The following is a 56692-nucleotide window of genomic DNA, read 5'->3' on the forward strand; positions in this document are numbered from 1 at the left end:
GCAACAGCAGCCTGGCCTGGACCAGCGCCAAGGGCAAAGGCAACACCGACGAAACCCTGCGCCAGAGTGAACTGGTGGCCAAAGGGGACGTGGCGATCAATGCGGTGAACGGGCTGCACATCGACGTAAAGCAGGTGAACCAGCAGACAGTGAGCCAGGCGATCGATGCGATGGTGAAGGCCGACCCGCAGCTGTCGTGGCTGAAGGATGCCGAGAAGCGGGGGGATGTGGATTGGCGGCAGGTGAAGGAGATTCATGACTCCTTCAAGTACAGCCAGTCGGGGTTAGGGGCGGGTGCGCAGTTGGCGTTGGCGATTGCGCTAGCGGCACTGACTGGAGGCGCTGGTGCCAGCCTGGTTGGCGCAACCAGCAGTTTCACCGCAGGTTTTGCTAATGCAGCACTTGTCGCGGTCGAGACAACGGCTGCAAATAGCGCGATCAGCAATAAAGGTGATCTCGGAACTATCCTAAAAGACACCACAAGCTCATCGAGCTTGAGGGGTTACCTCGTATCCGGCCTGACAGGAGGGATAGCCGGTACCCTTGGTTATGACCCCACTGCGCTTAAATTTGATTTGAATAGCGCCGGTCAAGTGATTGTCAAGGCAGGTGCCGATAGTCTGGTCCAAACAGCTATCAATGGAGGGAGCCTACAGAAGAATCTTGCGGACAGCCTGCTAGGGGCGGCAATCGATATTGGCGGTGCTATTGCGGCTAATAAGCTCGGGAATACCACCTTGGCTGACGGCAGCCCAACCAAGGTAGCAGCTCATGCACTGCTCGGCGGCCTAAAGTCCATGGCAATGGGTGGGGATTTCCAGACTGGCGCAGTGGCAGGTGGCGCCAACGAGGCCATGGTGCAGTATCTTGCGAGCTTGGTATTGCCCGACAACTATGACGCCCAGGCTCAAGGAACCCTGCAAGCTCGAGCCAACCTCCTGGCAATATCTCAACTGGTTGGCGTCCTATCTGCCGTGGTCACTGGCGGCGATCCAGTGATTGCCGCCAATATTGCGGCAAGCGCAACGCAATACAACTACCTGAGTCACTCGGACCTGGATCGTGCGGCGAGGGAACTGGTTGGCTGCGGAGCTGATGGTGATTGCGCCCAGAAAGCTTACGCCCGTTACCACGAATTGAGTGAGAGCCAGCTCCAAGCAGCTTTTGTTGCATGCAGCAAGGACCCGGGGGCCTGCGCTCAGGTTTCGAAGACCATTGCTCAAGCCCAAGCCGATACACAGTTATTCAGGGCTCAAGCAGACGAGGCTCCAGCGGCAACCCGTGAAAAGTTGAACATGCTCATTGCCGAGAATGACGGTGTGCAGAATGCACTGGCGGGTATTACTACTACCCACTCGGCACAAGCGGTCGCTGACATTCTCGTAAGTCAGCTTGGGTTCAGCCCAGAGCGTGCGACGGAGTTTGTTGTTGGGGTGGGGGGTGCCGTAGCAGCCATTGCACCTTTAGGGCGGGGTTCAACCGGGCGAGCGATACCGAATAATTTGCGTGAAAAGCTCGCATTGGATGCGGCGATGTCTAATCCTACAGCAGGCCGTATCCTCCCCGTTCCGATGACGGATCTGAGGTGGCCTGGAAGCGAGGGGTGGGTTAAAACGGCCCAGAATATCAACGGTGTCGAAATTCATTACGTGCGCAACACAAAGACAGGCGCGGTAGACGACTTTAAGTTTAAGTGAGGTCCTATGTTGGTAATCTGTAGATCTATAAGTGGAGTGTCGCTTCCACTTTCGTCTCGGTGTTTAGGTGAGCTTGATACGACCGATTATTCTCCTCTCCTCGTTGGTGAGACCTATGATGTTTACGCTCTGCTTTTTTTCAAGGGTAGGGTTGATTATTTGGTTTTTCCTTCAGGCGGCTTCCCTATGTGGGTGCCAGAGAATTTGTTTGAGGTTGTTGACGCAACGGTCTCGGCGGGCTGGAATTTCTGTAAGCTCTCAGGTCGCCCAGGGTACACGGAGCTAATAAAGTGTTTTCAGATAACTCATTTATTAGGGTATCCATTGCTCGTAGAGGATTACCAGCACTATATCGGCTTGATTGAAGCCGATGGGTATGAGCTAGATAGGTTTTTGATAGCCAATAATATTGGGCGCTGAGCTCTGTATTATCCGGTCTAAATGAAAAAGTTCCAAGATGACTCACAGTCAATTGCAAACTATGGCTCGCTATGAAGCGAACTTTTCGGGGCGCGGATAGTAATTGACTACCGGGCGGCCAGCGCTCACCTCCGCCGCGCCCCCAATCCCGCAGCCCACCACCACCTCAACCAACCCCACAAAACCAACCACCCCCAGCGGATCGAACCCGATCACGCCAAGGTCCACTATAATGACGCTCCTGGAATTTCTGCGCTGTGTCACGGCTGGCGCACCTTCGAATGGATAGCACCGGCAATGGCAGCAGAATCGGAAAGTACCTCGGAAAAAACGCTGCGCACCAAGGCCAGCGGTTTGCCGTTTCCCTTGGTGGGCATAGGCGCTTCCGCTGGCGGTTTGCAGGCGGTGAAGGCGTTTTTCTCGCAAATGCCGAAGGATCCGGGCATGGCGTTCGCGGTGGTGCTGCACCTGTCGCCGCATCACCAGAGCATCGCCGACAGGATCATCCAGGAGGCCACCGGCATGCCGGTGCGGCAGGTCACCGAGCGGGTGCGCATCGAGCCGAGCCACGTGTATGTGATTGCCCCGGCGCAGCACCTGATCATGGTGGATGGTTGCCTTGACGTGCTGCCGTCTCCGCCCCGGCGCGGTGGTCATGTGGCTATCGATCTGTTCTTCCGGGACTTGGCCGAGGCCCACCAGGAAAATGCCTTTTGCATCGTGCTCTCTGGAGCAGGGTCGGACGGTGCGGTGGGCCTTACGCGCATCAAGGAGGAGGGTGGCGTTACCTTTGCGCAAACGCCGGAGGACGCCGAGTACAATGGCATGCCGCGAGCGGCCATTGAAACGGGAGCGGTGGACTTCATTCTGCCCGTTGTGGAGATGCCCGAGAAACTGCTGTCGATTTGGAAGAACTCCCAGCAGATCCGTTTGCCCCCGAGTACAGACGCGGACGACCAACCTGTTGTAAAGGGCGAGAGCCCGGATGCTCGGGCGGACGAGCATTTCATTCACGACATTCTGATTCATTTGCGCGCAGCTACCGGCCACGACTTCCGGCACTACAAACGCGCGACCATTTTGCGACGTATCGAACGGCGCTTGCAGGTTACCGCGCAGCCGAACCTTGAGGCGTATTACAACTTCCTGCTCAACCACGGCGAGGAAGCCAAGTCGCTGCTGGGTGACATGCTGATTGGCGTGACCAATTTCTTCCGGGACAGGGAAGCGTTCGAAGCGCTGGAGCGTGACGTGTTGCCTGGCATGATCAAGGCGTCGCTCGAAAAGGACCCACCCGACGAGCTGCGCGTATGGAGTGCGGGGTGTTCCACTGGCGAAGAAGCGTACTCGCTGGCAATGGTCATCACCGACATGATGGAAACGGAAGGGCATGGCGGGAAGATGCAGGTGTTTGCCACCGACATCGACGAACGCGCCATTTCCATTGCGCGAGGGGCCACCTATCCGGAAGCCATCGTGACCGACGTACCGCCCGCTCAGTTGCGGCAGTACTTTTTGAAGGAGGGTGAGCGGTATCGGGTACGCAAGGAAATACGCGAGCGTATTTTATTCGCCAACCACAGCCTGCTTAGCGATCCCCCGTTCTCGCAGATCGACCTCATCACCTGCCGTAACCTGCTGATCTACCTCAGCCGGGATGTGCAGCGCGAAATTCTTCAAACCTTCCACTTCGCTTTGCGCCCGGGTGGCTATCTGTTCCTCGGCACGTCGGAATCCGCCGATTCCTGCCCGGAGCTGTTCACCCCCGTGGACAAGAAAAACCGCATTTTCCGGGCTCGGCCAGTATCTGGCAGCCTCCGTCGCTCAGCCATCATGCCGCGCTCCGCCTACGTGCGCGCCAATGTGATGCAGGCGTCCGAAGAAGCCCCAGCGCGCCGGCATCTGTTCAAGGACGTTCATCGCCGCGCCGTCGAGAAGTACGCGCCGCCCAGTGTGATCGTGGACACCAGCGGCGAAATCCTTCATATGACAGAAGGCGCGGGGCGCTACTTGCGCCACATAGGCGGAGAGCCAACGCGCAGCCTTTTGCTGCTGATATTGCCTTCGCTGCGTCTTGAACTGCGCACCACGCTGTTCCAGGTTCAGCAAAGTCAGCAGCCCGTGGTTTCGCGGGCCGTTCGGGTGAGCGAAGCCGGGGAGGACCGGCTCATACAAATCGCGATAGAACCCTATCGGGACGACGAAACCGACGCGGAGTACACGTTTATCCAGTTCCGCCACGCCGAGGCGGTTGAAGATACCTTGCACCTGGCGTCGGCGGATTATGCCGAAAACACGATCATCGCCAACCTGGAGCGCGAACTGCAGCGCACCAAGGGCCAGTTGCAGGAGACGATCGAGCATTCGGAAGTTTCCAGCGAGGAGCTGAAAGCCTCCAACGAAGAGATGCAGGCGGTCAACGAAGAACTGCGCTCCGCCACTGAAGAGCTCGAGACCAGCAAGGAAGAACTGCAGTCGATCAACGAAGAATTGTTGACCGTAAACCACGAACTGAAGATGAAGGTCGAGGAGACCGACAAGGTCAACGACTACCTCACCAACCTGATCGCATCCACGGATATCGCCACGGTGTTCGTGGACCGCGGCATGCGGATCAAATGGTTTACCCCCCGGGCCACCGATATCTTCAGCATGATCCCGGTGGACACCGGGCGGTCCCTGCTGGATATCACCCATCGGCTGAATTACCCGAACCTGGCCGAAGACGCTGAAGAGGTGTTCCGTACGCTCTCCGTCATCGAGCGGGAAGTCAGCAGTTCCGATGACCATTGGTATATCGCGCGGTTGCTGCCGTATCGCTCGAGTGAGAACCAGATTCATGGCACGGTGCTGACCTTCATCGACATCACCAAGCGCCGGGCCATCGAGCAGCAATTCCGCGCGGGTGAAGAACGCCTTCGCCTGGTTGCGGAGAGCACTCGCGATTACGCGATTTTCATCCTGGACGAAAACGGGGTGGTCACCGATTGGTACCGCGGCGCGGAGCTGATGTTTGGCTATGCGCGCAGCGAAGCGGAAGGGCGCTATTTCGACTTTATCTACACGCCTGAGGACCGTGCCGCAGGCGCGCCACAGGCTGAGCTGGCCGCTGCCAGAACCGAGGGCCGTGGCGAGGATGAGCGCTGGCATTTGCGCAAAGACGGCAGCCGCATGTACTGCATCGGTGAAGTCACCCTGCTGCAGGGGGAAAGCCTGCAAGGCTTCGTGAAAATCGCCAAGGACCTCACAGGCCAGCAGCGTGTCAGCGAGGAGCAGCGGCAGATGCTCCAGGAGACCCAACTGAGCAATCAGCTCAAGGACGAGTTTTTCGCGGTGATGTCGCACGAGCTCAAGCACCCGCTGAACCTGATACAGCTCAATATCGACTTGCTGCATCGGCTGGCCGCCAACGAAAACAGCGCAACCGTAAGGGCGATTCGCACGATTCGCGAAGCGGTGAAAGGCCAGGCCAGGATCATCGACGACTTGCTCGACGTTGCCAGGGTGCAAACGGGCAAGCTCAACCTTGATTGCAAACCGCTCGACCTCTGCCATGTACTCAAGGACATCCACGCCCTGGCGGCGCGCTCGATTGAAAAACGCTTCGTGTCGATCGAATGTACGCATGAGCGGTTGATCGTGAATGCGGACATCACCCGGCTGGAGCAGATTATCTGGAACCTGATCAGCAACGCGCTCAAGTTCACCGATGATCACGGGTCCATCAAGCTCGTACTTTCCCGGGATAACAACAACGCTCGGCTGCAGGTGATCGACGACGGCATTGGTATCGAACCTGCCAGCCAGGAAAAGATTTTCGACCTGTTTGGCCAGGCCAAAGGGCCACGTGGCTGGCGCGAACGCCAGGGGCTGGGTATTGGCTTGTCACTTGTGAGCCAGCTTGCAAGCGCGTTCGGAGGCTCGGTGGCCGTGGACTCGGCAGGCATTGGCCACGGCGCCACGTTCACCGTGACGCTCCCTTTGGTTGAGCATGAAATTGGGCCTGCCGCTGAGCCCACCTCCAACGAGCGTGCCTCGCTGGCAGGTTTGAATGTGTTGCTGGTGGACGACTCATCCGAAGTACTGGATGTGATGCGCGAACTGATAGAGATGGAGGAGGCCACGGTGCAGGCCTTCAGCGAGCCGACTGCGGCCTTGGAATGGGCGCGTACGGCCCAGGCCCACGTGATCATTTCCGACCTCGGCATGCCTGGGCTATCAGGTTACGACCTGCTCAAAGCGTTACGCGGCCTGCCTGCCTGGGAATCCACGGTCGCTATTGCCTTGAGCGGATACGGCGAAGCACACGTGCCGGATACCGATGCCGGTGTGACCTTCGACCACCGGTTGGGCAAGCCGGTGGCGTTCGATCAACTGCTGAGCTTGCTGAGCGAGATTCACCAAGGGCAACGCGAGGAGACGTAATCCGGTAATGGTCCGCAATGCAGTGGCCAGTGTCGTGTAGGAGCCAACGAAGCTGGCGATTGGACTGCCTCGTATCACCGCTGTTCGCGGGCTGCGCCTGCCGGCTCGCCCGTTCCTACACTGCAGATGAAGCCGCGTTCAGGGCGCGGTTCATGGCGACCAAATCGCTGTGGCGAGGGTTCGGCCCCAACCGCTTGAAATGCTGTGGAAGCTCATCTCGCTTCGCCGCAGCTTGCCCTTTCACTGCCTCCGAAAGCGCACGGCGCATGGTCTCGGCGTTGTAATCGCAGCAGTAGCCCGGTGTGCTCGGCTGTTGCCGCCAGGACGCTTCAAGCGAACCGCCATCAACCGGATCAAAGCCCACCTGGTCTACCAGGGCCATTACTGTTTTCTTCGCCTCGGCATCGTCGCCTGCTACCGCGATCGCCAGGCGGTCTGAAGCGCCTGCGGGCCGCCCCAGGTCTGCCAGGGTGTAGGCCAGTACGTTATTGAATGCCTTGATCACAGGTCGCCCAAGCTGTCGGGTTACCCACACGCTTTCCGTCATTCCCTCATCGAGTTCAGCGATGCGCGGATCGCGCAGGCCTGGGTAGTAATTGCTGGTGTCCACAACCGGTACACTTTCGGGCACAGCTTGGAACAGGTCGGCGGGCAGCGCGCTTAACGCCGGTAAAGGTATCGACAGCACGATCACATCCACCGCGTTCACCGCGCCACGAATATCCACGGGTTCAGCGCCAATCTCTTCAGCGAAGGCCCGAACGCCCTCCACGCCTCGGGAATTGGCTATCCGGATCTCATGACCGGCAGCGCTCAGTTTACGGGCGAGCGTGCCTCCGATATTTCCTGTTCCTATGATGCCGATCTTCATGGCCACACCTCATCAGTCGTTTGCTTGCACCGATTTTATGGAGCTGATGTGATAATGGTAAGTACCCACCAAAAGGTGGGTTACTCACAAGCGAGAAAGAAATGGACCGGGAATGGGATTGCGACGATCCGCAAAATCGTCGGAAATGGGCCGAGGCAACCACCGAAACGCTTCGGGTGCTGGAGGGGAAGTGGAAAATCATCATCTTGTGCCAGCTTTTCGCGGCAAAGGGCGCGCTGCGTTTCTCAGACCTCGAAAAGCTGATTGAAGGCATAAACCAGAAGATGCTGATTCAGCAACTGAAGCAGTTGGAGAAAGACGGCATTGTTTCGCGCACGGTGTACCCGCAGGTGCCGCCCAGGGTCGAGTACCAGTTGACGCCTATCGGGCATGCCCTCGGGCCGTCGATCCAGGCACTGATCGAATGGGCGGAGTTGAGGCGCGATCAGGCGTGAGTGTGCGCGAACGCGTATCGCCGGTTATTTCGCGGGCTGGCGCCCACTCCTACAGGCCTTGGCCAGGCGTGCTCTGTGAAGCACCTTGTCGGGTCTGGTAGGAGCAAGCGCAGCCGCATGCGAAGCTCGCGAACCGATGTAGCTCACCCGATAAACAACCGATACGCCGGGTTGTCGCACTCGTCGGTAAAGGGGCAGCCGCAGTCGCTCAACAGCCGGTCAATGGCTTGCGCATCGCAGCCTCCACCCAGTTCCAGCCCCAACAGCACACGGCCTGCGTCCGCGCCATGATTGCGGTAGTGGAACAGCGTGATATTGAGCCGGGGGTCAAGGGCATTGAGGAACGCGCCGAGGGCGCCGGGGCGTTCGGGGAAGGTCAGCCGGTACAGTCGCTCTTGCAGCCCGACCGGGGCGCGGCCGCCCACGGTATGGCGCAGGTGAAGCTTGGCCAGTTCGTTATCGGTCATGTCCAGCACCGGGTAACCGTGTTCTGCCAGCTGGGTCAGTAAGGCCGCGCGGGGCGCCAGGGCCGGGTCGGTTTGTACGCCAAGGAAAATCTGCCCGTGCTCACGCGCCTGGCAGCGGTAATTGAATTCGGTGATCTGGCGCTTGCCCAGTACCTCGCAAAATTCTCGTAAACTTCCGGGTCGCTCCTCGAGGGTGACCGCCAGCAGCGCCTCGCGCCCTTCACCAAGCGCGGCGCGTTCGGCCACGTGGCGCAGGCGGCTGAAGTTGATATTGGCACCGGAGTTGATCGCCACCAACACCTCGCCTCGGCAGCCATCGCGCGCTACATACCGTTTCAGCCCCGCCACTGCCAGCGCGCCGGCAGGCTCGCAGATCGCCCGGGTTTCGTCATATACATCTTTGATCGCCGCGCAGATTTCGTCCGCGCTGACCGTGATCACTTCATCGACCAGGTGCTGGCAGAGCTCGAAGTTGTGCTCGCCAATCCGCGCCACCGCTACGCCATCCGCAAACAGGCCAACTTCCGGGAGCACCACCGGCTGGCCCGCCGCTAGCGCCTGCTGCAGGCAGTTCGAATCGTGCGGTTCCACGCCGATGATCCGCACGTCTGGCCGCAGGTATTTCACGTACGCTGCCACGCCAGCGATCAGGCTGCCGCCGCCGACCGGTACGAAGATGGCGTCCAGGCGCCCCTGATGCTGACGTAGCATTTCCATCGCTACCGTGCCTTGGCCGGCGATCACATCCGGATCGTCGAACGGCGGCACAAAGGTGTAGCCGTGGGTTTCAGCCAGGTTCAGCGCATGAGCAAGGGCCTGAGGGAATGCATCGCCGTGGAGAATAACTTCCCCGCCACGGCTGCGAACGCCCTCGATCTTTACATCCGGCGTGGTCACCGGCATCACCACTTGGCATTTCACCCCCAGCTTCTGAGCCGCCAGGGCCAGCCCTTGAGCATGGTTACCGGCTGAGGCGGCGATCACACCCGCCGCTCGCTGCTCCGGGCTCAGGCGAGACAGCCGCGTATAAGCCCCCCGTAGCTTGAAGGAAAACACCGGTTGAAGGTCTTCGCGCTTGAGCAACACCTGATTGCCTAACGCGGCGGAGAGGGCAGGCGCGGCTTGTAGCGGAGTTTCAATAGCCACGTCATACACAGGCGCCGAGAGAATGCGCGTTATATAGGCACGCAGGAGCGTATCCAGGCTGCCCTGGGTAACGGCGGCAACGGCTTGATCGGCAGGTGTGCGGGCGGGGCTGTGTTCGGAGGCGCTGTGGCTAGGCATGCTGTCTCTCGGTAAGTGGGCCCGGAGACAGTGAACAACCCGCCTCGTGGGCGGGTGGGGTGCAGATGAACGCTAGCCCGCCAGTGCTGGAATGGCGGTAATAATAATGGCGGCGTTCAGGGGAAATGCTTGCATGGCAAGGAATCTAGGCTGCGGCGATATGTTCCGTCAAGCTAAAGAGAGAGCCCGGCACACGGCCGGGCTCATCTTCCTCAACGAACCTCGACCGCCAGGCTTTCAGCGATCTTGTTCTGCCAGATCGCCGGGCCGGTGATGTGCACCGACTCGCCCTGGCTATCGACCGCGACCGTGACAGGCATGTCCTTCACGTCGAACTCGTAGATCGCTTCCATGCCCAGCTCCTCGAAGGCCACCACGCGGGAGCCCTTGATGGCTTGCGCCACCAGGTAGGCAGCGCCGCCCACGGCCATCAGGTACACCGCCTTGTAGTCCTTGATGGCGTCGATCGCGGTAGGGCCGCGTTCGGATTTGCCGATCATGCCCAACAGGCCGGTCTGGTCCAGGATCTGCCGGGTGAACTTGTCCATCCGGGTGGCGGTGGTGGGGCCAGCAGGGCCGACTACTTCTTCGCGAACCGGGTCGACCGGGCCCACGTAGTAGATGAAGCGGCCCTTGAGGTCCACCGGTAGCGACTCGCCCTTGTTGAGCATGTCGACCATGCGCTTGTGCGCTGCATCACGCCCGGTGAGCATCTTGCCGTTGAGCAGCAGGGTTTCGCCCGGCTTCCAGCTTTGCACGTCTTCGGGAGTGACAGTGTTCAGGTCGACGCGGCGGGCCGAAGGGCCAGCTTCCCAGACGATTTCCGGGTAGGCGTCCAGGGGTGGTGCTTCCAGCGAGGCCGGGCCGGTGCCGTCGAGCACGAAGTGGGCGTGGCGGGTAGCGGCGCAGTTGGGGATCATGCACACCGGCAGCGAGGCTGCGTGGGTGGGGTAATCCATGATCTTCACGTCCAGCACGGTGGTCAGGCCACCGAGGCCCTGGGCGCCGATGCCCAGCTGGTTGACCTTCTCGAACAGCTCCAGGCGCATTTCCTCGAGGCGGTTCTGCGGGCCACGGGCCTTGAGCTCATGGATGTCGATGGGGTCCATCAACACTTCCTTGGCCATGACCGCGGCTTTTTCAGCCGTGCCGCCGATGCCGATGCCCAGCATGCCAGGTGGGCACCAGCCGGCGCCCATGGTGGGAACGGTTTTCAGCACCCAGTCCACGATCGAGTCGGACGGGTTGAGCATCGCCATTTTCGACTTGTTCTCGGAGCCGCCGCCCTTGGCTGCTACATCCACTTCAACGGTGTTACCCGGCACGATGGAGTAGTGGATCACCGCCGGGGTGTTGTCCTTGGTGTTCCTGCGGCTGCCGGCCGGGTCGGCCAGGATCGAGGCGCGCAGCACGTTGTCCGGCAGGTTGTAGGCCCTGCGTACACCCTCGTTGATCATGTCGTCCACGCTCATGGTGGCGCCATCCCAACGCACGTCCATGCCCACGCGCACGAATACCGTCACGATGCCGGTGTCCTGGCAGATCGGGCGGTGGCCGGTGGCGCACATGCGGGAGTTGATCAGGATCTGAGCGATGGAATCACGTGCGGCGGGGGATTCCTCGCGCAGGTAGGCTTCGTTCATCGCCTGAATGAAATCAACGGGGTGGTAGTAGGAAATGTACTGCAGGGCATCGGCGACACTCTGAATGAGGTCGTCTTGCTTGATCACGGTCACGGGCGCGCTCCTCTTTGACACGGGAACATTCATAGCCACGCGCGGGGCACGCGGGGCGACCTCTCCAGGCTTTACCCGCAGCTGCGGGTATCCACGAGGGCAGGCGGGGGGCCAATAAAAGGCGCGGCAGTATACCTTGGCCGCGTCGGTGGTACAGCCGTGAATGAATGATCCCGTGCGGTATTCGGCGCTTGTACCGACCAAGGTGCGGGCGAGGTCGATCATCGGGCGGATGAAATTACGGTGGTCATTTTCCGCTCAGATCACTAAAGTGGCACCTTGCCATATCTGTGGTAAGGGATGGGATCCCTATGAGTACGGTGAGTCAACGAGTGACCGAACATAATCTTCAAAAGCTCTTCGTAAAGCGTTTCCTGCTGGCGGCCAGCAGCTATCTCATGATGCTGGTGCTGGTGGGCGTTGCCTTTCTGGGCGGCTATTTCGTGGGCACTACCAAGACCGTGGTAGCGGGCGGTGTGCTTGTGCTGGCGAGCCAGGCGCTGCTGGGTGCGGTGTTCTTTTCCCGCCGTAACCTGCGCTTCGCCGACCCCAGCCTCACCGAGGCGCAGATCTGGCTGGGCATCGCCTGGCAAACCTGGCTGCTCTATCACCTGGACAACGCCCGCGGGCCGTTCATGATGATTTACGTTGTGCCGCTGATGTTTGGCCTGTTCCATTTGCCGCGGGCGGTGTTCCTGCGTTGCGCGGGGTTAGTGTTCCTCAGCTTCATCGGCCTGGCCCTTTACGAGGCAGGCGAGGGAAGGCCGCTGGACCCAGGCCTGGTGGCGATTCAAGCGGCAGTCTTGTTTATCGTGCTGTTCTGGCTTTGCTTATATGCCAACTACGTTCAAGCCTCGCGGCAACGCATGCGCCAGCGGCGTTTTGCGCTGCAGGCTCACCAGGACACCTTGCGTGGAATGATGCGCCAGCTCGAAGACCTGGTCGCTACAGACGAACTGACAGGCCTGTTCAATCGCCGGCATTTCCTGCGCCTTGCCTCCCGGGAGCTGCAGGCGCTGCGCGCTGGCCACACCCACGGCCTGGCCCTGATCGACCTGGACCATTTCAAACGCATCAATGACGTGCATGGCCATGCCGCGGGTGACGCCGTGTTGCAGGGGTTTGCCCAGGTGGCAGCGGCCTGTCTGCGGGAAGGCGATGTACTGGCACGCTACGGTGGCGAAGAGTTCGTGTTGCTGATGCTCGATTCAGATGCCGAGCGCCTGACCCTGTGCTGTGAACGCCTGCGTCTGGCATTCGCCGCTACGCCGCCGGCCGAGGGCGGCGTGACCAGCTTGAGCCTGTGTGCCGGTATGACTCTGCTCACCGAAGGCGACAGGCTGGACGACGCCTTGCACCGCGCCGACAATGCCCTTTATCAGGCCAAGCGCGCCGGGCGTAACCGGTGCGTGGCCGCGTGGGAGTGCGTGGATGCCTGAGCTGACCGTGGGTAACCGGCGTTGGGAAGTCCCGACGGGGGCCTCCTTGCTGGATGCCTTGAACCGCAACGGCGTTGCCGTGCCCTCCAGTTGTCATGCCGGGCATTGCCACACCTGCCGGGTACGTTGCGTGGCCGGCCAGCCCGATGACCAGCGCCCGGATGCGCTGCCTGCTCACGAGCGCGCCATGGGCTGGCGCCTGGCGTGCCAGTGCCGGATGGTGGGTGATCTCGAGGTAGTACCGTATAACCCGAAGCTCGATGGCGTAGAGGCTCGAATCAGTGAAGTGAGCTGGCACGGCGACCTGGTGTTGCGACTGCGGGTGGTGCCGCATCGCGCGGTACGCTACCAGCCTGGCCAGCATGTGGTGCTATGGACCGAAGACGGCGTCGCGCGGCCTTATTCAATCGCCAGCTTGCCCCAAGAGGCACCGTGGCTGGAGTTCCACATCCAATGCAGCCGGCCCGGCGCATTCGCCGACCGCGCCCGCCAGTTCAAGGAAGGCGACTGCTTGCGGTTGGGAGAAGTGCTGGGCGGGCCGTTGCATTACGACCTGGCGTGGGAAACGCGGCCCCTGTGGTTGGTGGGCAGCGGTACCGGCTTGGCGCCACTGTGGGCCGTGCTGCGGTTTGCCCTGAGCCATCATCACCGCGAGCCTATTCACGTGGTGCACATGGCGGGCGAGGGCAGCCACTACCTTTCTACCGAGCTGAACGCACTGGCTGCGCTGCATCCCAACCTTCAGGTGGATTTACGCGACGCCGGGGCGCAGCTCACAGACCTGCGCCCCGCCCGGCAGACCATCGCGCTGGCCTGTGGAGCCCCGGCCATGGTCCAGGCGGTTAGCCGACGCTTGTTCATGGCCGGGCTCCCTCGCAATCAGCTGTTTACCGATACCTTCGAAAAAAACCTGGGCTAGCAGGCTCAGTTCAACAGTTCGGCAAACGCCTTATCGGCCTCCAGCACTGCAGGCAGAGCGTCGAACAGCAGGTCCAGGTCCACGCCTTTCATCAGCTCGCCGTTCAGCTCTGCCTTGGCTTCAGGCGTGGGGCCACCGTATTTCTGCAGCTGATCGCTCACTTCGCCCGCCTGGGCAACCAGCAGCGGCAGCGGAGCGTTGCCAGGGGCCTGCTGCGGCCGAGCCTGGAAGGCGATACCGTCCTGGATCTGCTTTGGAAGGTTCCAGCGCTTGGCCAGCTCGGCGCCCACTTCGGGATAGCCGAAGCCCAGTTGCAGGGTTTCGTCCGCGGCATGGGCCGGGGAGGTGGTCAAGCGGCGCGTATTGAGCCGGTCGACCATTTCTGGGGCGCCGGTCTGGATCAGCAATTCCCCGATGTTGTGCATCAAGCCGCACGTGAAGGCAACTTCCGCATCCTGGCCACCCTGCTTGGCCAGCACGCGAGCGATACTCGCCACCTGGAAGCTCTTGAGCCAGAACCCCTTGAGGTTGAACGACGGCGGCGCGCTGAACGCACCGGTGACCGCGCTGGCCAGCACCAGGGTACGCATGGTGTTGAAACCCAGGCGCATGGCGGCGTCTTCGATACTGGTGGATTCCCGTGCGCCCTTGAAGCGCGCTGTATTGGCCAGCCGGAGGATCTTTGCCGAAATGACCGGGTCTTTCTCGATGTTGCGCGCGATGGCTTCAAGGCTCGACGATGGATTATCGAACTGAGCGATCAGGTCCTGCGCTACCTTCGGAATACTGGGCAAACTGTGCAGCTGAGCGAACAGCTTTTCGATTTCCATGGCACCCACCTCTTCTACGACGATTCCCACAACGATAGGCAATATTTCACACCTTTGGGTTCGTCCTGTTCAGCGCGTGCGGGTTCAATCCACCTTACAGCCAGGCGCGCAGCCCATAAAACACCGCCATGCCCAGCATTACGCTGGTAAGCACGCTACGGGTAACCAGCATCAGCCCGACCGTACACAGCCCGGCCAGCAGGTAGGGGTTGGCGAGGGACAGGTTGAGCTGGTGCTCGGGCATGAACACAATCGGCCCACAAATGGCGGTAAGCATGCCTGGAACGGCGAAGCCGAGAAAATCCTGCGCACGGCGGCCCAGGCGCACGGGCAGGCGGGGCTCAAGAAACACATAGCGGTTGAAGAACAACACAGCGCCCATGCCGAAAATGACCATCCACACCATCATTGCCCACGCTCCATGATCTGCTTGCAGGCATACCCGGCCGCCATCGCGCTCAGCCCCGCCAGTACCAAAGCGCTTTCGAGCTGCCACAGGCTGAAAAGCACGGAACACACCAGCGCCACCGCCACACAGACCGCGGCCGGTATCGACCGCACCACGGGTGTGATCAGGGCAATGAAGGTAGCAGCGATGGAAAAGTCCAGCCCCAAGTGTTCCAGGCCAGGGATGCTCTTGCCCAGCACGATGCCGGCCAATGTGCAGAGGTTCCAGGCCACATAAAACGTCAACCCCGCACCCAGGGCGTACCAGCGCTGGAAATGCTCAGGCGTTTGCTGGCTGGTCAGCGCAAACAGTTCGTCCGTGAGCAGAAAGCCCAGCCCCATGCGCCACGGCGCCTTCAAGGGCGCCACCCTTGGCCGCATGTGCATCCCATAGAGCAGGTGCTGAGAGGTGAGCAGCAGGGTGGTGATCAGGATTGACAGCGCCCCCGCACCCCCCTTGAACATACCGATGGCAACCAGTTGGGCGGCGCCGGCAAATACGATGGTGGACAGCCCCTGGCTTTGCAACGGCGTAAGGCCGGCATCCACTGCCAGCGAACCGGCCAGCAACCCCCAGGGCAGGCAGGCCAGAGACAGAGGAAGGACAGCAACAGCGCCGCGCATGAACGCGGGGCGATGGGTGGCGGGCACTGGCATACGAGGCAGTCATGCAAAAAAATGAGCTGCCAAGGATGTCAGTTCCCGCGCGGGTTGTCTCGGCCGGATGAGTGAAGCGTTAGGTTAACGCTCACTGCGCGCAAGCCCTTCAGGCTTGGCCCGGGGCGATGAAATCGCTGAGCAGGTCATCCCGCAGCCTGATGAAGTTACTGTCGCTGCGGTTGCGCGGGCGGGGCAGGTCGATGTTCAGTACGCGCCGGATCCGCCCCGGGTTGGGCTGCATCACCACCACGCGGTCACCCAGGAATACGGCTTCGTCCACATCATGTGTCACCAGCACCATGGTGATGCGCTCTTTGGCCCAGATCTTCTCCAGTTCGTTCTGCAAACGGGTGCGGGTCAGGGCGTCGAGCGCGCCGAACGGTTCGTCCAGCAACAACACAGACGGGCGGTTTACCAGCCCTCGGGCAATCGCAACCCGTTGCGCCATCCCGCCGGAGATTTGCTGCGGGTAGGCTTCGGCGAACGCTTCCAGGCCCACCAGCTCCAGGTGCTCGCGAACCGCCTCGGCTTTTTCCCCGGCTGACAGCGGCGAGTTCTTCAGCCCTACCGCAATGTTTTCTCTCACGGTCAGCCAGGGGAACAGGCGGTGATCCTGGAACACGATGCCGCGTTCCAGGCCTGGGCCGCGAATCGGGCGGCCATCGAGCAGGATCTGCCCCTCAAATGTGGTATCGAGCCCCAGCATCAAACGCAGGAGGGTGGACTTACCGCAGCCGCTGGCCCCCACGATGCTCACGAATTCGCCAGCGCGGATATCCAGATGGATGTTCTCCAGCACCCGCAGCGCCTCGCCGGGGCGTTGCGGATTGTCAAACTGCTTGCTGACGTGGTCCAGGACCAGGCTATTGCTTTGCATCGGGCGTTCCCTCGTTTGAATCACAGATTGCCGAAGCGCCGGCTCAACCGCCGTTCGGCCAGCCGGGCCAAGGCATTCAGCGCCCAGCCCACGCTGCCGATCACCACCATGCCGAACAGCACCAGGTCCATGCGAAAGTGCTCGCTGCCATCGATCAGGGTGTTACCAATCCCTTCGCCGGACACCAGCAGGTATTCCGCGCCGATGGTTGCAAGCCATGAATAGATCAAACCCAGGTAAAGGCCGGTAAAGATGGAGGGCAGCGCCGCGGGCAAGCGGACCTCCACCAAGGTTTGCCAGCGGGTATAGCCGTATACACGGGCGACCTCCAGCAGCGCCGGCGACACTTTTCGCAAACCATCCCGGGTGTTCACCGCTACAGGTACCAGCGCGGCAAGGGAAAGGAACACCACCTTGGCCACATCACCCAAGCCAAACCACACCGAAATGAGCGGTATCCATGCAAACAGCGATACCTGCTTGAAGGTATTGAAGCTGGGGCCCACCAAGCGCTGCGCCAAGGCAGAAAGCCCCAGCCCGGCGCCCAGCGCCAGCCCGCCGACGGTGCCGATGGCAAAGCCGCTCAGGTCGCGCGCCAGGCTGGCAGCCAAGGCCCTTGCCAGGCGGCCGCTGCTCAGTTCGGCCCACGCCGTGCTGGCAACCTGCTCGGGCGAGACCAGCAAGGGCGAATCACTCCACCCCTGGCTGCACGCCAGCCACCACAGGCCGATGGCGGCGATAGGCACTACCCAGCCTCGCTGCCTGCCGCTGTTCGAAGGTAATGGCTGCGCCAGGCTGCTCATGTTGGTTGCCCTCGGGTAATACGGCGTTCGAGCACATCGAAACCACGGTCGATCATCAGGCCCGCGGCGCCCACCACAACCACGGCGGCCATTACCAGGTCCAGCTGGAACAGCTGGCGGCCGTAGACGATCAGGTAACCCAGGCCTTCGCTGGACGCCACAAGCTCAACCACCACCAGCGACAGCCAGGCTTTGGTGAACCCCAACCGCAGCCCGGTAAACAGCGGCGTCATGGCTGCCGGCAGCACCACATGGAGCACCAACTGGCGGCGGCTGAAGCCGTACGCCTGGCCCACTTCAAGCAGCCGCGGCGGTGCCTGAGCGAAGGCTTGCAGCGTGGCCAGCGTGACTGGTACCAAGGCAGCCTTGGCGATCAGTGCATATTTGAGCGGCTCGCCGATCCCGAACAGCAACAGTGCAAAGGGTAACCACCCCAGCACGGGTATCTGCACCAGCAGGTTGAACGTGGGCAGCAGATAGTCGCGCGCGGGCTTCCATAGCCCCATCGCCGCGCCCAGCGACAGCCCAAGCATTGCTCCTGCAGCAAAGCCGACCAACACGCGCTGCAGGCTGGCACTGGCGTTTACCCACAAGTCCCCGCTGCGCACGAGGTCGGCCAAGGTTTCCCAGACGTAACGCGGCGCTGGCAGCACTTGTTCGGACACCCACCCCTGCGTCACGCCCATTTGCCATACCGCCAACAAGGCAATGGGCAACAGCCATGGCAATGCATGCTGGCCAATGCGCCATTGGCGTAGGGCACGTGTGGAGCGGCCCAGTGCGCTGGCTGTGGGGAGCTCAGCGGTGTGAACGCTAGCCTGGCTCATGGCTGGCCTCCTTGGGCGCCGGGGCGCTCGCGGTAGCGGCAGTGCTTTCAGCCTGCTTGCCATCTGGCGCCCAGGCCGTCCAGAAGCCCTGCAGCCCCTTGGCTTTCAGGGCCGCGTCGAGGTAACGGGGCTCGAACCAGCCCTCTACGCTTACCGGCCTGCGTATGAGCTTTTCCTTGAAGGCTTGGTCCGCCACGGCCTGGTAGCGGTCCCTTACAAAACCATCAAGCAGCGGTGACAGCCGGGTTTTCACGGACTGCCCACGGTAGTCCGCTTCCCAAGAAGCTAGCGGCGCACCCGATTTGGCCCACTCCTCGAACACCGCTTGCTGATTCTCTGGCTGGCTTGACCAACGCGCGGCGTCCACCAATGTATCCACCACCTTCTGTACTTCGGTGGCGTGCTCCTTCTCGTAAGCGGCGCGTACCAGCAGGGCGGTTTGCCGGGTGAAGCGCGGGTCCTGCTCGGCGTTGTCATAAATGATGTCCACCAGGCCTTGGTCTCGCAGCTTGAACAGCTCAAAGCCACCAAACGCGGCATCCACGCCTTTGGCGGCCAGCGCGGCCTGGGTGCTGCCATTGTCGAGGTTGATCACTTTCAGGTCCCGCTCGGTGAGGCCCTGGGTGCCTAACACGTTGATCGCTACCAGGTGGGCGTTCGTCCCGCGGAAAATCGCCACCTTCTTGCCCTTGAGGTCCGCCAGCGTATGGATGTCCGAGCCCTTGGGCACGGCCACGTACACGTTGGAGCGCGTCCCGATTGCGGCCAGCAGGCGAGTGTCCAGGCCGTTGGCCCGGGCCACCACTTGTGGCAGGTCGCCTTCGTATGCAAAGTCGATCTGCTGGTTGGACAATGCCTCGTTCACTGCCGGCCCCGCACCTTTGAAGAAGAACCACTGCACTTCGGTGCCCGTGCCTTCGAAGGCTTTCTCCAACAGGTTCTGGTTGCGAGCGATGCTCAGGCTGGACGCGCCAAAGGTCACCGGATCGCCGCCCCCCGCGCTGGCCACGCCGATGCGCAATACGTCGGCCTGGGCCATCCCCATGCTCACGCCCATCGCCAGCGCCAGCGCGGTCAAGCGGGACAGTAATCCTGAAGTGTGCGTTGCCATGGTGCGTCCTCCTTGCTTGCGATCAGGCGGCCAGGTGTTTTTTGTCGGCTTCGGTGCGTGGCGAGCGTGCCTGTGGGCTCGGCTTTAGTGCGCGGCTGTGCTGGCCGTCGATGCTGACGGGTATGTCACCGGCGATGGTGGTGCGGCGCACGATGCGCTGGGCATCGCCGTAATCGTTGACGGCAATGTGCTGGGTAGCGCGGTTGTCCCAGATGGCCACATCGCCGGCCTGCCAGCGCCAGCGCACGGTATTGTTCAGGTCGGTAATGCGTTGATGGAACAGCTCGAACAAATGTTTGGAGTCGGCCTTGCTCACCCCTTTGAAGTGCTTCACGAAGTGCCCCAGCAAGAGGGCCCGTTCGCCGGTTTCGGGATGTACATGCACCAACGGGTGCTCGGTTTCGTATTCCTGGGCGGTAAATTCTTTCCGGTACCGCTTCAGCGCTGCCTCTGTGGCGTGCTGCGGGGCCACGTAGTCGTACAGGTTGCTGTGCACGGCCCAGAGGGTATCCGCCAGTTGCCGCAGCGGGATTGGGAGGGCCTCGTAGGCGGTGGCGGTATTGGCCCACACGGTATCGCCGCCGTAGGGCGGAATCACCACCCCCCGCAGGATTGAGATCTTCGGGAAGTCCGTGACGAAGGTCACGTCGGTGTGCCAGGAATTGGCGCGCGCTTCCTTCGAATCCAGGTTGAGTACAGCGTGGGTATCGCCGGCGGAGCGCACGGTGGGGTGGGGTACCTGTTCGCCAAACAGGCGCGAAAAGCGTTCTTGCTCGCTGTCGGTCAACGCCTGGTCGCGGAAAAACAACACCTTGTGACGGAGCAGAGCCTGGTGGATTTCACTGAACACCTCTGCGCCCAGATCGCCGCTGAGAGTCACCCCCGAAACCTGCGCGCCAAGCTTGCCTGCAACCGGTTGTATGCTTATAGCCATTTCGTCACTCCTGTGGTGGGTGACTCTAGGTTATGTGCATAACAGGATAAGGTTCCAAGGCCGATTGTTCATATCCATATGGCCATGGGCGGTTCTATCGTTAGACCCGGCAGCAGTAATTCGCTATTACACCGAGGCGCAACCTTGGCACTATTTAACGCTCAGATAAGCGCTGACCCCTAGATTGCCGCCGTGCACCGCCGCTCACAGGACCCCTTGATGCCTTACCGCCTCCACAGAAGAACCTTTGTCAAAAGCCTCGCGGCCTTGGGCGTGGCCGGATACACCGGCGCATGGCGCACGCCGGGCTGGGCGGCAACGGCCCCCGGTACCGGCCTTACGGAGCTCAGCGGCGATACCTTCGAGCTGTTCATCGAGCAGCAGCAAGTGACGCTGGGCGGTGAGCAGCGCCGCGCGCTCACCATCAACGGCGGCGTGCCTGGGCCGTTGTTGCGCTGGCGCGAAGGAGACACCGTAACCCTGCGAGTGCACAACCGCCTTGACGAACCCACGTCGCTTCACTGGCATGGCATTGTGCTGCCGGCCAACATGGACGGCGTGCCCGGGTTGAGCTTTCACGGCATCCCGCCAGGGGGCATGTATGAATACCGCTTCAAGGTCCGCCAGCACGGCACCTACTGGTACCACAGCCATTCCGGGTTTCAGGAGCAGATCGGCGTGTACGGGCCACTGGTGATCGAGCCCCGGGAGGCTACCCAACCAGCGATTCGAGAACAGGTGATGATGCTCACCGACTGGACCGACCAGGATCCGGCACGCATCTTTGCCCGGTTGAAAAAAGAGCCCGGTTATTACAACCAGAACCAGCGCACCCTGGGTGATTTCATTCACGATGCCGGGCAGCACGGCCTGGGTAATACCCTGCGCGAACGCTGGATGTGGACGCGGATGCGCATGGACCCTACAGACCTTGCGGACGTTACCGGCCAGGCCTACACCTACCTGGTGAACGGCCGGGCGCCCGACGACAACTTCACCGCCCTGTTCGCCCCCGGCCAGCCGCTGCGGCTGCGCTTTATCAACGGCAGCGCGATGACCTACTTCGACGTGCGCATTCCCGGGCTGAAGATGACTGTGGTCGCAGCCGACGGCCAGCCCGTGCAGCCGGTGAGCGTGGACGAGTTCCGCATTGCCGTGGCCGAAACACTCGACGTACTGGTGCAGCCCGAAGCAGAAGGGCCGTACACCGTGTTCGCCCAGGCCATGGACCGCAGCGGCTATGCCCGTGCAACGCTAGGCACCCGCCCGGGCGTGGCCGCGCCGGTACCAGAACTCGATGCCCCCGTAGTGTTGGGCATGGCAGACATGGGGATGGGTCACGGTGCCATGGCGGGCATGGAGCATGGCGGGCACGCCAGCATGAACATGGCACAGGCTGAGCAACCGCGGCATCCTCCAACCGAGCAGGGCAACCCCTTGGTGGATATGCAAGCCATGGCGCCTACCCCTCGGCTGAGCGACCCGGGTATCGGCCTGCGTGACAACGGCCGCCGTGTGCTCACTTACGCCGACCTGCGCAGCACCTTCGCCGACCCGGATGGGCGTGAGCCCAGCCGCACGTTGGAACTGCACCTTACCGGGCACATGGACAAATTCGTTTGGGCGTTCGACGGGGTAAAGGCAGGTGATGCTGGACCCATCCGCCTAACATACGGCGAGCGCGTGCGCATTGTGCTGGTCAACGACACCATGATGGCGCATCCCATCCACCTTCATGGCATGTGGAGCGACCTTGAAGACGAAGAAGGGGAGTTTCTGGTGCGCAAGCACACCATCGACGTACCCCCCGGTACGCGCCGCAGCTACCGGGTAAGCGCCGATGCGCTGGGCCGCTGGGCCTATCACTGCCACATGCTCTATCACATGGAAGCGGGCATGTTCCGCGAGGTGCGCGTTGATGAATAAGGCCCTGTTAGCGCTGATGCTTGGCCTATGTGCTGCCCCTGCGCTGGCCATGGAAGACATGCCCGGGATGGACCACGGCAGTATGCAAGGCCTGGAGGGCATGGACCACGGCAGCATGAACCATGGTGCGCCATCGACCGCCACGCCAGCCACGCCGAGCACCTTGCCCGCCCCGACCGCCGCAGAGCGCGCTGCGGCCTTTCCCGAAGTAACGGGCCACGCCCTGCACGACAGCGACTTGCACGCCTATTGGCTGTTCGACCGGCTGGAGTACCAGAAGGCCGACGAAGGCACCGCGCTGGCGTGGGATGCCGAAGGTTGGGTAGGGGGCGATGTCAACCGCCTGTGGCTGCGCTCCCAGGGCGAACGCACCAACGGCCATACCGAGAATGCCGAACTGCAGGCTTTGTATGGCCACGCGGTGACGCCGTGGTGGACGGTAGTGGGTGGCGTGCGCCAGGATTTCAAACCCGAATCACCGCAAACCTGGGCAGCGTTTGGCATTCAGGGCGAGCCGTTGGCAGACCTGGACACCGAAGCCACCCTGTACCTGGGGGAAAACAGCCAGTCGTCGTTGCGCCTGGAAGGCGATTACGACCTGCCGCTTACCAGCTCGCTGATCCTGCAACCGCGTATGGAAGCGAATTTCTTCAGCCGCAACGACCCGGTGCGCCAGCAGGGCAGTGGTTTGTCCACGCTGGAAGCCGGGCTGCGCCTTCGCTACGAAATCATCCCCGAGGTGGCGCCGTACATTGGTGTGAACTGGACCAAGAGCTACGGCCGCACCGCCGATTACGCCCGCGAAGAAGGCGACGACGCCCAGGAAGCCCGCTTGGTAGTGGGCGTGAGGCTGTGGTACTGACTCCACGCTGTGGGAGCCGAAGGCGTAGCTCGCGATTAAGGGCGACGATCAATGCTTCGTCTGCAACTCGTAATAGGTCACACGGCCGCCCTCGGTGGTGTAGCCGTTGTGGTCCAGGGTGTAGTTGCCGGCCTTGAAGAAGAACGAATAAGGCTTCCACTTGCTGTCCAGGGTCACCTTGGTAACCACGCCGTTGACGGTCGCAGTGAGCACGCCGGTGTTGGCCATCTGAATGTTGTAGGTGAAGGGCTGGCCCAACGGCACATTCTTGAAGGTGTAGATGATCGGCGATTTGTCGTCGCCCGGTTTGGTGCGCCAGGTGATGTCCACGTTGCCAGCGCCCTTGGCGAAGCGGTATTGCAGTTTAAGCAGGGGAGAGTCGGCATCTTTCGCGTGGATCTGCGCCACGATCACCTTGCCTTCCGACGGCACCTGGGTCACCGCAACCTTGCCACTGATGCCGTTGGTGCCGCTGTTCCACTTCCAGTTGCGCTGGCTGCCACTTTTGTTCACTTCACGCATTTCACTGCGGGGATAGTGGCTGCTGCCCGATTGCGAACCCGTCACAGGTGCCCAGAATACAAGCGTGCCGCCGGTGTTCTGAAAATACGGGTTGCTGAACGTGCTGAGCCTGGCCGCCGCGACCTCCTGTGCCGGGGTACCAACGGGCAGAATAAGGTCCCAAACGCTTAGATCGATCATAGTGGCCATCCGCAGAAAATGAGTGAGTAGAGCCTCTCGAACACCGAAGGATCCGAAAGGCGATAACTGGCTATCTGCTGTTAATCGGCCAGCTTGATGACCGTTCGGCGGCTGGGCAAGTTAGCGTAGCCGTGGCCGTTACGCGCTTGTGGCAAAGCCAGGCGGCGGGGCTACGCTCTCTGGCACAGCCGCCCGTTGCGCGGTACACCTGCCTGAAAAAAGTGCCATTAAATAGCCACTTACCTGGCGCTTGGCAGGTATCATTCGCCCCTTGAACCCAGGCGCCAGCTGCCTTCGGGTGCCTGTGAGGGATCACGATGAACGACAGAACCGCGCCCACGCATCCTCAATACGATGCCGAGCAGAAACGTGTGGACGTGCGCCGCGAGCAGCTCGGGTTGCCGGCCGAGGGTCGCAACTGGGCATTGGCGCTGTCGGGGGGTGGTATTCGTAGTGCAACCTTTTCATTGGGCGTACTTCAGGCGCTGACTCGCGCGCCCGCACCAGCCAATCGCTCCAACGGAGCCTCCTCGGGGCCGGCGGCAGGCTTGCTCCCTTATTTCGATTACCTCTCGACTGTCAGTGGTGGCGGCTATATCGGCGCATTCTTCACCAGCCTGTTCATCCCCGGCCGGTTGAGCCAGCGAGAGATGGGCAAGGGTGAAAGCAGCCTGCACCCGTCGCAAACCCCCCGCGCAGCGGCGGACCAGGCCTACGAAGTGCTCGAGTTCGAACCGCCCGAGCGCATCCATTCCTCCCGTGACTATGCGCGCGGCCCCGCGGGTAGAGGCCCGCTGGGCTGGCTGCGGGAAAACGGTCGCTACCTGTCGCCTGCCGGGGCAGGGGATATCTTCTACGTGCTCGCCACCACGCTGCGCAACCTGCTGTCGGTGCACTTTGTGATCGGCATGCCGCTGCTGTGCCTGCTGGCCATGGTGGCGCTGCTTAAGCTGGGTATTGCCGGGCCATTGTGCCAATCCCTGGCTATACCGCTGGCCACTGATAGTGGCTTCTGCTCGGCGGTGCTTGCCGATTTGCCGGGGCCTTTCGCGCTGTGCCCCTTGGCCTCCGAGGCCCAATTGGTACCGTTGGCGACCTGCCCGGGTGTCGCTACCAGCCATGCGCTGCCGTTGGGGAATGCGCTGTGGTGGCTACCGTTGCTGTGGGCCTTTGCCGCCGTATTGCCGTTGCTGGCGGCCTATTGGCTTGCCTGCCCCCGTGACAGCGTGAGCGAGCCAGTGCGCCTGGTGAACTGGGGCAGCGTGGCCATGATGATGGTTGCCGCAGTCACCGGAGGCGTGGCCGCCAGCTCGGCACCTCTGGGTTGGCCCAGCAGTTTCGGCTCCGCCCTGGGGCTTATCAGCGGGGTGTTGTGGTTATCGCTGCTTGCCTTTGGATTCCAGGCGCTCACGCTGCCCAAGCGTGCGCACAACGATGGCGCCGACAACAGCGTGCGCAACTATCGCATCCAGATTACCCGTAGCCTGGCGCAGCACCTGATTGTTGTGCTCGGGCTGGTGTTATTGGCCACCGTGGACAGCCTCACCGCAGCCGCGTATCGCGCGCTGCTGGGATTGAACCTGGCGCAGCTCTCGTTGGCCGTTATCGGCCCGGCGTTGATCGCGCTGGTGCGCAAGGTCGCCAGCTTCACCGACGACAAGGCGCTGCCTGGCTGGGTGAGTAAATTGCCACTGGGGATAATCGCCGGCGTGTCGGGTGTGGCCATCCTGTTGTTCGTCGCGGTGCTCTGGGACTTGATCGTTTACTGGGCACAGGCCGAGGCGCTGCCCTTCGGGTATACCACTGCGGCGTGGTGCCTCGCCGCGCTGGCATTGGGTGCACTGCTGTTGGCCATCTGCACCGGGCAGTTCATGGGGTTCATCAACCTGTCTTCACTTCAAAGCTTTTACTCCAGCCGCCTGGCCCGGACCTACCTTGGCGCGTCCAACGGCCTGCGCTTTCGATACGCGGGCCAGCGTGGCAACCCTTTGCTGAGCGTAACCGATGCGATCAAGGGCGACGACTTGCAGCTGGACGAGTTCTACGCGGCGCATTGCGCGCCGCTGCACCTGATCAACGTCACTTTGAACATTACCGTGGACCCCGCCGAACAACTGGTGCAGCGGGACCGCAAAGGCAAGCCACTGTGCGTGGCGCCCGGCATCCCCGGTGCAAGCCAGGGCGGCGGTGCCAGCTTTATCCTGGATGGTGTGTACCGCCAACGGCTGGCGCCTCGGCCGATACTCAGCGAGCTGAACCAGCCGTTGAGTGTGTCCTACTGGATCGGCACCTCGGGCGCCGCGTTCACCACGGGCCTGGGCCGGGCGACCAGCCTGGGCACATCGCTGGCATTTGGGCTGGCCAATATCCGCCTGGGCACCTGGTGGCCCAGCGCGTTCGCCGAACGCACGCCTGGTGGCGAAAACCTCCGCCCGGGGGACGCGCCTGCGCGGCAAACCGCTTCGCTGTGGCTGTCCAGAGGCTTCAAGACCCAGACCTACCTGATGTACGAAATGACCGCCCACTTCCACGGCCTGCGCCGGGAGTACCAGTACTTGTCCGATGGGGGCCACTTCGAAAATACCGCCGTGTACGAATTGCTGCGCACCCGCCGGGACATCGAGCTGATCGTAGGCTGCGACAATGGCTGTGATCCCGATTACCGTTTCGATGACCTGGCCAATCTCATCCGCCTGGCGCGCATCGACCAGGCCGTGGAGCTGGAAGTCGATAACCGCGTACGCGACAACGCCATCCTCGCGCCGTACTTTGCCAGCCCATGCGACTTCAATAAGCCCGTGGAAGGCCACGATCGTCGCTGCGCGGTGTTGCTCAACGCCTGGCATGTAGGTGAAGACGGCGAGCGACGGTTCCAGGCACGGGTGTTGTTGCTCAAGCCGCGGCTGATCGAAGGCTTGCCGGCGGACGTCTACAACTACGCCGCCCTCAGCCCTACGTTCCCCAACGAAAGCACCGCTGACCAGTTTTTCGACGAGGCCCAGTTCGAAAGCTATCGGCAGTTGGGCCTGCATATTGGCCAAAGCCTGTTTGGTGGGCGAAGCGACACTCAACATTCGGTGGCCAAGGCCTTGTGGGAGTACCTGGGCACGCACCCGAACGCAGGGTAGGGCTGTAGCGGTATAGGCGTGAGATGTGATCCAGTTACAAAAACAGTGTTGGCGATTGGCCATCAGGCGATTGTATTGGTTAGGATACGCGCCCCCGGGCCAAGAGGGCCCTGGGACATGGAATCGTAACTGGAGTCTCGGATGTCAAAGTTTTACCTGTGGGCTGCCGTACCGCTGCTGGGAATGCTGGCGGGTTGTGCCACACCCTTGAACTCGGCGCAAAAGGCTGAGCTGGACCATTACCGCGCGGAAAACCTCGTGGTTGAAGAAAAGAACCCTGGGCTCGCCGCCGGGTTGGGCCTGCTGCCCGGGGGCGGCTCCTTCTACGCGCGCTCGTATGGGTTTGGGGTGGTCAACCTGCTGTTCTGGCCGCTGTCGGTGCTGTGGGATCCGGTAAGCGGCTACGATGGCGCCGAGGCCATCAACTACCAGGCCACTCGCGCTCACGTTCGGGCGCTGCGTCAGGCGGACATGAACCGGTTGGATAACCAGCTGGCTGGGGAAGAGATCGACCTCAAGCGTTACACCCTGGAAAAGCGAAAGGTCGACGACAAGTATTCCGCGCTCTGACCCCTGATAGCAGGTACTGCGCCTCGGCATCCGTGTTCTGCCCTGTACATCGGCGCGGCGGCCCGCATAATCGTTCCCCCTTTTGTGTTGGAACGTTTTGTTATGCAAGCCGCTAAACCCGTCGATGGTCTGGCCGTTGGGCTGATGGCCGTGCTTTGCGCGATCTGGGGCTTTCAGCAGGTCACTCTGAAAGCCGCCGCCCCGGACGTGGCTCCGGTGTTCCAGCTGGCGCTGCGGTCAGGCGGGGCAGCCCTGCTGGTGATACTGCTGATGACGCTGCGGCGTGAATGGCGGTACACCGTGCCTGGGTCGTGGCGGCCCGGCCTGGCAGTGGGCGGGTTGTTCGCGCTGGAGTTTCTGCTGGTCGGGGAGGGGCTGCGCTACACCACGGCCTCTCACATGGTGGTGTTTCTCTATACCGCGCCCATCTTCGCTGCCCTTGGTTTGCATTATTTCCTCCCGCATGAACGGCTCAATGCCGTGCAGTGGCTGGGGATTCTTGTCGCATTCGCCGGCACCGCGGTGGCTTTTTCCGGGAAGCTCTTCGAGAGCGGCGGTGGGCAACAGCTATGGGGCGATGCCCTGGGGTTGCTCGGCGCCGTTGCATGGGCGGCTACAACCCTGACTGCGCGCTGCACTCGCCTGGCGACTGCGAGGGTTTCCTTGGTGTTGCTGTACCAGCTAGTCGGTGCTTTCGTTCTGTTATTCGCGGCCAGCCTGTTCACCGGGCAAGCCCACTTCAACCCCACCCCTATTGCGGTCGCCAGCCTCACGTTCCAAACGTTGGTGGTGTCCTTCGGCAGCTTTCTGGCGTGGTTCTGGTTGCTGGGCAATTACCTGGCGTCCCGGGTGGGCGTATTGTCATTCATGACTCCCCTGTTTGGTGTGGTGTTTGGCGTGGTGCTGCTAGGCGAGCCGCTGGAGCCGGCCTTTGTGGTTGGGGCGGTGCTGGTAATGGCCGGCATCCTGTTAGTGAGTGGTCACGAGTACCTGCGCCGCCGAGCGACCGGCCTTCGCTCAAACATCCGTTAACAAACCCGGCCGAACCGCTGCGGCTCCGTGACAGTCAGGTATGTATCCCCTGAACGGAGCCTCTCTCATGCCGCGGACGTTGCTGAGCCTGGGCAGTATCAATGCTGACTTTCAGGTGCGCTTGTCGCAGGCACCGGGTAGCCAGGAAACACTTCTCGCCGAAGGCCTCCAGCGGCTGAGCGGTGGCAAGGCGGCGAATACGGCGTACCTGGGCGCCTTGTTCGGTCATCGCAGCCTCTTGCTCGGGCGGGTAGGCGCGGATGACTTGGCGGATCAGGCCTTGGGCCCGCTGCGCAAGGCCGGTGTGCTGCTGGACGGGGTTACCCATGCCACCGGTGCGGGCACCGCGGTGTCGATGATCGCGGTGCCTGCGAACGGCAAGAAACAGATCATTCTGGCGAACGAAGCCAACGACGCCTGGGATGAGATGGCGCAACAGCGTGTGTTGTCAGCCATTGCCGAAGCACCCTCCCAGGCCTTGCTGGTACTCGATTACGAAGTGCCTGCCCACATTGTTCGCCTGGCCGTCACGGCGGCGCACGCGCGAGCAATGCCCGTAGTGGTCGACCCCTCATTCCCTGAGCGCCTGGAGCGAGGCCTCATGCCTCAGGTAACAGCGCTTACCCCGAACCTGGAAGAAGCCGCCGCGTTGCTAGGCCACGCCATCCATAACGAGGCGGACACTGCCAGCGCAGCCGAGGCGCTGAAAGACCTGGGCGCGCAGATCGGCGTAGTGAAAATGCCCGATGGCGGCTGCCTCGTGGCGTGCGCCGAGGGCGTCTACGCCGTGCCGTCTTCTGGCCGGCCCGCCGTTGATGCCACCGGGGCGGGAGATGCGTTCACCGGCACCTTCGCCATTGCGCTGCTCGAAGGCCAGCCAGCGGTCGAGGCGGCACTGTGGGGCAGCGCCGCGGCCAACCTGGCCGTTGCAGCCTTCGGTTCGCAACCGGCCTATCAGGGCAGGGAAGCGGTTATGGCATTGGCTCAAACCCTGCGACCACGCATAAGGCGCCTGCATGACTGACATCGTTTTCGAGCATTACGACCCGGCCGACGAGCGCCGCCGCGAAGCGTTGTTTACCCTCAGCAACGGTGTGCTGAGCCTGCGCGGCGCTGCTCCGGAGCTCGCAGCAATGCAAGCGTCATCGCCCGGCTACCCGGGTTTGTACCTGGCCGGCTTTTACGACAACGCCGAGCGCGAGGTGAATGGCGAGCGCTGCCGGGTGGAGGCGTTGGTAAACCTGCCAGATCCATTGGGTTTGAGCCTTTCTCTGGATCGTCAGCAATGGATGGATAATCCATGCGGCAGTTATCGTCAGGCCTACGAAATGGCGACCTGTGAACTCAGCCGCCAGTTCAGCGCCTCGCTCGGGGCGTATGAGTTACGCATCGAGGAATGCCGTTTCGTCAGCCACGCGGCGCCCGACCTGATCGCATTGCGCTGGTGCATCACCTGCCCATCGCCGCCTTCCGGGGTATGGCTGCGTAGCACCTTGCATCTGCGGGCCAATGAATTGATCGAGCGCAACCACGCCTATGAATGCTCACGGCTGAGCACCGATGAGCGCTGGGTCAGCGAAGCAGGGCACAGTGCAGTACGCGCGCGCCTGGCGAACGGGGAGGCGGTCACGCTGGCCTGCTACACCGGTGCCAATGCGCCGCTGCGCTGGCAAGGCCCGGCCGATCAGCGCGAAGCTTGGCTCGAATGGCCGGCCAGCGGGGCATTGATCATTGAAAAGCACATCCGGGTGCAGCCCGGTGCGGCGGACCTCGAAGCCTTTAGCCGCTATTTGCCCTCGGGTGATTTCGGCCAGCTGCAAGCCGCGCACCGCGATGCCTGGCAGCAACCCTGGGATGCCGCGCGGGTGTGCGTTGCGCACCCTGAACTGCAGCGGCCGCTTGATTTTGCCCTCGCCCATATTCTGCAAACGGTGACGCCGCTTAGCCTGGGGCGGGATCTGGGCTTTCCCGCGCGGGGCTGGCAGGAGGGCTATCACGGGCAGATTTTCTGGGACGAACTCTTTGCCTTCCCGTTCCTGGCAAGCCATTTTCCAGACCGCGCTGAAAACCTGCTCGCGTATCGCTATCGTCGGCTGGAAGCCGCCCGCGAGCGCGCCCGGGCGCTTGGCCTCGCGGGTGCGCTGTACCCCTGGCGCAGCGCATCGAGTGGCCAGGAGCAGACGCCGCCCTGGCTTTTTTATCCGCTGTCTGGCCACTGGGTAGAAGATCCCACCTGGCGGCAGTACCACATAGGTGCCGCCATCGCTTACGACGCCTGGCTGCTGTTCCTGGCGACCGGGGATCGTGACCTGCTGGCAGGCATGGCGGGGGAAATAATCCTCGAGGTGGCGCGTTGCTGGGCCAGCATGGCGCGCTGGGACGCTGCCCGCGGGCGTTACGTGATCGAAGGGGTGATCGGCCCGGACGAGTACCACAACCGCTACCCCGATGCAGCTGAGGCTGGGCTGGATAACAACAGCTACACCAACCTGATGGCGGCCTGGACGCTGCAACGCGCTGCGCAGGTGCTGGCCGAACTGGGGCAGCCTGCGAGTGACCTGTGCGAGCGGCTGGCGATCAGCGAGGGTGAGATTGCGCACTGGCACGAAGTTGGGCAGAAGCTCTTCTTGCCCGTAATTGCGCCGGGTGTAATAGGGCAGTTCGAAGGCTTCGATCAATTACGCATGCCGCCGGCGGAGTGGTTCGATGGCGAACACCCCCGGCTGGACTGGATGCTTGAAGCCGAGGGCGACAGTACCGACCATTACCAGATCACCAAGCAGGCGGACACCCTGATGCTGTTGCATCTGTTCCCGCCCCAGGAAATCCGCGAACTGATCGCCCACCTTGGGTACCCGGTGCCCGAGGAGAACGGCCGTCAGGCCGTGGAGTATCACTTGTCGCGAATCTCTCATGAGTCCAGCTTGTCCCATACCGTGTGCGCCGGTGCCATGGCGCATGTGGACATGACGCAATCCTGGGCATTTTTCCGCCAGTGCCTGGCAACTGACCTGGAGTCCAGCGCCAGCAGTGGCACCGTGGAGGGTGTGCATCTGGCAGCCATGGCAGGGGCATTGGACGTGCTGCAGCGCCACTATCTGGGGCTGCGCCCGGCATTGGACGGGCTGCATGTATTTCCGGCCATTCCTGTGGAGTTAGGCGCGGTAGCACTCAAGCTGCGCTACCGCGGGCAATGGCTGGACATTGCCTGGGATGGCGAGGAGTTGCAGGTGCAGTTACAGGGCGAAGCAAACCGGGCCGTTACGCTCGTTCACCATCAGGGCCGGACGCAACTGGCGCCGGGGCAGGCATGGCACGCGCGCTATCCCGTGTGAGTGTGGCCGACACGCATCGCTCAACAGCTACGGCTAAGGCCGTAGCGTGATTTTGATAGAGGAACCTAGCATGGCAAATCAAGCACTAGTGGTGGGCGCCAGCGGTATCGTTGGCAGCGCCATTACCGATCTGTTGATCACTGAAGGCTGGAAGGTTGCGGGGCTGGCGCGCCATCCACAGGCACGTGATGGGTTCACCCCGGTTGCCGCGAACCTGATGGACCCGGCCGACCTCAGCCGCGCCCTCGCGGGCCAGGCGCCTACTCACGTATTCATCACCACCTGGTCTCGCCAGGCGACCGAGGCGGAAAACATCAAGGTCAATGCCGCCATGGTGCGCAACCTGCTGGAGGCGTTGCGCCCAGCCAGCAGTGTTCGCCATGTGGCGCTGGTGACCGGCCTCAAGCATTACCTCGGGCCCTTCGAGGCCTATGGCAAAGGCAGCCTGCCGCAAACGCCATTCCGCGAGGAACAGCCGCGGCTCGATGTCGATAATTTCTATTACGCCCAGGAAGATGAAGTGTACGCCGCAGCCGAGAAGGACGGCTTCACCTGGAGCGTCCATCGGCCACATACCATTACCGGCGTTGCAGTAGGCAATGCCATGAACATGGCAACCACGTTGGCGGTGTACGCCAGCATCTGCCGCCACACGGGCCGGCCTTTCCGCTTCCCTGGCTCCGAGGTGCAGTGGAACAGCCTTACCGACATGACCGATGCTCGCCAGTTGGCCCGCCAACTGCTATGGGCATCCACCACGCCGGCCGCTGCCAACGAGGCGTTCAATATCGTCAATGGCGACGTGTTCCGCTGGAAATGGATGTGGCCCCGGCTGGCAGAGTGGTTTGGCGTCGAGGCCGCGCCGTTCGACGGCACCGTACAGCCGCTCGAGCAGCAAATGGCTGACGATGCGCCAGTATGGAAGGCCATGGCGCAGCAGTACGGGCTGGCGGAAGCCGACATCACCCGCCTGACTTCGCCCTGGCACACCGATGCCGACCTTGGCCGCCCTATCGAAGTGGTGACGGATATGTCCAAGAGCCGCCGGCTGGGCTTCCTGTCCTATCAGGCCAGTGATGACGCGTTCTTCGACGTGTTCGAGCGCTTGCGTGAATTGAAGCTCATTCCCTGACTTGAACCTGTAAGACCTGTAGGGCCCGGCGGAGCCTGGGAATTCGCAGGTTTACGCCTACTCCCATAGGGTAAGCGGCCATTTACAGGTCGCAGCGCTGATCCAGGGCCTTGACCATTACATCGCCCTGGAGCACTTCCAGGTGCACCGTGCAGGTGGCCCCCGCGGGCAGGCTCAGCCGCACGGAGGAGGGCACCACGCCGGTTTCAATCTCGCCCTGCTGGTTCACATTGGAGGTGCCGCCAGCGCTTTGCTGGCTGACCGTCATGCGATAGCGCAGGTTGAGCGGGGTCGGGCTTTCAATGTGTGGGCTGATGACCATGGCGGCGCCGTCGCGCTGGGTATCGATGAACACTGCCAGCTGGGAAAAGTCGATCATCGGGCTCACTGCTGGGTCACGGTAGCGTTCATGTTATTGCCGTACTGGTTCACGATAACCGTGCCGCCGAAGCCGTTCTGGCTCACGTTGGCCTGGTTGCCTTGCCCGTACTGGCCCACATACGCCTGGTTGTAGGCGCCGCTTTGTACCACGTTCGCCTGGTTGGCGGTGCCGGCCTGCACCACGGCGGCCTGGTTGTTGTAGCCGCTCTGGGTCAGGTCCAGCACGTTGCCGTAGCCTGATTGCTGAGCGGTGGCGGCGTTATAGTTACCACTCTGGCTGATGGAGGCGATGTTGGCGGTGCCGCTTTGCACCTGCACCAACCGTTGGCGGGTACCACTCTGGTCCACGGTGGCGCGGTTGTTGGTACCGATTTGCGAGAGGTCGACGCGGCTGCCCGCCGGCGCGATCCCGGCATAGCGAGCTTCGGGTACCAGGTCGGCGGCATGGCTGCCCAGCGCGCTGCTGAGCAGTAACGCGGCAGCCAACCCCATCCAGCGCGGTCTACGGGCGTTGCGCATCATTCATTCCTTTGAAGGTGCCTTGATCGGCGGCGCTGATCGGCAGGTTCATGGTCTGCTCGTCATAGGCGCGCAGGTATCCTTGCAGCAGTGGCTGATTGAGTTGGCTCGGGTCCTTCAAGTGCCAGCTGCCGTCACGCGCGCCCTGGGCAATCAAATGGATCAGGCCCGCTTCGATGGCTTCACGCACGCACTGCTGCACGGGTTCGTTACGCGACAGGCCGGTTTCCACTTCGAGCAGGTGGCGCAGCGACACAAACTTGAATACGCCGAAATCCAGCTGGATGGAAAATACGGTTTTAGTGGTGGTGACGCTCTGGATGATCTCGCCGCTGCGAATGTCCACCGCGCGCAGGTTGATGGTCACCTGGTCCTGGCGGTAGAGGTCCGAAGGGCCGACCCCCAGATAACGCACGCCGATACCGCCGGTGCGCACATTGCTTTCATAGGCGACGATTGCGCCCTCGATGATCAGGTTGGCCGGGCGCAGCGGTGGCAGTTGCACCTGGGCCTTGTCCTGCGGCTGCTCAAGGGCGCGGATGATCTTGCGCTCGGTGAGCAGGTCTTGCAGGTTTTCGCGTTCCACCGGTTTGAACCAGTGCGAATCGCGCAGCGCGGTAACCAGCAGCGACGCGGCGCCTTGGGTTACCGATGTAGAAAACGAACTGTCCGGCGACGGTTTGTATTGGCCGGTCTGGTCGCGCATGCCGTACACCGCAACGGAAATAAGGCCGGCGGGTGGGGGCAGTTGCGCAAGGTCGCGCGTGCTGTGTGTCGGTGGCGAAAGGGTCGCCGGAGAAATGGTGCCCGCCGGGCGCGAAGTGGCACAGCCACTTAGTATTACCGCGGCGAAAATCATCAATGAAAGCGAGCGGGCGCGCATGGTCTTGCTCCGAAAAAGCCCCGCCGGCGAACCGGCGGGGTACAGCCTGGATTAACGCTGGGAGATGGTCGCGGTGTTGCCCGCGCCGCCGGTCTGGGTGACCGTAGCGCTGAGGAAGTTTCCGCCCTGGCTCAAATTGACCTGGTTTGCGGCATAGCCCTTGCCTTGACCGGTCTGGGTAATGCTTGCGAAGTTATTTGCGCCGCTTTGCAGCAGGGTCTCTTCGTTGTAAGCGCCGCTCTGGGTGCTATAGGCGAGGTTATTATTGGCGTTTTGGGTGATGTCTGCTTCGAGATGGCTGCCGTTCTGCTGGTTGGCCGTGACGGTGTTGAAACCGCCGCTTTGGGAGATGCTCAGATCGCTGTTATTGGCCCAGGTTTGCTGGGCATTAGCGGTCAGGTTGCTACCGGTCTGCAGGACAGCGGTAGTGGAACGATCTGCGTGGTCCTGCGCCAGGGACGCATTGCTGTTGTTGCCAAACTGAGCAACGCTCGCGGTGGCGGAATTGCTGAATTGCTGGTTGATGCTGGCATTGCTATAGCTGCCGGTTTGCAGCACCACTGCCTGAGCGTCGTTGCTGCGAGTCTGGGTGATCGTCGCGCTGTCGTTATTGCCGCCGTGTGGCGCCTGGATCAGAGCCGCAGTGCTGCTGCGATTATTGTCTTGACCAATCCGTGCAGTGTTGAAGCCTCCACCCTGGAGCAATGCGGCGCTTTGCGTGCCCGAGCCTGTCTGTTCAACAACACCGGTGTTGTTATTGCCGCGCTGAGCACCAATAGCGGTATTTTTGTCGCCGTGCTGGGTGATGTTCAAGTTGCTGGCGGTCGCGGTTTGGCTGATCGCCAGGCCTTTCAAGCCTGCGCTGTTACCGTTACCTTGCTGGTCGATCGCCAGATGAGAACCGTCGGCAGCGGTTTGTGTGGCGATAACCTTGTTATAGCTGCCTTCTTGGTTGGAGGTGACAGAGCTGTTGTCCGCGAAAGCGGTACCCGACAGGGCAGCCATTACGGCAACAGCGATAAGCGATTTACGTGCGAGCATGGAGATATTCCTTTTCCCGGTTTAGTTATATGTTTTGATTTTGCGCAGGCAAACGCACCCGCAAGTCGCACACGTAAGTGCAACAGGTTCTACAGCAAGGGTTACGGCAAAGGCTTTAGTGAAAGACGCAGGTCTACTGATTGATCTGGAACGACGTACTCTGCCCGGTTGTTTTGTCGGTCGTGGTAATTTGCAGTACGCCCGCCGAAATATTCGTGATCGAAATGGTGAAGTCGGTGGTTTCAACCACGCCGGGTGTAAGTTTCCCGTCGGTACCTACAATGCTGGAAGTGACTGCGGAAGATACCCGGCTCATGATCGCGCTTTGCAGCATGCTGTTGAATTGCGAGAGCGTACTTTGGGTAGCAGAGCTCGATGATGAGGAGTGCTCCGTGAACTTGTTTTGCGCAGTGGCCTGGTTGAGCAGTACTGGCCCGTTCAACGGGTTGCCGCCGAACGAAGGGTTCACGGGCACGTAGGTCAGCTCACTGGCCTGTACGCTGTTCGATACAAACGGCACTATCGCCAGGCTCAGCAGAACAGCGGGTAATCGGTGCATGGGGAGTCCTTTCATAGCTCATCGCGCCCCATGTCCGGGTCGCCAAAAAATTGTGCCAGCTGGTAATCGAGAATCGCCTGGAACACTTGGGCCGCTGCATCGGCGCCCAGCGCGGGTATCAAGGCGCGGTTGGGCGGCAGGAATACCTGCACGATCCGGCGGTTGCCGTAGTCCACGAACATCTGGCTACCGAGGCGAGCGGTGGGCCGTTCGATCACAGTTACCGTAAAGCGGCCGCTTTCGTCTTTTTCGGCCCAGGCCGTGGCGAAGCTGTCATAAAAAGCCCGGCCGTTCTGGGTAACGGTTTGCCCCACCACCAGGCCCGCCACCTCGGCATGGTTCAATGCCGGGTGCTGGGAAAGGCTTTGAGTGGTGCTCACGCTGGTATCTGCAACTGCTGTGGCCGTAGTGAAAAAGGCCAGCAACATCGTCCATGGCAGGTTGGCGTACTTCATGTTCGCAGCTGTTTGTGGAAGTGTTGATACACTCTACAGACAAATAGTGGTGATGTGCCACTATCGGCAAGAAATATTTATTGACATTCTATTGGCGTCAGAAACCGGTGCGTCGATCGAGGCTTTCCACACGTCAGGTGATGAGGAATTGTAGGAGCGGGCAACGCCCGCGAACCTGAACTTGGTTTTTATTCGCAAGCTATACCCAATAATCGTCTGACTTATATAAGAACTGAACAGTGCGTTGTCGCACGCAAGCGTTGCTGCTACAAGTGCAAGATTTACCGTTGCGCTCCCAGTTTCCACAATTGCGCTATATCTCTGGCCCGCTCACGTAATAATCGAGGGGCTTCGTGGCAGGCTTGTTCAAGTGTCATTGGCCCGGCCAGCAGGCTGAACGCTGCATCCACGCCATGGTTGTACATTTTCTCGTAACCGTCGCCAAGTGTGCCAGCAATTACCACAACTGGTACACGGTGCCGCTGAGCAACTCGCGCTACCCCGAACGGTGTTTTGCCGCGAAGGGTCTGAGTGTCGAAACGGCCCTCGCCGGTAATTACCAAATCCGCCCCTTCTATCGCCTGTTCCAGCCCCACCAGTTCGGCCACTACTTCGACACCAGGCCGGAACTGCGCATCGAGAAACGCCTTTGCCGCGAACCCAAGGCCGCCGGCGGCGCCGCTGCCGGGCTCGTCGCGTACATCCTTTGGAAGTACCTTGGCACAGTGTTCGGCGAAGTGGCTGAGCGCGGCGTCGAGCAGCTCTACCTGTTGAGGACTGGCGCCTTTTTGCGGACCGAATATCGCCGAGGCCCCGTGCGGGCCGCACAGCGGGTTATTCACGTCAGCCGCGATCTCGAAACGCACCTGGGAAAGGCGGGTATCCATGTGTTCCAGATTGATACGGGCCAGCTTCGCCAGCGCCAGCCCGCCGCGCGGCAGTGGTTCGCCTTGGGTATCGAGCAGTTCTACACCGAGGGCCTGCATTGCCCCGGCGCCGCCATCGTTGGTAGCGCTGCCACCAATGGCCAGAATGATTCGTTCAGCGCCGGCATCGAGCGCGGCGCGGATCAGCTCCCCGGTACCGTAGGTGCTGCTGGCACAGGCATCGCGCTGCTCGCGCGCCAACAGTTGCAAGCCGCTGGCTTCCGCCATTTCGATGATCGCTGTGCAGCTTGCTGCCAGCCAACCCCAGCGTGCCTGTACGGTCGCGCCCAACGGGCCTTGTACGGGTTGGCTTCGCCATTGGCCATCGCAGGCCGAGAGCACTGATTCCACCGTCCCCTCGCCGCCGTCGGCCATAGGGCGTTGCAACAGTTCGGCGTCTGGCCATACCTGCGCCAGGCCCTGGGCAATGGCCTCGGCCACGCCTGCAGCGCTCAGGCTGTCCTTGAATGAGTCGGGGGCGATGATGATCTTCATGGGCTTCTCCTTTTCTTATAAACCCCATGCTGCCACTTGGTTCGCGCGATAACGCCAGTCGTTTGCACAACCGTCAGGTGAATCACCTTGTTCATTTGTACAAATCCTGGGGTAGCAATTGCAGGCCCAGGTACAGGCTGGACATGCCGCTCAGTGTTGCCGGGTCCAACCCGCTGAGTTCAGCAATGCGGTCCATTCGATAACGCAGGCTGTTGCGATGAATGCCCATTGCCTGGGCGCATGCCTGGCTCTGCCCTTCGTGCTCGCACCAACTGCGCAGCGTTGCCAGCAACTGGCCGCTGGCATCTTCGGCCGAAAGCTTGCGCAACGGGTGCACCAGATCGTCGAGGCCATCCTCGCTGCGATAGCGCCACAGCATGGCAGGCAAACGGTAACGGGTAAGTGGGAGTACAGGCGTATGGGGCATTACATCTCGGCCATAGCCGAGCAGGTCGCTCACCTGGCGATAGCCCCGGCGCAAGCCGTTCAGCTCGTCCGTAGGGCTACCCACCGCGACCCGTGCAATCGCCCAGCCCTGGCCCTTGAGTTTGCCTAACAGGCGAGGGGTATCTACCGCCACTGCGGCAGGCCGGCACCACAGGAGGGAAAATGGCCCCACGGTGATGCACCAGCTGTCGGGGTAACGCGCCGAGAGCCAAGCGCACAACGCCTCGGCGGTCTGCCCTGCGCCCAGTTCGAACAGGTAGGGGGTGCGCCCCAGATCCGGTTTAAGGCCCAGTTGCCGCGCTTCGTCCAGCAGGCGCGGCGAGTCGCCTTGCTCAGCCAGCAATAACGCCAGTACATCCTCACAGCGCCGCTTGCGCCAGTGCTGGTCGGCTTGCTGGTGCCGCTGGCCCACCAGCATTTCAGCGGCCATTCGCACCAGGGCCGCGTGGGTGCGCAATAACTCAGGCTCACCGGTGATGCCGAGTACACCGATCAACTGATCGTCGTGCATCAGTGGCAGGTTGATGCCCGGCTGTACACCCTTGAGCTGCCGGGCGGTCTGCTCGTCGATCTCCACCACTCGGGCATTGGCCAGCACAAGCTGTGCCCCTTCATGTCGGGTGTTGATACGGCCGGCTTCGCCACTGCCCAGGATCAAGCCCTGGCTGTCCATTACGTTCACATTGGAGGGCAGGATGGCCATGGTGCGATCGACGATTTCCTGAGCGAGGTCGTGATCGAGTTCAAACATGGCAGGTCCCTTGTAGCGAGTAGGGTGGATTGTTCCAGAGCACAGCCCGGTGTGCCGATCGCTGTGCACAAGCACAAAGACACGCCTGTGCGGTGTGGTCGAGACTCAGAGGGCACCAACGTTACCCTCGCAGTGCGAAAAAACATAATAAAGAGAGAACGCCATGTCACAGAGCGCCGCCCCCAACGATGACACCAAGAACGCCGTTTACAAGCGCGTAACCTTGCGGCTCATCCCCTTTATTTTCATCTGCTACCTGTTCAACTACCTCGACCGGGTGAACGTTGGCTTTGCCAAGTTGCAGATGCTCGACGATCTGAAATTCAGCGAAACTGTCTACGGCCTGGGCGCCGGGATTTTCTTCATCGGCTACGTGCTGTGTGGTGTGCCCAGCAACCTGGCGCTCACGCGATTCGGGCCGCGCCGCTGGATCGCCCTGATGATGATTGTGTGGGGCACGTTATCCACCTGCCTGCTGTTCGTTTCCACGCCTACTCATTTCTATACCTTGCGCCTGTTCACGGGGGCGGCCGAGGCTGGCTTCTTCCCTGGCGTGGTGTTGTACCTCTCGCAGTGGTTCCCCACGTTCCGCCGCGGGCGGATCATGGCGTTGTTCATGTCCGCAATCCCGGTATCGGGTTTGTTGGGCAGCCCGTTCTCCGGCTGGATTCTCAATCACTTCGCGGCCGGGCAGGGCGGGCTTTCGGGCTGGCAATGGATGTTCCTGTTGCAAGGCATCCCTACGGTAGTGCTGGGGGTACTGGCGTATTTCCTCTTGAGTGACAACTTCGCCAGCGCCCGCTGGCTTACCGCTCACGAGCGCAGCGTGCTGGAAGCGGATCAGGCCCTGGACCTTGCCAACAAGCCGAAAACCGAGAAGAGCGCCCTCCAGGAAGTGTTTCGAAACCCCGCCATCTGGGCGTTCGGGCTGATTTACTTCTGTATCCAGAGCGGCGTATACGCGATCAACTTCTGGCTGCCTTCGATCATCAAGAACCTCGGTTTCGCCGATAACCTGGTCATCGGCTGGCTCAGTGCGATCCCGTATCTGCTTGCGGCCGTCTTCATGCTGCTGGTGGGCCGCTCCGCGGACCTGCGCAAGGAGCGCCGCTGGCACCTGGCGGTACCGATGCTGATGGGGGCTGTGGGCTTGCTGATTGCCGTGAATTTCACTGCCACGCCCGCCATCGCGATCCTGGGCCTGACGATTGCCACCATGGGCGCGCTGACCGGCCTGCCAATGTTCTGGCCCGTGCCCACCGCCATGCTCAGTGCTGGCGCGGCGGCGGGTGGCCTGGCGCTGATCAACTCCATGGGGCAGATGGCCGGTTTCCTCAGCCCCTACATCGTGGGTTTTGTGAAAGACACCACGGGCTCCACCGACATGGCGCTGTACCTGCTGGCCGCAGTGATCGCGGCGGGGAGCGTGCTGGCGCTGAGGATGACGCGGGGGTTGCAGCGGTAGGGCGTCTTCAGCACAGGGCCGGTCAAGCTTCGCCAGCCTCCCCGTACAGGGCTTTTTCCCGCTCGATCATCACATGGGCCAGGTACCAGTAAGCCTGGCCCCACGCGTCAAGGATGGCGTCGGTCGCGGCCTCGCCGAGCACGTCCTTGATCGCTGGCAACAAGGCATTCGCGACAGCGGGGTAGTGTTCGGCTTTCACATGCGTGGCCACATGACGGGAGCAGATGTTGTCCACGGCGCTCTGGATCACGTCCAGCCGGTCCACGTTATTGGCGAACGCCAGAATGGCAGCCGCCAGGCGCTTGGGCTGCTCGCCGGATTTTTGCGCGGCTTCGTCGAAGAGGGCTTTTACCTCGGGATCGACAAACAGGCGCTCGTACATGCGCGTTGTGATCTCTACCCCATGCTTTTGCAGGGCGGGCGCTGTGGATTTGATGATCGCTATGGTTTGAAGGGTGAGTGGTTCGCTCATCAGGGCTTCCTTGTAGGTATGCCCCGTCAGTGTAGGGCTCGGTAATGCCATGCGCGAGCGGGTGTGGGATGGTTGGCCTGGTTCCACTTCCTGCAACGTTCTACTTTGCAGCGATTTGCGCGAGGGCAGGGCTTCGCCTTGCCTGCGCAATGTCAGACGTGAACAATCGTGGAAGCGTACTGTGCGACCGTTGCGTCATGGGTGAGCAAGGTCATTCCCCCCATGTAGCTGGCGGCTGTAGCAATCAACAGCCGGTCGAAGGGGTCGCGGTGTATCGGTGGTAGGGTTGCAACTCCCAAGGTGTGGGCAGCGATTATGGGTAGCTCCTCGTAACCGGCTGCGAGCAGTTCTTCTCGCAGCTCAGCGGCGCTTATGCCGACCTGGTCAACACGTCCCTTGATGGCGAGCTCCCAAAGGCTCACGACGCTGAAATAAAGTGTATTCGAAGGCTCCATAATGATGGCGCGGGCGCGGTTCGAAAGTTTGGGTGAATCGATCATTGCCCAGGCGAGCAAGTGAGTGTCGAGCAGGTACTTCACGCTTTGCCCTCGAACAGGTCGGCTATTTCCTCGCTCATCGCATCGAACGCCACGTCATCGAACGTACGGCCTTTCAACCCGCCGATACGGGGCTTCTTTGGCCGGACGTCGGCGATTACCTCCAGGCGAATGAGAGGCTGGCCATTGCGAGCAATGATGACTTCACGACCGGCGAGTGCGTCCTCGACCAGCTGTGACAAATGTGTTTTGGCGGCATGAATGCCGTAGGTATCCGCAGGCATAGTCTGTTTCCTCAGCTAGATCCATAGCTTAGTCGGATTTCCGACTAAGTGATAGCTGGGATGGATGCGGGAGGATGGCGACTACCTATAAGGATAAATTGGCCATTTGCGCGTCGGCCGGGAGCTGGCGCGCTAAACCAAATGCCAGGCACAAAAAAACCGGCTCAAGGGCCGGTTTTCGATCCAAGCGACTCATCGCTCGGAGGTGTTGCTGTTTGGTGCCCCGAGGGAGACTCGAACTCCCACTCCTTTCGAAAACGGATTTTGAATCCGCCGCGTCTACCAATTCCGCCATCAGGGCTTGCTGGCGGCGAAGTATAGAGACGTCTCGACCGTTGGTCAATCAGCTTTCATGGTCATAAACGCATAATTCCGCTAGACTTTCCGGCCCTGCTGATCCTTCGTGCCTCAACATGCGTGTCGCTGATTTTTCCTTTGACCTTCCCGATGCCCTGATCGCCCGCCATCCGCTGGCGGAACGGCGTGCCAGCCGGTTGCTGGTACTCGACGGCCCTACGGGTAACCTGGCCCATCGGCAGTTTGCCGATCTGCTGGAATACGTGCGCCCAGGCGACCTGATGGTGTTCAACAACACCCGGGTGATTCCCGCGCGGCTGTTTGGCCAGAAGGCCAGCGGCGGCAAGGTCGAGATACTCGTAGAGCGCGTAACCGGCCTGCGCGAAGTGCTGGCCCATGTGCGCGCCAGCAAGGCGCCCAAGCCTGGCACCACCCTCCTTATAGAGGGCGGCGGGCAGGCGACCATGGTCGCGCGGCACGAAACACTGTTCGAGCTGCAATTCGACCAGCCTGTGCTCCCGCTGCTGGAGCAGGTAGGGCATATGCCGCTGCCGCCTTACATTGATCGCCCGGATGAAAGCGCTGACCGCGAGCGGTATCAAACCGTGTACGCGCAGCACGCCGGGGCCGTCGCCGCGCCTACCGCCGGGCTGCATTTCGATGAGCCCTTGCTGGAGGCGATCCGTGCCAAGGGTGTAGAGACCACCTTCGTGACCCTGCACGTAGGCGCGGGTACGTTCCAGCCGGTGCGCGTGGAGCGGATCGAAGACCACACCATGCATAAAGAGTGGCTTCAAGTGAGCGCCGAGGTGGTGGAGGCCGTAAAGGCCTGCAAGGCAAGGGGAGGGCGGGTGATCGCGGTAGGCACCACCAGCGTGCGCTCGCTGGAGAGCGCCGCGCAGGAGGGCGAACTCAAGCCGTTCAGTGGCGATACCGACATCTTCCTTTACCCCGGCCGGCCGTTCCATGTGGTCGATGCGCTGGTCACCAATTTCCATTTGCCGGAATCCACACTGCTGATGCTGGTTTCCGCGTTCGCCGGTTATCCCCAGACCATGGCGGCCTATGCCGCCGCCATTGCCGGGGAGTACCGCTTCTTCAGTTACGGTGATGCCATGTTCATCACCCGCAATCCGGCGCCGGAAGGTCCTCAGGGCAGCGCCGTCGAGGATCATCCATGAGCCGTACCTGCCGTATGCAGTTCGAATTGCTGGCCACTGACGGCAAGGCCCGTCGCGGCCGCCTGACATTCCCCCGTGGCACCGTGGAAACCCCGGCGTTCATGCCAGTGGGCACCTACGGCACGGTCAAGGGCATGCTGCCGCGTGACATCGAGGCCACTGGGGCCGAGATCATTCTGGGCAACACTTTCCACCTATGGCTGCGCCCCGGCATGGAAGTGGTCAAGGCCCATGGGGGGCTGCACGAGTTCACCCAGTGGAAAGGCCCGATCCTCACCGATTCCGGTGGCTTCCAGGTGTTCAGCCTGGGCGCCATGCGCAAAATCAAGGAAGAAGGCGTGACCTTCGCCTCGCCCGTGGACGGTTCCAAGGTGTTCATGGGGCCGGAAGAGTCGATGCAGGTGCAGCGTGACCTGGGCTCGGACATCGTGATGATCTTCGACGAGTGCACACCGTACCCGGCCACCCATGACGTGGCCCGCACCTCCATGGAGCTGTCGCTGCGCTGGGCGCAACGTTCCAAGGATGCTCACGGTGACAACACCGCCGCGCTGTTCGGTATCGTGCAGGGCGGCATGCACCAGGACCTGCGCTTGCGTTCCCTAGAAGGCCTCGAGAAGATCGGCTTCGACGGCCTGGCGATCGGTGGCCTGTCAGTGGGCGAGCCCAAGGAAGAAATGATCAAGGTGCTGGACTACTTGCCCGGCCATTTGCCAGCAGACAAACCCCGTTACCTTATGGGGGTTGGCAAACCCGAAGACCTCGTTGAGGGTGTGCGCCGAGGCGTCGACATGTTCGACTGTGTGATGCCAACCCGCAATGCGCGCAACGGGCACTTGTTCATCGATACCGGTGTACTGAAGATTCGCAACGCGGTTCATCGTCACGATACCTCGTCACTGGACCCAACTTGCGACTGCTACACCTGCAAGAACTTCTCCCGCGCTTATCTGCACCACTTGGACAAGTGCGGCGAAATGCTGAGTAGCATGCTCAATACCATCCATAACTTGCGCCATTATCAGCGTTTGATGGCTGGTTTGCGCGAGGCTATTCAACAGGGTAAATTGGCCGCCTTTGTCGACGCCTTCTATGCCCGGCGCGGGCTTCCCGTGCCGCCTCTGGACCCAATTCAATAATTGACGATTCACGTCGAATGGAGCGCTGAATGAGCTTTCTGATCCCCGCCGCCTACGCGGACGCAGCTGCACCGGCTGCCGGCCCTGTCGGTTCTGGTTTCGAATGGATTTTCCTGGTTGGCTTTCTGGTCATCTTCTACTTCATGATCTGGCGGCCGCAGGCCAAGCGTGCCAAGGAGCAGAAGAACCTGCTCGGCGGCCTGCAAAAGGGCGACGAAGTGGTCACCACTGGCGGTATCGCCGGCAAGATCACCAAAGTCAGTGATGATTTCGTGGTGCTGGAAGTGTCCGACACCGTCGAACTGAAGTTCCAGAAAGGTGCGATTGCCGCAACCCTGCCCAAGGGCACGCTGAAAGCGATCTGATCCAAGTCTTCTACCTTGGCGGGGCGCGCAACGTGCCCCGCGTTTGAACGGGCGGCGTGATGCTGAACAAATACCCTCTGTGGAAATACATTCTGATCGTGGCGGTACTCGCGGTCGGCTTTATTTATTCCGCACCCAACCTCTACCCGGATGACCCGGCTGTCCAGTTGTCTGGTGCAAGCACCGCGCTGCAGGTCGGCCAGGCGGATCTGGACAAGGCCAGCAAAGCGTTGAGCGACGCGGGCATTCAGGTCAAGGCCGCGAGCCTGGCCGATAACGGCAAGGGTGGCCTGCTGCGCCTTACCCGTCAGGAAGATCAGCTGCCGGCCAAGGACATCGTCCGCAAGGCCATGGGCGACGACTACGTGGTAGCGGTGAACCTGGCGCGCACCACGCCCCAGTGGCTGCGTAACCTGGGCGCCAGCCCGATGAAGCTCGGCCTGGACCTTTCCGGTGGTGTGCACTTCCTGCTGGAAGTGGACATGGACAAAGCCCTCGACGCTCGCATGAAGGTGTACGAAGGCGAAGTCAAAACCCTCCTGCGCAAGGAGAAGGTGCGCTATCGCAGCCTGCCACAGCAGGATGGCGGCATCATGCTTGGCTTCAGCGACGACGCTACCCGCGATCAGGCACGCGACCTGGTGCGCAAGAATTTCACCGATTTCGACCTCACCGCTACCGAGCGTGGCGAGCTGGCCGTGCTGCGCCTGGCCCTCACCCAGGCCAAAGTATCGGAAATCCGCGACTACGCCATCAAGCAGAACCTCACAACTGTTCGCAACCGTGTGAACGAGCTGGGCGTTGCCGAGCCGCTGGTACAGCGCCAGGGCGCCAACCGCATCGTGGTCGAGCTGCCAGGCGTGCAGGACACCGCCGAAGCCAAGCGTATCCTCGGTAAAACCGCCAACCTGGAATTCCGCCTGGCTGCCGGCCCCGACGATAGCCGCGCCACCACCGAGCAGTTCGAATTCCGTGAAGGCAACCGTCCTCCCGCCTCGGTCGAGCGTGGCCTGATCATTACCGGTGATCAGGTAACCGACGCCCAGGCCAGCTATGACGAGCATGGTCGCCCGCAGGTGAACATCCGCCTGGATGGCCATGGCGGCGACCTGATGAGCCGCGCCACCCGCAGCAACGTGGGCCGTGGCATGGCGGTGATCTTCATCGAGCAGAAGCCGACCACCAAATACGTCAAGCAGACCGTGGATGGTGTCGAGCAGGAAGTGGCGGTTCCAACCTTCACTGAAGAGAAGAAGATCATCAGCCTGGCGACCATCCAGTCGCCGCTGGGCAGCCAGTTCCGTATCACTGGCCTCGATGGCCAGGGCGAATCCTCGGAACTGGCGCTGCTGCTGCGCGCCGGTGGCCTGGCCGCCCCGATGTACTTCGCTGAAGAGCGCACCATCGGCCCAAGCCTTGGCGCGGACAACATCACCAAGGGTATTCACGCCGCACTGTGGGGCATGCTCTTCGTGTCGCTGTTCATCATGGCGATCTACCGCTTCTTCGGTGTGATCGCCACCGTGGCGCTGGCCTTCAACATGGTCATGCTGCTGGCATTGATGTCGCTGCTGGGGGCTACGCTGACCCTGCCAGGCATCGCCGGTATCGTGCTCACCATGGGCATGGCGGTGGACGCCAACGTGTTGATCTTCTCGCGTATCCGTGAGGAAATCGCAGCGGGCATGAGCGTGCAGCGGGCCATCCACGAGGGCTTCAACCGGGCCTACACGGCGATCATCGACGCCAACCTTACCAGCCTGCTGGTAGGCGCGATCCTCTTCGCCATGGGTACCGGGCCGGTGAAGGGCTTTGCCGTGACCATGTCCCTCGGGATCTTTACTTCGATGTTCACTGCCATCATGGTAACCCGCGCGATGATCAACCTGATCTACGGCGGCCGTGACGTCAAGAAGCTGTGGATTTGAGGCCACTGCCATGAAAAAGACCATCAACTTCATGGGCGTCCGCAATCTCGCGTTCGCCGTCACATTGTTCCTCACGGTACTGGCGCTGTTCAGCTGGTTCTATAAAGGGCTGAACTTTGGCCTGGACTTCACCGGGGGTACGCTCATCGAGCTGACCTACGAGAAGCCCGTCGAGCTGGGCGGCCTGCGCTCGGAGCTGGCTGGTGCCGGTTTCCACGAAGCGATCGTACAAAGCTTCGGCGCGGCCACCGACGTACTGGTGCGCATGCCAGGCGAAGACCCGAAACTGGGTACCGAAGTCGCCGATGCGCTGCGCAAGGTGAGCGGTGACAACCCGGCAACGGTCAAGCGCGTCGAGTTCGTGGGCCCGCAGGTGGGTGAAGAACTGCGCGACCAGGGCGGCCTGGGCATGCTGCTGGCGCTGGGCGGGGTGCTGATCTACCTGGCGTTCCGCTTCCAGTGGAAGTTTGCCGTGGGTGCGATCGTTTCCCTGATCCACGACGTGGTGGTCACCCTGGGCATCCTGTCGTTCTTCCAGATCACCTTCGACCTCACCGTGCTGGCGGCCGTACTGGCGATCATCGGTTACTCACTCAATGACACCATCGTGGTGTTCGACCGGGTGCGTGAGAACTTCCGCGTGATGCGCAAGGCTTCGTTGGTCGAAAACATCAACGTGTCTACCACCCAGACGCTGCTGCGGACCATCGCCACTTCAGTGTCGACCCTGCTGGCGATTGGCGCGCTGTTGCTGTTCGGTGGCGACAACCTGTTCGGCTTCTCGCTTGCGTTGTTCATCGGCGTAATGGCGGGTACGTACTCGTCCATCTACATCGCCAACGTGGTGCTGATCTGGCTGAACCTGAGCAGTGATGATCTTATTCCGCCGGCCACCAAGGAGGCCGTGGACGAGCGCCCATAACGCCCGCCCAATGGTAAGTCATTGAAAACCGGCGAAAGGTTGAACCTTCGCCGGTTTTTTTGCTCCAAGGCTGGGAGAAGTGCGAGGGCCCTGTCTTCCTCGCCGCAGGAGGTTTCCGTGAACAAGTCGTTGCTGGTTGGTGCAGTGTTGGGTGCTGTCGGCGTAACCGCCGGGGGTGCTGTCGCGACCTACAGCCTCGTTAGCAACAAGGCTCCCGAATACGCCCAGGTGTTGGCGGCGGAGCCTATCAACGAACAGATCAAAACCCCGCGTGAAGTGTGCAAGGATGTAACTGTGACGCGCCAGCGCCCGGTGCAGGATCAGCATCAGATCGTGGGCAGCGTATTGGGCGCAGTGGCTGGCGGCTTGTTGGGCCATCAGGTGGGTGGGGGCCATGGCAAGCAATTGGCGACCGTAGCGGGCGCTGTGGGCGGTGGCTATGCCGGGAACAAGGTGCAAGAGCACATGCAGTCCGGTGACACCTACACCACCACGCAAACCCGCTGCAACACCGTGAACGACGTGAGCGACAAGCTGGTGGGTTACAACGTGAAGTACCAGCTCAACGGTCAGGTCGGGCAGGTGCGCATGGACCACAACCCCGGCGCGCAAATCCCCGTCACCAAGGACGGCCAACTGGTGCTGACCCAGGCCCAGGCGGCTGGGGCGCAGCAGTAACCCGTATCGGTTCCTGGGCTTGGCTCGCGCGCGACCGTAAGTCGTTCGCGAGCTGTGGGAAGCGGCGGGGCCAGCCACCCGGCGCAGCTCCCGAATGGTCTCCCTGTGCTAGCCAACCCGCTTCACAGGAAACGCCGTGAACGGCTTGATCTCCTTCAATACGAACATGCTCTGCATCTCCTTGATGCCCGGCAGCCGTCGCACCACCGACATGGCAAAGTCCGCGAAGCTATCGAGGTCTGGCGCCACTACTTGCAATAAAAAGTCTGCGTCCCCGCCAATGCTGTAACACGCCACCACGTCCTCGAGCTGCAGCACTTCTTCCTCGAATTTCCTCGCCTCGGCTTCGCTGTGGCTATCGATATTGATTCGAATGAACACCATCACGCCCAAGCCAATGCGCCTGCGGTCGAGCACTGCACGGTAGCCCTGAATAAACTGATGTTCTTCCAGATGGCGAACGCGGCGCCAGCACGGTGAGGCAGACATGCTGAGCTTCTCGGCGAGGGTCTGATTCGTGATGCGGCCGTCTTGCTGCAACGCAGCGAGAATCCTCAGGTCCGTGGACGATAATGTAGGTGCGGTCATTCATTCCTCCTTGATGCAGGATTACGGTAAATCCTATCGATACTGTTAGGCCGAGAGGTCAAAGTAGGTCAGTTATTTCATCGCAAAGGTATAGCTTGTTCGCTATCCAATCCATGCGAAAAGGAAGCTGAATGTATGCCAGACGTTACCCAGGCCCTGACCTATTCCGCGGCGTTGGCCGTCGCGGCCGCCATTCCCGGGCCTGGAATGGCAGCCCTTGTGGCGCGGAGCGTGAGCGGGGGCGCGATCTCGGGTCTTTGCCTGCTGGGAGGTCTGATACTGGGGGACCTGGCCTATTTATCGCTCGCGGTGTTCGGGCTTGCCCTTGTCGCTGAACATTTCGCGGCGCTGTTTCAGCTTGTGCGGTGGGCCGCCGCGCTCTATCTCGGTTACCTGGCGTGGCGGTTCTGGACGGCGCGCCACGACGCGGTGGAAACGGGCAAGGTTGAGGATGCCCGCGCGCGGTGGGCGGTGGCGATATCCGGCCTTACCATCACGCTGGGGAATCCAAAGACCATCGCGTTCTACCTGGCCATTCTTCCTCTGGTCATTGACCTTCAGAGCGTAAGCCTTGGTGTGTGGGCGCTGATGCTGATGCCGCTTACCATCCTGGTGTTGCTCGCGGTGGGCGGGGGCTTCGTGTTCGCGGCCGTGCGTATACGGCACCTGCTCGGCAGTGCGCGAGCCCAGCGGCGGGTGTTCCGTGGCGCCGCAGTGATGATGGTGGTGGCGGCCGCGTCAATGCTGGTTCGCTGACATTCGTTGCCCATAAAAAAAGCATCCCGAAGGATGCTTTTTTTATTGCCGGTGACGCCAGGGATCAGCGCTTGATCGAGGGCGGCAAGTGCGGTTGGATGGCGGTGAGTACCGCTTTGAAGCACTTGGTGTTGCCCGCCACGATGTGGCCTTTTTCGAGGAATTCGTGACCGCCGGTGAAGTCGCTCACCAGGCCGCCCGCTTCCTGAATCAGCAGTGCGCCAGCAGCCATGTCCCATTCCGACAAGCCCGACTCCCAGAAGGCGTCGAAACGGCCGGCGGCTACATAGGCCAGATCGAGGCTGGCGGAACCGGCACGGCGGATGCCAGCGGTTTGCCCAACCAGGCTGCGGAACATACCCAGGTAGTTGTCCAGGTAGTCCATCTGGTTGTCGCGGAACGGGAAGCCGGTACCCAGCAGGGCGCCTTCCAGGCCGCGGCGGGCGCTGACGCGGATACGCCGACCATTCACAGCGGCGCCACGGCCGCGGCTGGCGGTGAATTCTTCCTGGCGGACCGGGTCCAGTACAACGGCATGCTCGAGGCGGCCGCGGTATTTGCAGGCGATGCTCACGGCAAAATGCGGAACGCCGCGCACGAAGTTGGTAGTGCCGTCGAGCGGGTCGATGATCCAGAGGTAATCCTCGCCCTCGCCGCTACCGGCATGCAGGCCGCTTTCCTCGCCCAGGATCCCGTGGTTCGGGTAAGCCTTGCGCAGCGCGGTGATGATCGCCTGCTCGGCGGCGCGGTCGACTTCGCTGACGTAATCCTTGGCATCCTTTTCATCGACCTTGATGCTATCCAGCCGCTCGATGGAGCGGAAGATCAGTTCACTGGCGCTGCGGGCGGCGCGCAGCGCGATATTCAGCATGGGCTGCATGGATGTTCTTTCACCTGGTCATTAAAAAGAGCCGCGCATTCTAACAGAAAAGCTGCCGCCAAGAAGTGGGCCTTGGGCCTTCATAGCGTTGCTTTCGTCGCTTCTGTAGAATTTGCCCCCTTTTCTACTACGGGGAGCGCTCAAGGTGCTGCAGAACATCCGCATCGTTTTGGTGAACACCAGCCATCCCGGCAACATCGGCGGCGCCGCCCGCGCCATGAAAAACATGGGCCTGTCGCGTCTGGTGCTGGTGGACCCACACGTCTTCCCTTCACCCGAGGCCAGTGCCCGCGCGTCAGGGGCCGACGATATACTCGCCAATGCCCAAGTGGTACCCACGCTTGAAGAAGCGCTGGTGGGCTGTAGCCTGGTGATGGGTACCAGCGCCCGCGACCGCAGCCTGCCCTGGCCGTTGGTCGACCCGCGCGCTTGCGCCAGCAAGGCCGTGGAGGATGCCCGCGCAGGTGGAGAGGTGGCGCTGGTATTCGGCCGCGAGCACGCCGGCCTTACCAATGAAGAGCTGCAGCGTTGCCATTTCCATGTGCACATTCCCTCAGCGCCGGAGTTCAGCTCGCTCAACCTGGCGGCTGCCGTGCAAGTAATGGCCTATGAAGTTCGGCTGGCCTTCCTCGCACTGGCACAGGTTGCGCCAGCCGCGCCGGCCGAGGCCCCGGTAGAGCTCGCCACCGCCGAGGAGCTGGAAGGGTTTTATGGGCACATGGAAGCCACGCTGGTGGACATCGGCTTCCTGGACCCGGAAAAGCCCCGCCACCTCATGGCCCGCCTGCGCCGCCTGTACAGCCGCTGCCGCCTGGAGCGCACGGAAGTGAGTATTCTGCGCGGTATTCTCACCGAAACCCGCAAAACGGCCCGGGGCGAACCCCACAAGCGGAAGGACCATTGAATGTTCGAGCGCATGCGAGAAGACATCCAGAGCGTGTTTCACCGCGACCCAGCGGCGCGTAACACGTTCGAGGTGCTTACCTGCTATCCCGGGCTGCACGCCGTATGGTTGCATCGGGTGGCCCATCGCCTCTGGCAGGCGGGTTGGAAATGGCTTGCGCGGTGCGTTTCAAACTTCAATCGCTGGCTCACTGGGGTGGAGATCCACCCAGGTGCGCGGATCGGCCGGCGCTTCTTCATTGACCACGGCATGGGCATCGTTATTGGCGAAACGGCCGAGATCGGTAACGACGTCACGCTCTATCAGGGTGTGACCCTCGGCGGCACCACCTGGAATGCAGGCAAGCGGCACCCCACCCTGGAAGATGGCGTGGTGGTGGGTGGGGGCGCCAAGGTGCTGGGCCCGTTTACCGTCGGCGCCGGCGCCAAGATCGGCTCCAACGCGGTGGTCACCAAGCCGGTTCCTGCGGGCGCCACGGCGGTCGGCATTCCGGCGCGTATTATCGTGAAGCGTGACGAAGGCCAGGAAACCCGGCGCAAGGCCATGGCGGACAAGATCGGTTTCGATGCGTATGGCGTCACCGAAGACATGCCGGATCCCATCGCCAAGGCCATTGGCCAGCTGCTTGACCATTTGCACGCCGTGGATGGTCGGCTGGAGGGTATGTGCGGTGCGCTAACCCGGCTGGGGAGTGATTACGCTGCCAAGGACCTTCCCGAGTTGCGCGAAGCGGATTTCGCCTGTGTGAAGGAGCAGGCGCAGTCCTGAGCAGGGCGGCAGCCTGCGCAAGCCAAGCGGCGCTACAAGGATTGTGTGCTATCATCCGTCGCCGCTTCCCGCCTAATCCCGAGTAATTCAGTAGGTCTTATAGTTGACTTAAATACTCGGGAATCGCATACTTGCCCCATCGCGTCCCTTTCCGCAAACCGTGGTAACAGAACCGTGCGACTGACAACCAAAGGCCGATACGCCGTGACCGCCATGCTTGACCTGGCGTTGCACGCACAGCGTGGGCCCGTGTCGCTGGCCGATATATCCGAGCGCCAGGGCATTTCCCTTTCGTACCTCGAACAGCTGTTCGCCAAGCTTCGGCGTGGCAACCTGGTGTCGAGCGTGCGCGGCCCTGGTGGCGGCTATCAGCTGTCCCGGGACATGCAAGGGATTCAAGTCGCTCAGGTGATCGATGCGGTGAACGAATCGGTCGATGCCACTCGGTGCCAAGGCCTGGGTGACTGCCATGCCGGCGATACCTGCCTCACGCACCACCTCTGGTGTGACCTCAGCCAGCAGATCCACGAGTTTTTGAGTGGTATCAGCCTGGCAGATCTGGTTACCCGCCGTGAGGTGCAGGAAGTCGCCCAGCGCCAGGATCAGCGCCGCTGTGCTGGCCAGGCCGCGATTCCGGACATGCCCGTTCTCGAAAAGATAGAAACATCTGCCGTCGACTGACCGCCGTAGAGCGGAGCGCGCCTGATTAGGAGATTCCCGATGAAATTGCCGATTTACCTGGACTATTCCGCGACCACCCCTGTTGATCCACGGGTTGCCGAGAAAATGATCGACTGCCTCACCATGGAGACGAACTTCGGTAACCCCGCGTCGCGCTCCCACGTGTTCGGCTGGAAGGCCGAAGAAGCTGTCGAGAACGCTCGCCGTCAGGTCGCCGATCTGGTCAATGCCGATCCGCGCGAAATCGTGTGGACATCCGGGGCTACCGAGTCCGACAACCTGGCCATCAAGGGCGTCGCGCACTTCTATGCCAGCAAGGGCAAGCACATCATTACCAGCAAGATCGAGCACAAGGCGGTTCTGGATACCACTCGCCAACTCGAGCGCGAAGGTTTCGAAGTGACCTACCTGGACCCGACCGAAGACGGCCTGATCACCCCGGCCATGGTCGAGGGCGCGCTGCGTGACGACACCATCCTGGTTTCGATCATGCATGTGAACAACGAAGTCGGCACTATCAATGACATCGCCGCCATCGGCGAACTGACCCGTGCCCGTGGCGTGCTGTTCCACGTAGACGCCGCTCAGTCCACCGGCAAGGTAGATATCGACCTGCAGGCGCTCAAAGTCGACTTGATGTCCTTCTCGGCCCACAAAACCTATGGGCCCAAAGGCATCGGTGCGCTCTATGTAAGCCGCAAGCCGCGTGTGCGCCTCGAAGCGCAGATGCATGGCGGTGGCCACGAACGCGGTATGCGTTCCGGTACCCTCGCTACCCACCAGATCGTGGGCATGGGCGAAGCCTTCCGCATCGCCAAGGCAGACATGGCCAAGGACCGCGCTCACGTACAAGCACTGAGCGATCGCTTCTTCAAGCAGGTCGAACATCTCGAAGAGCTGTACGTGAACGGCAGCCAGGTTGCGCGGGTGCCCCACAACCTGAACCTGAGCTTCAACTACGTCGAGGGCGAGTCGCTGATCATGGCGCTCAAGGACCTCGCGGTGTCGTCCGGTTCGGCCTGTACGTCCGCCTCGCTGGAGCCGTCCTACGTGCTTCGCGCGCTGGGCCGCAATGACGAACTGGCACATAGCTCCATTCGCTTCACCTTCGGGCGCTTCACTACCGAAGAAGACGTCGACTACGCCGCCGCCAAAGTGTGCGAGGCCGTGACCAAGCTGCGCGCATTGTCGCCGCTGTGGGACATGTACAAGGACGGCGTCGATATTTCGAAGATCGAGTGGGCTGCGCACTGACAATCAAAGCCGCCACCCAGAGCGGCTTCATGAATTGATGAGGAGTACCTAGCATGGCTTACAGTGAAAAGGTCATCGACCACTACGAGAACCCGCGTAACGTCGGCAAGATGAACGCCGAAGATCCGGACGTTGGTACCGGAATGGTCGGCGCGCCAGCTTGCGGCGACGTAATGCGCTTGCAGATCAAGGTCAACGAACAGGGCGTGATCGAAGACGCCAAGTTCAAGACCTACGGCTGCGGCTCCGCCATTGCTTCCAGTTCGCTCGCTACCGAGTGGATGAAAGGCAAGACCCTCGACGAGGCGGAAACCATCAAGAATACCCAGCTGGCCGAAGAACTGGCGTTGCCGCCAGTGAAGATTCACTGCTCGGTACTCGCTGAAGACGCCATCAAGGCTGCCGTTCGCGACTACAAGCAGAAGAAAGGCCTGCTTTAATCGCTTCAAACGTATGCTTGCACGCTAGGAGTTATGATGGCCATCAGCATGACAGAAGCCGCCGCCAACCACGTTCGCCGCTCCCTGGATGGGCGCGGGAAAGGGGAGGGCATTCGCCTGGGCGTCCGTACCACCGGATGCTCGGGCCTGGCGTATGTACTCGAGTTCGTTGACGAAACCGCCGACGAGGACGAGATCTTCGAAAGCCACGGTGTAAAGGTGATCATTGATCCCAAGAGCCTGGTTTACCTGGACGGCACCGAGCTGGACTTCGTGCGCGAAGGGCTGAACGAAGGCTTCAAGTTCAATAACCCCAACGTGCGCGGCGAATGTGGCTGCGGCGAAAGCTTCAACGTTTGAGGACGCTTGTGGGTACTCCCTGTCACTTTGCCTTGTTCGATCTCAAGCCGGCGTTTCGCCTGGACCTCGATCAGTTGGCTGCTCGCTATCGCGAGCTGGCGCGCGCGGTGCATCCCGACCGCTTCGCCGATGCGCCCGCGGTCGAGCAGCGCCAGGCGCTGGAGAAATCCGCCGCCCTGAACGACGCCTACCAGACGCTCAAGAGCGCGCCCCGGCGTGCCCGGTATCTGCTGGCGGTGAGTGGCCACGAAGTGCCTCAGGAAGTGACAGTCCACGACCCGGATTTCCTGCTGCAGCAGATGCAATGGCGCGAAGAGCTCGAAGACCTGCAGGATGCAGCCGACCTCGATGGCGTGGCTCGTTTCAAGCAACGGCTCAAGGCCGCGCAGGTCACCCTCGACGATGACTTTGCCGCTTGCTGGGACCAGCCCGCGGAGCGCGAACAGGCCGAGCGCCTAATGCGCCGCATGCAGTTTCTCGACAAGCTTTCCCAGGAAGTGCGCCAGTTGGAAGAGCGCCTCGACGATTAACCCTGTGCCGCTTCGGTCGCACGCCTGAAAACAGACAAGCATGGCTCTACTTCAGATCGCCGAACCCGGCCTGAGCCCTCAACCGCATCAGCGTCGGCTGGCGGTGGGGATCGACCTGGGCACCACCAATTCTCTGGTTGCCGCCTTGCGCAGCGGCCTGTCCGAAACCCTGCCCGATGCGCAGGGTGAAGTCATTCTGCCTTCCGCCGTGCGTTATCACGCTGACCGCGTAGAGGTTGGCATGGCGGCGCGACAAGCGGCGGCCATAGACCCGTACAACACGATCGTGTCGGTAAAACGGCTGATGGGGCGCGGCATCGCCGATGTCCATCATTTGGGCGAGCAACTGCCGTACCGCTTTGCCGAGGGCGAGTCGCACATGCCGTTCATTGAAACGGTACAAGGGCGCAAAAGCCCGGTGGAAGTGTCGGCGGAGATACTCCGCGCCTTGCGCCTGCGGGCCGAAGCCAGTTTGGGCGGCGATCTGGTGGGCGCGGTGATCACCGTGCCTGCCTACTTCGACGACGCTCAGCGCCAGGCGACCAAGGATGCTGCCCGGCTTGCCGGGCTGAATGTGCTGCGCCTGCTCAACGAACCGACCGCAGCCGCAGTCGCCTATGGCCTGGACCAGCAGGCCGAAGGCCTGGTTGCTATCTATGACCTGGGCGGCGGTACCTTCGATATTTCCATCCTGCGCTTATCGCGAGGCGTGTTCGAAGTGCTGGCCACCGGCGGCGACAGCGCGCTGGGCGGCGATGATTTCGATCATGCAATCGCCACCTGGGTGCTCGAGCAGGCTGGGTTGTCATCAGACCTGGCACCAGCGGCGCAGCGCGAGTTGCTTCAAGTGGCCTGCGCGGCGAAAGAAGCGCTGAGTGCCACCGAAGCCGTGCCAGTGGCTTATGGTGGCTGGGCCGGTGAGCTGACCCGCGAAGGTTTCGAGGCATTGATCGAGCC

General features: G+C 61.6%; 54 protein-coding genes and 1 tRNA gene (1 of these 55 cut by a window edge). 29 read left to right on the forward strand and 26 right to left on the reverse strand.

Going from position 1 to position 56692, the window contains the following annotated elements:
* Both G7016_RS02645 and G7016_RS02650 read left to right on the forward strand, forming a co-directional pair.
* Positions 1–1697, forward strand: a 1697-nt coding sequence (locus G7016_RS02645) for a DUF637 domain-containing protein (RefSeq protein WP_181111297.1), incomplete at its 5' end; no start/stop codon positions are given.
* A gap of 717 nt (positions 1698–2414) precedes the next feature.
* On the forward strand, positions 2415–6542 hold the full coding sequence (locus tag G7016_RS02650) for a CheR family methyltransferase (RefSeq protein ID WP_181111298.1): 4128 nt from the start codon (positions 2415–2417) through the stop codon (positions 6540–6542).
* Between the two features lie 115 nt (positions 6543–6657).
* On the opposite strand, the gene G7016_RS02655 is transcribed toward G7016_RS02650, so the two are convergent.
* Entirely contained in the window at positions 6658–7413 is a 756-nt protein-coding gene (locus tag G7016_RS02655) for an NADPH-dependent F420 reductase (protein ID WP_181111299.1), read from the reverse strand.
* Positions 7414–7514: 101 nt separating this feature from the next.
* On the opposite strand from G7016_RS02655, the gene G7016_RS02660 reads away from it, so the two are divergent.
* Entirely contained in the window at positions 7515–7868 is a 354-nt protein-coding gene (locus tag G7016_RS02660) for a winged helix-turn-helix transcriptional regulator (RefSeq protein WP_181111300.1), read from the forward strand.
* A gap of 143 nt (positions 7869–8011) precedes the next feature.
* Here G7016_RS02660 and ilvA read toward each other — a convergent pair whose 3' ends face one another.
* The gene (gene ilvA, locus G7016_RS02665; protein ID WP_181111301.1) at positions 8012–9619 is read right to left on the reverse strand and encodes a threonine ammonia-lyase, biosynthetic; all 1608 of its coding nucleotides are present in this window, start codon (positions 9617–9619) and stop codon (positions 8012–8014) included.
* Positions 9620–9831: 212 nt separating this feature from the next.
* Positions 9832–11355: a fumarate hydratase gene (locus tag G7016_RS02670; RefSeq protein WP_181111302.1), complete on the reverse strand. Its 1524-nt coding sequence runs from the start codon at positions 11353–11355 to the stop codon at positions 9832–9834.
* A 332-nt stretch (positions 11356–11687) separates the two neighbouring features.
* Between G7016_RS02670 and G7016_RS02675 the strand changes: the two genes are divergently transcribed.
* Both G7016_RS02675 and G7016_RS02680 read left to right on the forward strand, forming a co-directional pair.
* Positions 11688–12794: a GGDEF domain-containing protein gene (locus G7016_RS02675; protein ID WP_181111303.1), complete on the forward strand. Its 1107-nt coding sequence runs from the start codon at positions 11688–11690 to the stop codon at positions 12792–12794.
* Positions 12787–13713, forward strand: coding sequence for an iron-sulfur-binding ferredoxin reductase (locus G7016_RS02680; RefSeq protein WP_181111304.1), 927 nt, complete (start codon positions 12787–12789; stop codon positions 13711–13713). The genes G7016_RS02675 and G7016_RS02680 overlap by 8 nt, the downstream gene beginning before the upstream one ends.
* Positions 13714–13718: 5 nt before the next feature.
* Here G7016_RS02680 and G7016_RS02685 read toward each other — a convergent pair whose 3' ends face one another.
* The 8 genes from G7016_RS02685 to G7016_RS02720 all read right to left on the reverse strand — a co-directional run bounded on the left by G7016_RS02685 (position 13719) and on the right by G7016_RS02720 (position 20202).
* Complete coding sequence (locus G7016_RS02685; protein WP_181111305.1) at positions 13719–14543, reverse strand: HDOD domain-containing protein; 825 nt, start codon at positions 14541–14543, stop codon at positions 13719–13721.
* Positions 14544–14637: 94 nt separating this feature from the next.
* On the reverse strand, positions 14638–14949 hold the full coding sequence (locus tag G7016_RS02690; protein ID WP_181111758.1) for an AzlD domain-containing protein: 312 nt from the start codon (positions 14947–14949) through the stop codon (positions 14638–14640).
* Entirely contained in the window at positions 14949–15647 is a 699-nt protein-coding gene (locus G7016_RS02695) for an AzlC family ABC transporter permease (protein WP_181111306.1), read from the reverse strand. The genes G7016_RS02690 and G7016_RS02695 overlap by 1 nt, the downstream gene beginning before the upstream one ends.
* A 109-nt stretch (positions 15648–15756) precedes the next feature.
* Entirely contained in the window at positions 15757–16527 is a 771-nt protein-coding gene (locus G7016_RS02700) for an ABC transporter ATP-binding protein (RefSeq protein WP_181111307.1), read from the reverse strand.
* A gap of 20 nt (positions 16528–16547) precedes the next feature.
* Positions 16548–17330, reverse strand: coding sequence for an ABC transporter permease (locus G7016_RS02705; protein WP_181111308.1), 783 nt, complete (start codon positions 17328–17330; stop codon positions 16548–16550).
* Positions 17327–18157 carry an ABC transporter permease gene (locus tag G7016_RS02710; protein WP_181111309.1) on the reverse strand — a complete coding sequence of 277 codons (831 nt, stop codon included), beginning with the start codon at positions 18155–18157 and terminating at the stop codon, positions 17327–17329. Before G7016_RS02710 ends, G7016_RS02705 begins: the two co-directional genes overlap by 4 nt.
* Positions 18144–19268, reverse strand: coding sequence for an ABC transporter substrate-binding protein (locus G7016_RS02715; RefSeq protein WP_181111310.1), 1125 nt, complete (start codon positions 19266–19268; stop codon positions 18144–18146). Before G7016_RS02715 ends, G7016_RS02710 begins: the two co-directional genes overlap by 14 nt.
* Positions 19269–19290: 22 nt before the next feature.
* On the reverse strand, positions 19291–20202 hold the full coding sequence (locus G7016_RS02720) for a TauD/TfdA dioxygenase family protein (RefSeq protein WP_181111311.1): 912 nt from the start codon (positions 20200–20202) through the stop codon (positions 19291–19293).
* Between the two features lie 219 nt (positions 20203–20421).
* Between G7016_RS02720 and G7016_RS02725 the strand changes: the two genes are divergently transcribed.
* Together G7016_RS02725 and G7016_RS02730 are read left to right on the forward strand one after the other, a co-directional pair.
* On the forward strand, positions 20422–22128 hold the full coding sequence (locus tag G7016_RS02725) for a copper resistance system multicopper oxidase (RefSeq protein ID WP_181111312.1): 1707 nt from the start codon (positions 20422–20424) through the stop codon (positions 22126–22128).
* Positions 22121–22990 carry a copper resistance protein B gene (locus tag G7016_RS02730; protein ID WP_258195043.1) on the forward strand — a complete coding sequence of 290 codons (870 nt, stop codon included), beginning with the start codon at positions 22121–22123 and terminating at the stop codon, positions 22988–22990. The genes G7016_RS02725 and G7016_RS02730 overlap by 8 nt, the downstream gene beginning before the upstream one ends.
* 48 nt (positions 22991–23038) lie before the next feature.
* Here G7016_RS02730 and G7016_RS02735 read toward each other — a convergent pair whose 3' ends face one another.
* On the reverse strand, positions 23039–23692 hold the full coding sequence (locus G7016_RS02735; protein WP_181111314.1) for a polysaccharide lyase family 7 protein: 654 nt from the start codon (positions 23690–23692) through the stop codon (positions 23039–23041).
* A 317-nt stretch (positions 23693–24009) separates the two neighbouring features.
* Here G7016_RS02735 and G7016_RS02740 point away from each other — a divergent pair, with 317 nt between their 5' ends.
* From G7016_RS02740 to G7016_RS02765, 6 genes are all read left to right on the forward strand, one after another.
* Positions 24010–26820, forward strand: a complete 2811-nt coding sequence (locus G7016_RS02740; RefSeq protein WP_181111315.1) for a patatin-like phospholipase family protein — start codon at positions 24010–24012, stop codon at positions 26818–26820.
* Between the two features lie 141 nt (positions 26821–26961).
* The gene (locus tag G7016_RS02745; protein WP_181111316.1) at positions 26962–27390 is read left to right on the forward strand and encodes a hypothetical protein; all 429 of its coding nucleotides are present in this window, start codon (positions 26962–26964) and stop codon (positions 27388–27390) included.
* A 102-nt stretch (positions 27391–27492) separates the two neighbouring features.
* Positions 27493–28422: a DMT family transporter gene (locus G7016_RS02750; RefSeq protein ID WP_181111317.1), complete on the forward strand. Its 930-nt coding sequence runs from the start codon at positions 27493–27495 to the stop codon at positions 28420–28422.
* A gap of 67 nt (positions 28423–28489) precedes the next feature.
* Positions 28490–29446, forward strand: a complete 957-nt coding sequence (locus tag G7016_RS02755; RefSeq protein WP_181111318.1) for a PfkB family carbohydrate kinase — start codon at positions 28490–28492, stop codon at positions 29444–29446.
* Positions 29439–31757, forward strand: coding sequence for a glycoside hydrolase family 65 protein (locus G7016_RS02760; protein ID WP_181111319.1), 2319 nt, complete (start codon positions 29439–29441; stop codon positions 31755–31757). Before G7016_RS02755 ends, G7016_RS02760 begins: the two co-directional genes overlap by 8 nt.
* Before the next feature lie 70 nt (positions 31758–31827).
* A complete protein-coding gene (locus tag G7016_RS02765; protein ID WP_181111320.1) occupies positions 31828–32889 on the forward strand; it encodes an SDR family oxidoreductase in 1062 nt (353 codons plus the stop codon).
* A gap of 82 nt (positions 32890–32971) precedes the next feature.
* Here the strand turns inward: G7016_RS02765 and csgH are convergent, their stop codons facing one another.
* From csgH to G7016_RS02805, 8 genes are all read right to left on the reverse strand, one after another.
* A complete protein-coding gene (gene csgH / locus G7016_RS02770; protein ID WP_181111321.1) occupies positions 32972–33268 on the reverse strand; it encodes a curli-like amyloid fiber formation chaperone CsgH in 297 nt (98 codons plus the stop codon).
* Between the two features lie 5 nt (positions 33269–33273).
* A complete protein-coding gene (locus G7016_RS02775; protein WP_258195044.1) occupies positions 33274–33789 on the reverse strand; it encodes a curlin-associated protein in 516 nt (171 codons plus the stop codon).
* Positions 33773–34672, reverse strand: a complete 900-nt coding sequence (locus G7016_RS02780) for a CsgG/HfaB family protein (protein ID WP_181111323.1) — start codon at positions 34670–34672, stop codon at positions 33773–33775. The genes G7016_RS02775 and G7016_RS02780 overlap by 17 nt, the downstream gene beginning before the upstream one ends.
* A 51-nt stretch (positions 34673–34723) precedes the next feature.
* Positions 34724–35713, reverse strand: coding sequence for a hypothetical protein (locus G7016_RS02785; RefSeq protein WP_181111324.1), 990 nt, complete (start codon positions 35711–35713; stop codon positions 34724–34726).
* A 133-nt stretch (positions 35714–35846) separates the two neighbouring features.
* Positions 35847–36272 carry a curli assembly protein CsgF gene (locus tag G7016_RS02790; protein ID WP_181111325.1) on the reverse strand — a complete coding sequence of 142 codons (426 nt, stop codon included), beginning with the start codon at positions 36270–36272 and terminating at the stop codon, positions 35847–35849.
* Positions 36273–36283: 11 nt separating this feature from the next.
* The gene (locus G7016_RS02795; RefSeq protein WP_181111326.1) at positions 36284–36727 is read right to left on the reverse strand and encodes a CsgE family curli-type amyloid fiber assembly protein; all 444 of its coding nucleotides are present in this window, start codon (positions 36725–36727) and stop codon (positions 36284–36286) included.
* 281 nt (positions 36728–37008) lie between these two features.
* Complete coding sequence (locus tag G7016_RS02800) at positions 37009–38148, reverse strand: glycerate kinase (protein ID WP_181111327.1); 1140 nt, start codon at positions 38146–38148, stop codon at positions 37009–37011.
* Between the two features lie 91 nt (positions 38149–38239).
* Positions 38240–39346, reverse strand: a complete 1107-nt coding sequence (locus tag G7016_RS02805) for a sugar diacid recognition domain-containing protein (protein WP_181111328.1) — start codon at positions 39344–39346, stop codon at positions 38240–38242.
* A gap of 163 nt (positions 39347–39509) precedes the next feature.
* Between G7016_RS02805 and G7016_RS02810 the strand changes: the two genes are divergently transcribed.
* Positions 39510–40811 carry an MFS transporter gene (locus G7016_RS02810; RefSeq protein ID WP_181111329.1) on the forward strand — a complete coding sequence of 434 codons (1302 nt, stop codon included), beginning with the start codon at positions 39510–39512 and terminating at the stop codon, positions 40809–40811.
* A gap of 22 nt (positions 40812–40833) precedes the next feature.
* Here G7016_RS02810 and G7016_RS02815 read toward each other — a convergent pair whose 3' ends face one another.
* The 4 genes from G7016_RS02815 to G7016_RS02830 all read right to left on the reverse strand — a co-directional run bounded on the left by G7016_RS02815 (position 40834) and on the right by G7016_RS02830 (position 42365).
* The gene (locus tag G7016_RS02815) at positions 40834–41283 is read right to left on the reverse strand and encodes a globin domain-containing protein (RefSeq protein WP_181111330.1); all 450 of its coding nucleotides are present in this window, start codon (positions 41281–41283) and stop codon (positions 40834–40836) included.
* Positions 41284–41435: 152 nt separating this feature from the next.
* The gene (locus G7016_RS02820) at positions 41436–41822 is read right to left on the reverse strand and encodes a type II toxin-antitoxin system VapC family toxin (RefSeq protein ID WP_181111331.1); all 387 of its coding nucleotides are present in this window, start codon (positions 41820–41822) and stop codon (positions 41436–41438) included.
* Positions 41819–42064, reverse strand: a complete 246-nt coding sequence (locus G7016_RS02825; RefSeq protein ID WP_181111332.1) for a type II toxin-antitoxin system Phd/YefM family antitoxin — start codon at positions 42062–42064, stop codon at positions 41819–41821. Before G7016_RS02825 ends, G7016_RS02820 begins: the two co-directional genes overlap by 4 nt.
* Before the next feature lie 216 nt (positions 42065–42280).
* Positions 42281–42365, reverse strand: a tRNA-Leu gene (locus tag G7016_RS02830).
* A 112-nt stretch (positions 42366–42477) separates the two neighbouring features.
* Between G7016_RS02830 and queA the strand changes: the two genes are divergently transcribed.
* From queA to G7016_RS02860, 6 genes are all read left to right on the forward strand, one after another.
* Positions 42478–43542, forward strand: coding sequence for a tRNA preQ1(34) S-adenosylmethionine ribosyltransferase-isomerase QueA (queA, locus tag G7016_RS02835; RefSeq protein WP_181111333.1), 1065 nt, complete (start codon positions 42478–42480; stop codon positions 43540–43542).
* Between the two features lie 14 nt (positions 43543–43556).
* The gene (gene tgt, locus G7016_RS02840) at positions 43557–44681 is read left to right on the forward strand and encodes a tRNA guanosine(34) transglycosylase Tgt (RefSeq protein WP_181111759.1); all 1125 of its coding nucleotides are present in this window, start codon (positions 43557–43559) and stop codon (positions 44679–44681) included.
* Positions 44682–44710: 29 nt separating this feature from the next.
* Positions 44711–45046: a preprotein translocase subunit YajC gene (yajC, locus tag G7016_RS02845; protein WP_181111334.1), complete on the forward strand. Its 336-nt coding sequence runs from the start codon at positions 44711–44713 to the stop codon at positions 45044–45046.
* A gap of 59 nt (positions 45047–45105) precedes the next feature.
* Positions 45106–46974: a protein translocase subunit SecD gene (secD, locus tag G7016_RS02850; protein ID WP_181111335.1), complete on the forward strand. Its 1869-nt coding sequence runs from the start codon at positions 45106–45108 to the stop codon at positions 46972–46974.
* Positions 46975–46984: 10 nt separating this feature from the next.
* Positions 46985–47896 (forward strand): protein translocase subunit SecF, encoded by a 912-nt coding sequence (gene secF, locus G7016_RS02855; protein ID WP_181111336.1) that lies wholly within the window; start codon positions 46985–46987, stop codon positions 47894–47896.
* 117 nt (positions 47897–48013) lie between these two features.
* A complete protein-coding gene (locus tag G7016_RS02860; protein ID WP_181111337.1) occupies positions 48014–48574 on the forward strand; it encodes a glycine zipper 2TM domain-containing protein in 561 nt (186 codons plus the stop codon).
* 108 nt (positions 48575–48682) lie between these two features.
* Here the strand turns inward: G7016_RS02860 and G7016_RS02865 are convergent, their stop codons facing one another.
* Positions 48683–49162 carry an Lrp/AsnC family transcriptional regulator gene (locus G7016_RS02865; protein WP_181111338.1) on the reverse strand — a complete coding sequence of 160 codons (480 nt, stop codon included), beginning with the start codon at positions 49160–49162 and terminating at the stop codon, positions 48683–48685.
* Between the two features lie 135 nt (positions 49163–49297).
* Here G7016_RS02865 and G7016_RS02870 point away from each other — a divergent pair, with 135 nt between their 5' ends.
* Positions 49298–49918 (forward strand): LysE family translocator, encoded by a 621-nt coding sequence (locus G7016_RS02870; RefSeq protein WP_181111339.1) that lies wholly within the window; start codon positions 49298–49300, stop codon positions 49916–49918.
* 64 nt (positions 49919–49982) lie between these two features.
* Here the strand turns inward: G7016_RS02870 and suhB are convergent, their stop codons facing one another.
* On the reverse strand, positions 49983–50798 hold the full coding sequence (gene suhB, locus G7016_RS02875) for a type III secretion system regulator SuhB (protein WP_181111340.1): 816 nt from the start codon (positions 50796–50798) through the stop codon (positions 49983–49985).
* Positions 50799–50943: 145 nt separating this feature from the next.
* Here suhB and trmJ point away from each other — a divergent pair, with 145 nt between their 5' ends.
* The 8 genes from trmJ to hscA all read left to right on the forward strand — a co-directional run.
* Positions 50944–51702, forward strand: coding sequence for a tRNA (cytosine(32)/uridine(32)-2'-O)-methyltransferase TrmJ (gene trmJ, locus G7016_RS02880; protein ID WP_181111341.1), 759 nt, complete (start codon positions 50944–50946; stop codon positions 51700–51702).
* Positions 51703–52470, forward strand: a complete 768-nt coding sequence (gene cysE / locus G7016_RS02885; protein ID WP_181111342.1) for a serine O-acetyltransferase — start codon at positions 51703–51705, stop codon at positions 52468–52470.
* A gap of 174 nt (positions 52471–52644) precedes the next feature.
* Positions 52645–53151, forward strand: a complete 507-nt coding sequence (gene iscR / locus G7016_RS02890; protein ID WP_181111343.1) for a Fe-S cluster assembly transcriptional regulator IscR — start codon at positions 52645–52647, stop codon at positions 53149–53151.
* Positions 53152–53190: 39 nt separating this feature from the next.
* Positions 53191–54405: an IscS subfamily cysteine desulfurase gene (locus G7016_RS02895; RefSeq protein ID WP_181111344.1), complete on the forward strand. Its 1215-nt coding sequence runs from the start codon at positions 53191–53193 to the stop codon at positions 54403–54405.
* Positions 54406–54458: 53 nt separating this feature from the next.
* The gene (gene iscU, locus G7016_RS02900; RefSeq protein ID WP_002552476.1) at positions 54459–54845 is read left to right on the forward strand and encodes a Fe-S cluster assembly scaffold IscU; all 387 of its coding nucleotides are present in this window, start codon (positions 54459–54461) and stop codon (positions 54843–54845) included.
* A gap of 36 nt (positions 54846–54881) precedes the next feature.
* On the forward strand, positions 54882–55205 hold the full coding sequence (gene iscA, locus G7016_RS02905) for an iron-sulfur cluster assembly protein IscA (RefSeq protein WP_181111345.1): 324 nt from the start codon (positions 54882–54884) through the stop codon (positions 55203–55205).
* Between the two features lie 8 nt (positions 55206–55213).
* Positions 55214–55735, forward strand: coding sequence for a co-chaperone HscB (gene hscB / locus G7016_RS02910; protein ID WP_181111346.1), 522 nt, complete (start codon positions 55214–55216; stop codon positions 55733–55735).
* Positions 55736–55775: 40 nt separating this feature from the next.
* Positions 55776–56692 carry the 5' portion of a Fe-S protein assembly chaperone HscA gene (gene hscA, locus G7016_RS02915; protein ID WP_181111347.1) on the forward strand. Its footprint extends 946 nt past the window's final position, so only the first 917 of its 1863 coding nucleotides appear in the window; its start codon is at positions 55776–55778; the stop codon falls past the right edge of the window.

It is taken from the genome of Pseudomonas japonica (assembly GCF_013522925.1).
In the GTDB taxonomy this organism is placed as follows: Bacteria; Pseudomonadota; Gammaproteobacteria; order Pseudomonadales; family Pseudomonadaceae; genus Aquipseudomonas; species Aquipseudomonas japonica_A.

What these genes read in the sequence shown, in the direction of transcription:
- G7016_RS02815 (WP_181111330.1), bottom strand. Translation starts at nt 41,283, where the DNA reads ATGAGCGAACCACTCACCCTTCAAACCATAGCGATCATCAAATCCACA.
- iscA (WP_181111345.1), top strand. Translation starts at nt 54,882, where the DNA reads ATGGCCATCAGCATGACAGAAGCCGCCGCCAACCACGTTCGCCGCTCC.
- G7016_RS02730 (WP_258195043.1), top strand. Translation starts at nt 22,121, where the DNA reads ATGAATAAGGCCCTGTTAGCGCTGATGCTTGGCCTATGTGCTGCCCCT.
- G7016_RS02735 (WP_181111314.1), bottom strand. Translation starts at nt 23,692, where the DNA reads ATGATCGATCTAAGCGTTTGGGACCTTATTCTGCCCGTTGGTACCCCG.
- cysE (WP_181111342.1), top strand. Translation starts at nt 51,703, where the DNA reads ATGTTCGAGCGCATGCGAGAAGACATCCAGAGCGTGTTTCACCGCGAC.
- G7016_RS02710 (WP_181111309.1), bottom strand. Translation starts at nt 18,157, where the DNA reads ATGAGCCAGGCTAGCGTTCACACCGCTGAGCTCCCCACAGCCAGCGCA.
- iscU (WP_002552476.1), top strand. Translation starts at nt 54,459, where the DNA reads ATGGCTTACAGTGAAAAGGTCATCGACCACTACGAGAACCCGCGTAAC.
- G7016_RS02680 (WP_181111304.1), top strand. Translation starts at nt 12,787, where the DNA reads ATGCCTGAGCTGACCGTGGGTAACCGGCGTTGGGAAGTCCCGACGGGG.
- G7016_RS02800 (WP_181111327.1), bottom strand. Translation starts at nt 38,148, where the DNA reads ATGAAGATCATCATCGCCCCCGACTCATTCAAGGACAGCCTGAGCGCT.
- G7016_RS02705 (WP_181111308.1), bottom strand. Translation starts at nt 17,330, where the DNA reads ATGAGCAGCCTGGCGCAGCCATTACCTTCGAACAGCGGCAGGCAGCGA.
- G7016_RS02810 (WP_181111329.1), top strand. Translation starts at nt 39,510, where the DNA reads ATGTCACAGAGCGCCGCCCCCAACGATGACACCAAGAACGCCGTTTAC.
- G7016_RS02805 (WP_181111328.1), bottom strand. Translation starts at nt 39,346, where the DNA reads ATGTTTGAACTCGATCACGACCTCGCTCAGGAAATCGTCGATCGCACC.
- G7016_RS02795 (WP_181111326.1), bottom strand. Translation starts at nt 36,727, where the DNA reads ATGAAGTACGCCAACCTGCCATGGACGATGTTGCTGGCCTTTTTCACT.
- G7016_RS02750 (WP_181111317.1), top strand. Translation starts at nt 27,493, where the DNA reads ATGCAAGCCGCTAAACCCGTCGATGGTCTGGCCGTTGGGCTGATGGCC.
- G7016_RS02725 (WP_181111312.1), top strand. Translation starts at nt 20,422, where the DNA reads ATGCCTTACCGCCTCCACAGAAGAACCTTTGTCAAAAGCCTCGCGGCC.
- G7016_RS02650 (WP_181111298.1), top strand. Translation starts at nt 2,415, where the DNA reads ATGGCAGCAGAATCGGAAAGTACCTCGGAAAAAACGCTGCGCACCAAG.
- G7016_RS02760 (WP_181111319.1), top strand. Translation starts at nt 29,439, where the DNA reads ATGACTGACATCGTTTTCGAGCATTACGACCCGGCCGACGAGCGCCGC.
- G7016_RS02660 (WP_181111300.1), top strand. Translation starts at nt 7,515, where the DNA reads ATGGACCGGGAATGGGATTGCGACGATCCGCAAAATCGTCGGAAATGG.
- G7016_RS02720 (WP_181111311.1), bottom strand. Translation starts at nt 20,202, where the DNA reads ATGGCTATAAGCATACAACCGGTTGCAGGCAAGCTTGGCGCGCAGGTT.
- G7016_RS02700 (WP_181111307.1), bottom strand. Translation starts at nt 16,527, where the DNA reads ATGCAAAGCAATAGCCTGGTCCTGGACCACGTCAGCAAGCAGTTTGAC.
- G7016_RS02715 (WP_181111310.1), bottom strand. Translation starts at nt 19,268, where the DNA reads ATGGCAACGCACACTTCAGGATTACTGTCCCGCTTGACCGCGCTGGCG.
- ilvA (WP_181111301.1), bottom strand. Translation starts at nt 9,619, where the DNA reads ATGCCTAGCCACAGCGCCTCCGAACACAGCCCCGCCCGCACACCTGCC.
- G7016_RS02765 (WP_181111320.1), top strand. Translation starts at nt 31,828, where the DNA reads ATGGCAAATCAAGCACTAGTGGTGGGCGCCAGCGGTATCGTTGGCAGC.
- G7016_RS02690 (WP_181111758.1), bottom strand. Translation starts at nt 14,949, where the DNA reads ATGGTGTGGATGGTCATTTTCGGCATGGGCGCTGTGTTGTTCTTCAAC.
- G7016_RS02775 (WP_258195044.1), bottom strand. Translation starts at nt 33,789, where the DNA reads ATGCGCAACGCCCGTAGACCGCGCTGGATGGGGTTGGCTGCCGCGTTA.
- yajC (WP_181111334.1), top strand. Translation starts at nt 44,711, where the DNA reads ATGAGCTTTCTGATCCCCGCCGCCTACGCGGACGCAGCTGCACCGGCT.
- secF (WP_181111336.1), top strand. Translation starts at nt 46,985, where the DNA reads ATGAAAAAGACCATCAACTTCATGGGCGTCCGCAATCTCGCGTTCGCC.
- suhB (WP_181111340.1), bottom strand. Translation starts at nt 50,798, where the DNA reads ATGCAGCCCATGCTGAATATCGCGCTGCGCGCCGCCCGCAGCGCCAGT.
- csgH (WP_181111321.1), bottom strand. Translation starts at nt 33,268, where the DNA reads ATGATCGACTTTTCCCAGCTGGCAGTGTTCATCGATACCCAGCGCGAC.
- G7016_RS02695 (WP_181111306.1), bottom strand. Translation starts at nt 15,647, where the DNA reads ATGCCAGTGCCCGCCACCCATCGCCCCGCGTTCATGCGCGGCGCTGTT.
- G7016_RS02755 (WP_181111318.1), top strand. Translation starts at nt 28,490, where the DNA reads ATGCCGCGGACGTTGCTGAGCCTGGGCAGTATCAATGCTGACTTTCAG.
- G7016_RS02895 (WP_181111344.1), top strand. Translation starts at nt 53,191, where the DNA reads ATGAAATTGCCGATTTACCTGGACTATTCCGCGACCACCCCTGTTGAT.
- G7016_RS02745 (WP_181111316.1), top strand. Translation starts at nt 26,962, where the DNA reads ATGTCAAAGTTTTACCTGTGGGCTGCCGTACCGCTGCTGGGAATGCTG.
- G7016_RS02870 (WP_181111339.1), top strand. Translation starts at nt 49,298, where the DNA reads ATGCCAGACGTTACCCAGGCCCTGACCTATTCCGCGGCGTTGGCCGTC.
- G7016_RS02685 (WP_181111305.1), bottom strand. Translation starts at nt 14,543, where the DNA reads ATGGAAATCGAAAAGCTGTTCGCTCAGCTGCACAGTTTGCCCAGTATT.
- G7016_RS02865 (WP_181111338.1), bottom strand. Translation starts at nt 49,162, where the DNA reads ATGACCGCACCTACATTATCGTCCACGGACCTGAGGATTCTCGCTGCG.
- queA (WP_181111333.1), top strand. Translation starts at nt 42,478, where the DNA reads ATGCGTGTCGCTGATTTTTCCTTTGACCTTCCCGATGCCCTGATCGCC.
- G7016_RS02825 (WP_181111332.1), bottom strand. Translation starts at nt 42,064, where the DNA reads ATGCCTGCGGATACCTACGGCATTCATGCCGCCAAAACACATTTGTCA.
- G7016_RS02790 (WP_181111325.1), bottom strand. Translation starts at nt 36,272, where the DNA reads ATGCACCGATTACCCGCTGTTCTGCTGAGCCTGGCGATAGTGCCGTTT.
- G7016_RS02655 (WP_181111299.1), bottom strand. Translation starts at nt 7,413, where the DNA reads ATGAAGATCGGCATCATAGGAACAGGAAATATCGGAGGCACGCTCGCC.
- secD (WP_181111335.1), top strand. Translation starts at nt 45,106, where the DNA reads ATGCTGAACAAATACCCTCTGTGGAAATACATTCTGATCGTGGCGGTA.
- tgt (WP_181111759.1), top strand. Translation starts at nt 43,557, where the DNA reads ATGCAGTTCGAATTGCTGGCCACTGACGGCAAGGCCCGTCGCGGCCGC.
- G7016_RS02780 (WP_181111323.1), bottom strand. Translation starts at nt 34,672, where the DNA reads ATGCGCGCCCGCTCGCTTTCATTGATGATTTTCGCCGCGGTAATACTA.
- G7016_RS02785 (WP_181111324.1), bottom strand. Translation starts at nt 35,713, where the DNA reads ATGCTCGCACGTAAATCGCTTATCGCTGTTGCCGTAATGGCTGCCCTG.
- G7016_RS02740 (WP_181111315.1), top strand. Translation starts at nt 24,010, where the DNA reads ATGAACGACAGAACCGCGCCCACGCATCCTCAATACGATGCCGAGCAG.